Here is a 45,967-nt window from a genome sequence, read left to right as displayed (position 1 = left end):
CGTTCGAGAGGGTTGTAGGAGATTCCTCGAAGGATCACGCGGTGGCCGCCTTCATGTCCATCACGATGATGAACCCGGCAACCGCGCTACACCACTATGCGGGGCACAACTACCGACTCCGCCGCCAGCAGTGCCAAGAAAGGGCGGTGACTCAAAACGTTGCAACACCGACTGAAAGAGGTGCTGATTTATGCGCAGTTCGACGCGCCGATCGAGGCAGATCGGCCCTGCGGGCTTGACTGGGAAGGAACCCTTGTGCGTTCCGGTAATAAAAGAAGGGCACTCCTGGCCGAGCCGGGTATCCGCCAGCTCATAGGGGCTCCGCCGCCCATCGGGAATCGCAACCACCAAGCCGCAGCCGCGCAGGCACGTCAGATGGTTGGACTTGCTTTGACGCGCCATATGCAGTGGCTCAGCCAGATCCGAGGGATAGGACGAAGCCCCTGATAGTTCCAGGAGGATCCTGGCACGAGTTGGATCTGCCCCCGCGTAACCGAACTTCGCCAACACGGGTGCCTGAATGAGCGTTTCCCCACCCATAGAGTGAAGCGCCTGGTGTAGCGACGCACTGCTATACCTGTCGCGACGTTTGCGAGAGTTCCGGTGAGATGAAACTCAGTCGCGCATGCTGCTGGTCGTTATCTTCAGGTAGCGGGGCTAGGAACCCGGAACCGCCATCTACGATGATCGCGTGGATCGAGTCCTCAGCGCGGACTTGATACGTCTGGAGCATCCAAAGTTTCGGCGTCCCTCCGAGCGGTAGCTTCGGCTTCACGCTCTGCCCGGTCTGCCTGAAAAACTGCCCGCATCACAAAATAGAAGATGGTACCAACGGCTGCCGACGGCAGCAGAACAGCGACGTATTCCATGCCCTAATACTACGGAGCAGGAACTCCGGAGCAGGAACCCTGCAATGACGGCCCGGCGCTGGGTGGGGGAAGGCGCGGAATAACGATTTTTCGCTCCGAGCGCCCCAGCACGACTGGCTGGACCTGACCTAGGGACGATTGACGTCCTGCTCAAGCAGCGGTTCGCCTACCGCCCAGGTATGGCAGGACAAGCACGTAGGGTGAAGCACTCAACCCGCCTCCTTGCTCATAAGAGCACGCGAAGTGTACGACCGGACCAGTGTCGGGCGGCAGCGTTCTTGCATCAGCCGCACCACGTCGTAAAACGCCATGAGCGCACCTGCGCAGGGATCAGGGCAGCAACTAGGCCGGGAATGTGGCCACCGCGGTCGGTATGAACTAGGAGTCGGAATTCGCGTCGCGCCTTGGCAGTCGGTGGCCGGCGACTGCGGCGCGAACGTCCCCCTCCTCGTGCCCGCCCTTCTTCTTGCTCGACGGCAGCATGTTCAGCAGCGGGTGCACAATGGCCATGACGAGGAGGCCCCAGGCAGCACCCAGAACGGCCGAGCACAGGGTGTTCACCAGCCATGCCAGGGAGGCGCCCACCACAGGGATCCCGACGAAGGGGTGCTCCAGGACTTGGACCAGGTCATAGGGCGCGTGCCAGCCGAGGTCGTATGCCCCCTGCAGCATGATGTGGCCCCCGACCCAGAGCATCGCGATCGTCCCAACGAGGGTGATCGCGGCGAGCACGGAGGGCATCCCCTTGACGAGCAGCGCGCCGAAGCGCTTTGAGGTCGGTAAGTCCTTGGTGGTCAGGTGCAGCCCGATGTCGTCCATCTTCACGATGAGGGCTACGGCGCCGTAGACGAGCACCGTGATCGCGAGGGCTACGACGATCAGGATGAGCGCCCTGGCCCAGATCGACTCGCTTGCCACCTCGTTGAGCGAAATCACCATGATCTCGCAGGACAGGATGAAGTCGGTGGTGATCGCTCCCTTGGTGACCTTCGCTTCCGCTTCCGGTCCGCGATCGACAGCGGGCGACTCCTTGGCCTCGTGGTGGCCGCGGAGCTTGTGCCAGACCTTCTCCGCGCCCTCGTAGCAGAGGTAGGTGCCACCCAGCATCAGGACGAACGGGATGACACCGGGGATGAAGGCACTGATCAGCAGCAGCGCCGGCAGGATGATCACCAGCTTGTTGCGCAGCGAACCCCAGAAGATCCTCTTGATCATCGGCAGCTCCCGGGACGGGTCGGCCCCGGATACGTACTGCGGCGTCACGGCGGCGTCGTCGATTACCACTCCGGCGGCCTTGGCTCCTGCTTTGGCGGCCCCGGCAGCGACGTCGTCCACCGAGGCCGCGGCGATGCGCGCCAGGGCCGCGACGTCGTCCAAAAGCGCGACGAGACCGCCGCTCACGACTCGCCTCTCCACGTTTCGAGGGCGGACGACGGATCATGGATACGTCGGTCGTGGGGCATGATCGGCATCCTCGGAGTATACGGTGGCGGTAGTTCGGCGACGGGGAACCGCGTGCGTTCGAGAACGGCTCTGGTGCGTGGTCAAGACGGATGCCCATCAAATGTAGGTACTCCTCAATGCTGTCGGCAGGGACGTTGAAAAGGTCAATGAGAGGCTCTGGGCTTCCTGCGGGGTCCCCACCTAGTCGATGGTGCAGGGCACAGGCAGCTCTGGCCCGCGGACCGAATAACCGCTCATTGAGCACCCGTGTTTCGAATGGATCGCTACCTCCGACGTGTGATGGAGTGTCCTTCAAAACTCGCCAGGGTCCCACCGCTGCAGTGGCATCCAGGAGGCTCGTGTTTTCGCGTGCAGACCATGACTAATTTCGCGTCCGAACCATGACTAAGGAGTAAACAAACGAAGAACCACGGGTGAACAGGTAGCGTGGTGGAACTAGGCTCAGCCGGGTTTCGGAACGGGCAGGATGTCATAGATGTTCAGCGAAGACGCGGACATCGTCGAACGCGAGGTGTTGCCATGTCTGGCCCGATTCTGCACGTAACCCGACGGGTCGGCATCGTCGTAGCACGGATCCTGGCCTACGTTCTGATCTGGGCGGGGCTCGTGCTGCTCATCGCCGCCCTGGGCATCCGCTACTACTGGGGCGAGATTTCCGTCAGCCAGATGCTCATGAACCTCGTCTCCGTGGAGACCGACGGCGGCGGCGGACCCGTCGTCTGGGTCGGCATCCTGGGGATCGGCGTCGCCCCGCTGCTCATGACCGTCGGGATCGCCGTGGTGCAGCACTCCCGGCGGCGCAAGCGCCACCGCAGCGGCGGAAACTTGCGTTCCCGCCGCCCGCCGTGGATTCTCCGCACCGTCTCCACCGCCCTGGTGGCCGCGCTGGTCATCGGCGGCACCACGGCGTTCGTAAGCACGGTGGGATTACGCGACTACATCGACGCGGCGAACTCCGACTACGACCTCGGCGACTACTACGTGGAACCGACCGTGACCGGCGACGAGGACAAGCGCAACCTGGTCCTGATCTACCTCGAGTCCGGTGAGGCCACCCTCGAGGACGACCAGCTCTTTGAGAAGGACGCGTTCGCCCCGCTCAAGGAGGTCACCCGGGCAGCCGACGGCTGGCAGAGCGTGGAGGATCTCCAGCAGTACGAGGGCGGCGGGTGGAGCATGGCCGGCATCGTCGGGACGCAGTGCGGTGTCCCGCTGAAAGGAGCGGGCTCCGCCTCGAGCAGCGCACCCAGCAACGACCTCGGCGGCGGTGCCGAAACCTACCTGGGCGGGGTCACCTGCCTGGGCGACGTGCTCGAGGAGCGCGGATATAGGAGTGTCTTCCTGGGCGGTGCCAACTCTTCCTTTGCTGCGAAGGAGACCTTCCTGAGGACCCATGGCTACTCCGAGGTGAAGGGCCTTACCGACTGGCGCGCTGCCGGTGAGCCGGAGGAGAACTTCCGCAGCGACTGGGGCCTGAGCGACGAACGTCTGATGGCGAAGGCGCGGGACGAAATCGACGAGCTGCACGCCGAGTCGGAGCGAACGGGCCGACCGTTCAACCTCTCGATGCTCACGCTGGACACCCACGAGCCGGTGTACGTCTACGACTACTGCGACGTGGACACGCAGAACGAGCTCACCTCTGTGTACTCCTGCTCCATGAAGCAGGTGGCCGGATTCGTGAACTATATGAAGGAGCAGGGTTACCTCGACGACACGGCCGTGGTGATCATGGGGGACCACCTCAAGCACATGAGCGCCGGTGACGCGTTCCACGAGCAGCTGGACGACCACGGGAACCGCACCGTCTTCAATCGCGTCTGGGTCCCTAGCGGAGACAAAATGGGCAAGCTGCGCCCCCGTGTGGACCAGCTGAATCTGTACCCGACGATCCTGGAGGCCGCCGGCCTGACCCTGCAGGATCATGAGGCCGGGCTGGGCGTGTCCGCGTTCACCCCGGACGTCCCGGCCGGTACGGCCCAGGCATTGCAGCCGGAACCCTACGCCGAGTTGCTGAACTCGCTGTCCCCGCTGTTCTACGCCAGGGCCTGGGCCGGCCAGGACGCCGCCCCATAGCGCCGTCCGTCCTCGGCCCCGCGGCACAGCTCAGCCCCCGCGGCCAATACTGCAATGCCCTGATTCGATTCGGCGAAGATCCGTACACGATTGGCACCCGTCATCCTGCAGCAGACCTAGTTCCGATAGTTTTTTCGAAAGCTGGTGCCGATCCCAGGAGGAGGTTCTGCCGAGCTACCGTCAAGATCAAAAGTAGGCCAGGCAGTATGAAGGCGCATGGCTGAATTCATTCGGCCGCGTAGGTTGAATCGCTGCTGGGCGGCGGGTTTAGCTAGGTGACGAGGGTGGCGTAGACGACATAGTTGTCGTCGAACTCGCCGGTTTCCGGATCGTATCCGTCACAGGTGATCAGGCGCAGCTCGGACCCCGCGGTATTGCCGTACACGGTCTGGGTGGGGAATTCGTTCTTCGGGTATTGCTCACCGCGATCGAACGTGAAGGTCGCAGTGCTGCCGTCTTCGCGCAGCACCTCGATGGTGTCACCGGTGGTGAGATCACGGAGATCGGCGAAGATGCCGGGCCCGCCGTCGGTGGCGTTGACGTGTCCAAGAAGAACCGCTGGTCCGCGCTCCCCCGGGGTGGGTGACTGGTTGTACCAGCTCGCGGGTGCGCCGGGCCCATCCGGTGGAACTTCCAGGGATCCGTTGTCCCGCAACCCCGTACTGAGAAGCTCTGATCGGGCGCCGGTGGAGGGAATGAAGAAAGACACAGGCGCTGACGCTGGCAGGACTGCCGGCGGCTCGGGTGCTGCGACCGCTGTCGGCGGTATCGCAGGCGTGGCTGGGACCGTCGGCGATGTTGACGAAGGCGAGGAGTCGGGTGCCGATGACTGCATCGCTGTTGGTGCAGCTGAAGTACCAGCACCGGTGCCGGTGTCTGCTGGCGTGGAGCAGCCAGTGAGGAGGAACAGAGCGACCGCCGCAGATACCAGGTGGTGTCTGCGGCGGTCGCTGGGTGAGCTGATCATCAAGTTTCTTTCCGTGGTGGAATCAGTTCGAACTGCTGGGACTGCTGGGTGGTGCTGGCTAATTATGCGTGTGTGCTGCGCGGCGGCGAACGGCGAAGGTTCCGCCGGCTGCTGCTGCCAGGACGAGGCCACCACCGAGGGCGATCACGCCGGTGTTAGAGCCAGTTTCGGTAGCGACACCGGTGTCGGCGCCACCATTGGGCATGGCACCCATCTGTTGCTCGACGAGCGTGCCGCACAGTGCGGGCGAGGTCGCGCCGAGGGGCAGGGAGGGCTCCAGGTCGCTCGGTGCGTTGAAGGCCTCTTCGGTGCCGGTAGCGGTTGCGGGGTCCAGACCGTGGACGACGACGACGGCGGTGCCGGCGGCAAGGGATTCCTGGGTGGCCTTGTCGAGGGTGATCTCGCGCTGGATGGTGTAGCTGCCGCCCTGGCCGCCGAGCTCGAGGTTCAGGCCCTCAGCGGGAGTCGTCGCTCCGGAGGTGGTCAGGGTCGTCAAGATGCCACCGTAGGAAGCTGCGCCCTCGGTGGTGCTGAGAATCCCGTCGGCGTTAGCGTCATCGGCAGGTGTCGGGCACGTGCCCAGGGCTCCACCGTGGATGTGCTGGACATGGGGGTACGGGGCGTCCATGAAGGTTTCGGCGAGGCCGGCGACCTGCAGGTTCACGGTCGCCTTGTCACCCTTGACGTCGAGGCTGATGGTGCCCGTGCCGGTGGTGCCGCTGAGCTGGCCCAGGGTCGAGGAGTAGGTGCCGTCGTGGGCGGCCATTGCGGGCGAGCCGGCCATAGTGACGGCGCTGATGGCGAGGGCCGGTACTGCGAGGAGGCGCATCTTCTTGTTCATGGGATCAATATCCTTCACTGTGCGATGAGGACATGTCCGGACCCGGACACGCACTGTGTGGAATTCGGAGCATTACCCCGTGCAGATGGCTTTCCCAGCACACCGATTGCAACCAAACTTCGTGACGCGTCATCGTGTCCTTCTCATGTTTGCTCACCCATAAGTACTCGCACCCTCCACAGGAAGCGTACGAACGGGCATGATCAGGGCAGGACCTAGGGGATGACCGATTCACATCTCGCCATTGCTCCGCAGCATGTGCCTCACTCGTGGTCGATCCTGAATGTACAACTTGCGGCAGGGCGCCTTGGAACGGTTCGCCAGCAATCACAATGCCAAAACAAAGTGCGGGCACGGTCACAACAGAGCGCGGGAACGGTCGAAGATCCTTATAGCTACTGTGAGTGCCATGTCCGGGCAACTCACAGGTGTGGCCTGTAGCGTCGATGCATCTTCACATGCGAATGAGGATCGACCCGGTTCGCCGGGTTCCGGCGCCGGCAAACATCTACGGACCTCAATCCTGATGTCCGCCGGCCCCTCTTTTGCAGGGGCCGCCTCCGGAAGCATAGACGCGCCCCTTCGCAGGATCACCCCGTTTCAACGGTGGCTCAGCTCGCTCGTGCTACGCGCAGCGCTTGCACTAGCGAGCTGGCCCTTAAGTAATGGATAGGCAATCTTTTAGATGAATCCCTGGCTCGCGGCCCTGATCCCTCTAGGAATTATCGTGGTCCTGGGGTTGGTGGCTTTTTTCATCGGTTACCGCCAGTACCTTCCGGACCGGACGGATCAGGACAGCAGGGGCCACGGTCCCAAATCGTCTTCAAAACCGATGTCCACGAGTGCCATGACGGATGCGAGCTTGAAGCACGATCAGCTACGAGAGAAAATTTCGACAAGTGACCGGCTATTGTCCCGAGCAGTGGACGAGCGAGCTGTTCTGGTGCAGTTCATTGATGCCGGGGCACCCGAGGCCGCCAGCGTTCAGAAGTTTGTCGCGGAACTTCGCCAAGAGTTTGGGGATCGCATCAGCTTCGCCGCCCGTCACCTTCCTGCGACCGAACCGAGTCGCATCGTCAGTGCGGCGCTGGAAGCCGCAGACCGTCAGGGAAAGTTCGACGACTTTCTTGATGCCTTGCTTGCTCCAACCGGACGACCTGCGGCAGCTGAGGTTGGAGGGGGCCCCGGTACATCGGTCGAAAAGCTTCAAAGGATCGCGTGTGAGCTTGAGGTGGACTTGCAACAGTTCACCGCCGATATGGAATCCCCGTCGACAGCAGCCGTCCTTGCTGAGGACCGAAAGGACGCAGCCGCTATGGGAATAACCCGCGCACCATCGTTCCTGCTCCTTGACGGACGCCACCACAACATCATCACCTCACGCGAGAATTTCCATGTTGCGGTCGCCGCGGCCGCGGCCGCCTCACGATAGGACCGGTCCCTTCGGAGCTAGCTTCCGCCTGCGTGATCTTGTGAAATAACCGTGCGCCAAGGCTGCCAGGTAGACCAAGAAAAGGCTTCCGATGATCGATGCAAAATCGGATTCCAGCATGAGGTTCACGGTGAAAAAAATCCCGAAGGTGAAGATTCCGATGACCAAGAGTGTGCGCTCGGCCCAAACGTCGCCCTTGCGGTATGAGAAGCCGGCGAGGCCGGCGATGGCAGTTCCGAGTCCGATGGCGAAGCCGCCCCAGGACGTGAAAACCAGCCCCATCCACTTGAACAGTGCCGGGTGAAGGCTTCGTAGCTCCTCTGGTGTCATGCCGGTATATCGCTGGTCTTCGGGCAAGAGCACGACGACAGGTCTCAGGAATACGAAGGCGATTCCCATCAGCACGGCCAGGGCGCCCACAGCGACAAGAGTCGCCCATGCCGTTTTCGGGGGTGTTTGGTCGTACACAGCGCTCCTCCTCTGTCCAAGAACAGTGGATCACTGGAAATAGCATTCTCCTGAGGAGACTAGCGGCGATGCCTCCCCAGAGATGCGCGGCCGGCGATTCTCGCCGACAGTATCCTGTCAGCTGTCAACAGGGCGATGGAACTGGTGACCGGCTTAGACGATAGGAACGAGCCGAATGCCGCGACAGAACGGGCTGAGAAATTCTGTGCGTTTGCCCTAGGACTGCTGGGTGTTCTCTAGACAGGGTTGACTGTCGGGTCTAGCGTGTGCGGCAGGTCGACGATACTCATCAGCAGTCGCAGCGTGGAGGCATGCAATGAAGCACCCCACAAAATTCCTTCTCTCGGCCACGCTGTGCACTTTCGCACTCTCAGCATTCGGCTTGACCGCGGCAGCCGCCCACCCGGACGGCCAGCATGGCTTCGACGAGGGACACCTCGCGGGCACTGGTGCGTCGGGGGAGCTTCAGCTCCTGGATATCGTGGGGCTGACCGACACTCCGGATCTGATCGCTGACGTGACGGTGTCACCGGATGGGAACACCGCGTATCTTCTGAATTGGGGTGAGCCTGACTGTGCCGGCCCTGAAACGGGAGGGCAGACCAGCCCGGACGCCGGTGTCTACGTGGTCGACATCTCCAATATCGAGACCGATCCGACGTCTGCTGAGCAGATTGGCTTCATTCCCGCCCACCAGGACACCCGGCCGGGTGAGGGATTGCAGGTCATTGAGCTCACCACGGCAAGCTTCAGCGGTGACGTCCTTGTGGTCAACAACGAGCAATGCGGCAAGAACGGCAAGGGCGGGGTGTCCTTGTGGGACGTCTCCGATCCGCTGAAACCTAAGAAGCTGTCCGAGAGCTTCGGTGACCGGGCCCCGGGTGACAGCGATGCGAACGAAATTCACAGCGTCTTCGCCTGGGACGCAGGAGATCGGGCCTACGTTGTCGTGAGCGACAACGCGGAGTCCACGGACGTCGACATTTTCGACATCACCAAACCCAACCGGCCCCGACTTGTGGCCGAATACGACCTCAACGACTTCGGTGTGCAGCAGCCCGAGCTGGGATTGACCGAGTCATTCCTCCACGACATGGTGGTCAAGGAAATCGATGGCCGGTTTATCATGCTGCTGTCCTACTGGGACGGCGGATACGTCCTTCTGGATGTGACAGATCCGGCTAACACCGAGTTCCTGGCAGACACCGACTTCGCGGACGTCGACCCCCAGCTGCTCGAGTCACTCGGCATTGAACTCACACCCGAAGGCAACGCCCACCAGGCTGAATTCACCATCGATAATGAGTTCTTCATCGGCACTGACGAGGACTTCGACCCCTACCGGACGGACGATCTGAGGATCACTAGCGGTCCTGGCCAGGGCGACTATCCCTCGAACATCGTCTCGGGAGGGCAGGGCCCGGCAGCCTTGGAGGATCTGACCCTCAATGGGCCCGTGGTGTATGGCGGTTACGGCTGCCCCGGTTCTGCCGCTCTCCCGACTCCGGAAAGCATCCCCGGGTACCTCGACTCACTGGCGGCGGGCGAGGAAACCATCCTGGTCCTCCAGCGTGGCCCTGCCGGTGACCCCAGCGCACCGGAAGAAGCGTGTTTCCCCGGCGACAAAGCCCATGAAGCTGCGCTGGCAGGATGGGACGCGGTGCTCTTCGTGAACCACCACTCCGGTGAGGCCGCCGGCGGAGAACCGTTCTGCGGCAGCGGTGGTTTCACCGATGAGATCGTGGCGATCTGCACCACCCACACGGCATTCCACACGCTGTTCACCCTCGAACCGCAGGATCCGGCATCGTGGGCCTACCCGGAGAACCTCGCCATCGGAACCGTCGGTGAGGACATTGAAGTGGGATCCACCTTCGACGGGTGGGGCTACGTGCACCTCTTTGACCCCGAGACGATGGAAGACCTGGACACCTACGCCATCCCTGAATCCCAGGAACCGGCCTACGCATTCGGCTACGGGGACCTCAGCGTGCACGAGGTGGCAGTAGACCCGCAGGACCCATCCCTGGCCTACCTTTCGTACTACTCCGGCGGCATGCGGGCCCTCCAGATCCAGTGCGGCGGTGTCCCCTACGATCCAGCCACCGCGGACACCATTGACAAGAGCACCTGCGAGCTCGTCGAGGTCGGCAGCTACCTCGACCCGGCAGGAAACGACTTCTGGGGCGTGGAAACGTTTATCGGCGAGGACGGGAAGACCTACATCCTCGGCAGCGACCGTGACAGCGGCCTATGGATCTTCACAAACCCATGACCCCGGGTGCGGGAGGTGTTCGACATCAGTCAACGCCTCATGGGCGGCAACGAACCAGACCTCACTGAGCGCGTGTGCGCTCTGCGACCGAGCGCGCACCAGCCGAGATAACTGTCTTCCATCTGCAACTGCGACAGGTTGGTCGCCGTCTTCCAGGGCGGGGACTATCCTCGTCTCCGATAAGCTCCATCCTCAACTGAAGTGATCGCGCACGCTGCAGACACGATGGATGAACTGCCGAACCTCGACTCCCCGCTTATCAGAACCGTGACCACAGACCACAGACCATGCCCAAGGATCGTTGAGCCCTACGAGTTGGCCGCACTGGCCTCGAGCAAAGCGCATTCAGTTGGGACGATTACCTGCGGGCGGGGATGCCGAAGCCGGTGAGTCCGCGTGGTTTGTAGATCGACAGGCCAAGCGCGACACCCAGGACGATGAGGGCCGCGCCGGCGTGGAGGATGGGTGATGCGTTCGGCAGCAACTCCCCCGGCCCGGTGGGCGCGGCGGGGTTGCGGGCGGCGCCGGCTAGAAGGGTGAGTGTCTCCATATAGAGGAGCAGGATCACGGTAGCGAGGACGGTGATGAGCAGTTTGATAATCACCCAGTAGTGGCGGATGAGCCCCCAAGGGGTGCCGAGGGACTGGATGATGCCTGTGACGAGCGAGGCGATGCTCAGGGGTACGAGGGCCAGCCGCCCGATGGTTTCCATCGAGGCGTAGGCGGCGCGCGTTGTCCACTCGTCCTGTGTCGTCGCGGCGGCGATGGCGAGGATGAGGAACGCCGCAATAGCGCCAAACCACCCGACGGACGCGCCCACGTGAAGCATGAGGGCTGCCTTGCGCAGGCGCGGGGGCATCACCATCAAGACGGAAGGACCTGGCTAACACTGGTTGCTGAGTCACCAAGGGCCCCGTGCATCCCGGGGCCGTGCTGGATGCCGAGGGCACTAGAGATCAGCAAGGCTGCGGCGATGACCAGAACGATGGCGAGGAAAACCTTCACCCAGCGGGGCATCGGCGGGCGAGGCGGACGCCGGTCAGCTTGGGTTCGGGTGCCGCCCTGATCGGTAGGGGGTCGATCCGATGATTCCGCTATGCATGGTCCTCTCAGCGCAGCCGTTGATTCCTCGATACAAACTGTACAGGGGCTGAACAGGTTGTATTAGGTGGAGCGCTTTGTAGGGTGAACCCATGGGGAAGTTGTGGAAGGACACCGTGCAGGAACACCGAAGCTCTGTCCGGGAGGCGGTGCTGGATGCGGTGGCACGACTGGTGGGTCAGGGTGGGGTGCCGGCTGTGTCGATGACAAAGGTTGCTGACGTGGCCGGAATCTCCCGCGCGACCCTCTACAAATATTTCCCGGATGTGGAAGCGTTGCTCGCGGCGTGGCACGAGCGGCAGGTGAATCAGCATCTGGTTCATCTTGGTCAGATGCGCGTTCACGCGGAACGAAGTGGGAATCCGCTTCAGACGCTGAGGTCGGTACTTGAGGCGTACGCGGTGATGTTGCAGCAAGTACCCATGGCGGAGGCGCCCGCGTTCCTGCACCAAGGTGTACACGGCGCGCAGACGCAGGAGCATCTGCGCGACTTTCTGGAGGCCTTGATCAGGAGTGCCGTGAAAACGTGCGCGCAGGAGGCCGGAGGAGGTGTCCGCTCGGACATTGCGCCCCGGGAACTTGCCCTGTTCAGCCTGCACGCTGTGAATGCGGCCGCCGCCCTGCCCTCTGCCGATGCAGCCCGCAGTCTGGTCGGTGTGATCGTGGACGGCTTGGTAATACGTCCATAGGTTCGTCCATAGGTCCGCTTCCGGTGAGCGCTCACAAGGAGCGGCCAGCGGCGTGGGGTGTTTTGGGCAGAGAAAAAGCGGCAGGCACCCCCGTCCAGGGCACCTGCCGCCTTCTCAGTCTATGGAGACGGCGTTCAGGTCAGCGAGTATTAGCCGTTGACTCGCACGAAGGACGAGCCAGCCAGGTCAGACAGCGGGTGCTTGATGGTGAGGTTCGCACCGTTCATGCCGCTGCTGATGACTTCGCCGTTGCCGACGTAGATGCCGATGTGACCGGGGCGGATGACCAGGTCACCGGGGGCGGGCGTGGAGACGACCGTGCCGTACTGGTAGAACTGTGTCGGTCCGAGGTCCCCGACGTTCAGGCCGATCGAGCGCAGGGCCCGCTCGACGAGGATGGTGCAGTCCTGGATGGAGCCGAGCTGGCCGTAGGCCGAGGCGACCAGGGCCGCACCGACACCGCTTGCCGAGACATCGCCGGCGGGAGCCGCAGGGGCTGCCGGGGCGATCGGGGCAATATTGGACGAGAGCAGCTGGACACCGGCCGGTGCTGCGGCAGGGGCCGGAGCGGTGTAGGAAACCTGGGTTGCCGGTGCTGCGGCAGGGGCCGGAGCGGTGTAGGAAACCTGGGTTGCCGGTGCTGCGGCGGGCACAGCAGCAGGGCTCGCGGCGGCCGGGGCCCACGTCGAAGCAGCGGAAGCACCGGAAAGGGTGATCTGCTGGCCCGGGTAGATGACCGAGGCGTAGGACAGGCCGTTCTGCGCCAGGAGCGCGTTAAGGCTGATGCCATGCAGGGCGGCGATGCCACCCATGGTGTCACCCGCAACGACGGTGTGGACGCCGGCTGCTGCAGCGGGAGCCGCGGTAACAGGTGCTGCGGTGGCGGGAGCCTGAACGGTGGTGCCGGCTGCTTCCTGCGTGTAAGTTCCGGCCTGGGCGGGAGCTCCTACGGCGAAGACAATACCGCCGGTCGCAGCTGCGATGATGGCCGGCTTGCCCAGCGCTACAGCGCCGGTCTTCGCGGAATAGGACAGCCCTTCAAGGGCGATCGAGTGATTGACGGTGGCGCGGTGGCGCGCTGAAGTGATTCGTGACATGCGTCGGTTGCCTCTCCCATGCCTGCGGGGTGAGCTGTCGGGTTCGGATGGGAGTGCACCCGGCCGCTTCATCCCAAGGGACGGAAATAAAGCGACTTAACCCCAAGGACCACGCGTGGTGGCCCGTACATCTTGGGTCCCCCGTTCCTGCCATACGGATATGAACGGACGTATCCCCGGCAGCGGCAGGACTCGGCATTCTGCCCGGGAGTGTTCCAGCTGGTGCTGTGAACACTCGATGACAATACCCCCCGCTGGTATCAAATGTCACGTTGGGGTAACGAACGCAAGGGAAAGGCCGCATGCAACACGCCGCGCTGCATGGAAGCGGGGCCCGAGGCGAACTTCGCTTGAGCCCGCCATGTCAAGGGCGCACCCGCACTCCCGTAGCCTGAGGCACCTTTTCGGAGCCAAGCAGGGGATGATTAAGGCGTGAAGAAGATCTCACTTCACCCCTCTTGTTTATATACCCCCAAGGGGTATATATTTTTGTTGTCGAAAGGAACGACGTGACCACCGAAACCGAGGCTTCTGTTCAGCGGGGATACACCGCTGATAAGGACGCCTACCTCCGCAGGCTCAAGCGCATCGAGGGCCAGGTGCGCGGTATTGCCCGCATGGTCGATGAAGACAAATACTGCATCGACATCCTCACCCAGGTCGCGGCCATCAATAAGGCCCTCCACGCGGTGAGCATCGGCTTGCTCGAAGAGCACATTGCGCATTGCGTTGTCGGAGCAGCTCATGAATCCACCCAGTCCGGAGATTCCGCCGCCGTCGACGCGAAGGTCAAGGAAGCGACCGACGCGATCAGCCGACTGCTTCGTTGACGGTCCGCCGGCAGCCTTGCCGGCTCCGGGCAACCCTGCCGGGTGCCAGATCCCATTCCTCCCCGCTCTGCCGAGAAAGAGAACATCCCATGCAAACGACCATTAACATCACTGGTATGACCTGCGGCCACTGCGTCTCGTCGGTCATGGAGGAACTTTCCGGCGTGCCCGGGGTCGAGGGGGTCGATGTGCAGCTCAACGCCGGTGGGGTCTCCACAGCGACGATCACGGCCGACGTGGATCCCGATCCGGCAGTGCTGAGCAAAGCAGTAGAGACCGCCGGTTACACGGTCGTCGACAGCTGACCCTCACACCACCACAGCCTGCATCCCGAACGGGATCCCCACCGCGCCTGTGCAGGGCACAGTTCACTTCCGCGGAGGAGTCGGCACGAGGATTTTCGGGGCGCCATTACGGTACTGAACCCCTGGCACCGCCAGGCAAGCGGTAGGACAGGGCCAGCGAAGCAGTACTTCCCGACGTCGTCCAGCGGTGTCATCGAGCACCGCGCCTCACCAGAGGCACCTCACCCACAGCACGTCATCGAAGCCACGGCAAGGAACTAGACGCATGAGCACCGACACAGGCGTGGGCACCACTGCCGGACAGATCATCGATCTCGACATCGAGGGCATGACCTGCGCGTCCTGCGTAAGCCGGGTGGAACGTAAGCTCGGAAAAATCGAGGGTGTTCAGGCCTCGGTGAATCTCCCACTCGAGTCCGCGACCGTCACGGTACCCGAGGGCGTGAGCGTTTCGCAGATCATCGACACCGTCAACGCCATCGGCTACAAGGCGACCCTGCGCAGCGCTAGCCAACCGACTCGGCAGCCCGCTACCGAAGCCACGGCAACCCGCGTGGCCACCCCTGCAGGTCCTTCGTCTACTGGTGCCGGCGATGACACTGCCGGTGTAGTCGCGCCCGGCTACCGGGTCGGTCCGGGATCGGAGGGGAACGCGCCGTCGGGGCTAGGCGGGTTCGCCGAATCACGGGAAAACGTTGACGCCGCCAGGTCCCGGGACGACGCGAAAGCCTCAGCCGCGGAGAGAAAAGCCAGGTCCTTGAAACGGCGCCTCATCATCGCAGCCGGTTTCACCATCCCGGTGACGATCATCTCGATGCTGCCGGCAGCCCAGTTCCCGCACTGGGGGTGGGCTGCCCTTCTCCTTTCCCTGCCCGTGGTCACCTGGGCGGCCTGGCCGTTCCACCGGGCGGCCGCAATCAACGCCCGCCACCTCTCATCCACCATGGACACCCTTGTGTCCATCGGTGTCGCTGCGGCATTCCTGTACTCCACCTGGCAGCTCATCGCTGATCCGATGCTGACCGCCCACACCGGCATGGACATGAGCGCCCACAGCCTCTACTTCGAAGTGGCGGCCGTCGTCACAACCTTCCTGCTGCTGGGCCGGTTCCTGGAAGCCAACGCAAAACAGCGCGCAGGAAACGCGCTCAAAGCACTGCTGAACCTTGGAGCGAAGGAAGCAACCGTCCTGCGCGACGGGGTAGAAGTGAAAGTTCCGACAGCATCCCTGACTCCCGGAGACGTCTTCGTCGTCCGGCCGGGCGAGAAGGTGGCCACCGACGGCTTCGTCATCGAGGGCCGCAGCGCGGTCGACACCTCCCTCATCACCGGTGAATCCGTTCCCACCGAGGTCGGCCCGGATGACACGGTGATCGGCGCGACGATGAACACCAGCGGACGCCTGCTGGTCAAAGCCACCAGGGTCGGCAGTGAGACAACCCTGGCGCAGATGGGACGCCTCGTCAGCGCCGCGCAGAGCGGCAAAGCACCGATCGCCAGGCTCGCTGACCGCATCAGCGCGGTCTTCGTGCCCATCGTTTTGCTCATCGCCGTCCTGACCTTCGTGATGTGGATGGTCCTCACCGGGGATACGGGCTCAGCGTTCACCGCGGCCGTCGCAGTCCTCGTGATCGCCTGCCCGTGCGCCCTTGGCCTGGCGACACCGGTCGGCCTGCTCACCGGAACCGGCCGGGGCGCGCAGCTGGGCATCCTCATCAAGGGGCCCCAGGTCTTGGAGGACACACGCACCGTAAATACGATCGTGCTCGACAAGACCGGGACCGTCACCACCGGCAGGCTTTCCGTCACCGCCGTCAGCCCTCTGGGTTCCCTGAGCGAGGACGACGTACTGGCCGTCGCCGGGGCTGTCGAAGCAGCCAGTGAGCACCCGATCGCTGAGGCCATTGCCGCAGCAGCAGCCCGTCATGGCCGGCTCGCTGCCGTCGAGGACTTCACCAGCGCAGCAGGCGGAGGCGTGCGCGGCACCGTCAACGGCCGCTCCGTTGTGGCTGGCACCGCGACCTGGCTGACCGAGAACAACATCACGATCACCGCTGACCACCGCGCTTCCCTGATTTCCCTGCAGGAAGCAGGAGCCACAGTGATCTGGGTCGCCCTCGACGGGACACCCGAAGGGCTGATCAGCCTCTTCGACACCGTCAAGACCGGCTCAGCATCAGCCATCACCCGGTTCAAGGAACTCGGGCTCACTCCCATGCTGCTCACCGGCGACAACCGCGCAGTGGCTGAAAAAGTTGCCGCCGAGGTGGGCATCGCGCCCGAACACGTCATGGCCGAGGTGCTGCCTCACCAAAAAGTCGACGCAGTGAAGAAACTGCAGGACGCCGGAGCGACAGTGGCCATGGCGGGGGACGGCGTCAATGACGCAGCCGCCCTCGCCCAGGCGGACCTGGGCATCGCCATGGGTTCCGGCACGGACGTGGCGATCGAGGCAGCCGACCTGACGGTGATGGGAAGCAGCCTGGAACAGGTCGCCCAAGCTATCGAGCTCTCCCGCAGGACCCTGTCCACGATCAAGACCAATCTGTTCTGGGCGTTCTTCTACAATGCCGTCGGCATCCCCGTCGCCGCCCTGGGTTTACTCAACCCCATGCTGGCCGGCGCGGCCATGGCCGCCAGTTCCGTGCTCGTCGTCGCCAACTCCCTGCGCCTGCGCTCCTTCGGCACCACCCACAACACCACTCCCAGCACCCCACGCACCCCACAGAACACCGCATCAGAGGCTGGACCAAGGGCCACGCAGAGCACCGGAAGCCTCGAGCGATGAACGGGCCGACCCGTATTTCAGCGGTGGCACGGCCAAAAATCGGTGTGCTGCTCGTTAGCGCGCTGGGCATTTTCTGGCTCGCCGTCGCCTTCCAGCGCAGCTTCACTTTGCTGGGCGACCCGGACCTCGTGGCGAAGGCGGTGGGCGCCGCATACCTGCTGCTACCGCTGATCTGCATATGGGCGCTCACCCACGAGTTCCGGTTCGGCTTCAGGGCGCAGGCGATGGCGCGCATCCTCGAACGCGAGGGCGGATTGACCGTCGATGACCTGCCGCGCTCCCCTGCTGGCCGGATCGACCGTAAAGCCGCCGATGAACACTTCCAGCAGGCCAAGGCCGCCGCGGAACAGGCCCCGGATGACTGGCGCACCTGGTACCGGCTCTCCTGCGCCTACGACACCGCCGGAGACCGTAAGCGCGCGCGGCAGGCGCTGCGCACGGCAGCAACACTGCACCACGAAACAACTCAGCCTGCCTAACCGAGCCGCATATTCAGCCGCATACCCAGCTGCACAGTCAGCTGCGCTGGCGGTGCCGCGCTTCCCCGCAGCACTTCGTTACCCACCCTGCGAACCTGCGAAACCTGCAGCTATAGAAGCCGGCGCCGTAATTCAGAACTGTCCATGATCAAGCCCAGCCGGGTGGCCCACAGATCAGCCGGCTGGGCAGTGTTGATCCTGTGGAGTCGTGAGCTATCCGAGGGTTGCGGCGAGTTCCCGGCACGCTGTTTCGCAGCGCCGGCACGCTTCGGCGCAAATCCGGCAGTGCTCATGCATCCCTGCGTGCTGCTCGCACTCATCCGCGCAGGCCTTGCATGCCACTTCGCACGCCAGCAGGATCGCGCGGGTGATGTTCGCGTCGTAACCGGTATGCCGTGACAGCACCCGGCCGGTCGTCGTGCAGATATCGGCGCAGTCAGCATTCGTACGAATACATTTGGTGAGTTCGGCGACCATGTCCTCGCTCAAGCATGCATCCGCGCAGGCCGTACAGGTCTGCGCGCACTCGAAACAGGCCGCAATGCACTCGGCGAGCTTTTCCCGGTCAATACCATCAAGGTCCTTCGGATACGTTTCGAGCATAGAAGTGATGTGCGTCATGGAACTTCTCCTTCTTCGTCAGTCGAATTGATACAGACGGAGGTGAATGTGGTGATGTTCTTCGGGCTCACCCCTGCCAGTGACGCTAGCCCCTGGTCCGCCCCGCAAGCGAGCAATACGAGTCGGACGGGAAGAACCGATAAACCCCTTGACATATACCCCCTGGGGGTATAATTTTGGGGTTGTTGGACACGACACCAAGCCGCTCCCGCTGAAGCTGAACTCCCGAAGACTTCATCGCGGGGAGCCCAGTAGGTGCAGATGGCGTCCATCGGCGGTTCCTACATCCTCATGCCCCACTTTCGGAGGTTCTTCTCATGTGCAGCACACCCACTTCCACGTCCTCTCCCCTGACCCTTACCGAGAAAGAGCCTGCCGGTTGTGCTTGCTGCGCCCCACGGGACACTGCCGCGCCTGCCCATCAGCCCAACCCGGAGGAGGCAGTGGCCGACTTCGCGCTCATCGGCCTCACCTGCGGTTCCTGCGCGTCCCGCGTCAGCGGTGCCGTCACTGCCCTCGAGGGAGTCAGCAACGTGCGGATCGACCTCGTCCCGGGCGGCACCTCGACGCTCAGCGTGATCAGTGCTGAGCCCGTCAATTCATCAGCTATCGCATCGGCAGTGGAGAAAGCCGGCTACCGGCTCCTCACCAGCTGATTCAGCGGGAGGACCCAGCACCATCAGGGCACCCAGGCGGTGCCAGGAGAGGTTTGATCATGACGAACAACGCACACCACCACAATCACCACCAGGGCTCCCCCAGTCCCACCATCACACCCACCGTCGCGGAAGCTGCAGCCAACGGCAGCGATGACGCCCACACAACCCACGGCCAGGCCATGCCCCAGGCGGACGCCCACTCCGCTCTCGCCGAAACACACCCCACCGGCGACGCCAACCACAACGGCCAATCCGGTCATGCCGGTCACGCCGGTCATTCGGGACATTCCGGCGGGGCTGTGGATGAGGATCATCAGGTCCATGCGCATGGGGAGCATGCCGGGCATTCCACGGCGATGTTCAAGAACAAGTTCTGGCTCAGCCTGATCCTCACGATCCCGGTGGTCGCGTTCAGCCCTATGTTCACCATGCTCTTCGGGTACATGCCACCGGAGTTCCCGGGCTCGAGGTGGATCGCCCCGATCCTGGGCACGGTTATCTTCGTCTACGGCGGAGCCCCGTTCCTCAAGGGCGGGGTGACGGAGCTGAAGTCCCGGCAACCGGGCATGATGCTGCTGATCGCGATGGCGATCAGTGTCGCGTTCATCGCCTCTTGGGTCACCACGCTGCGGATCGGTGAGTTCGACCTGGACTTCTGGTGGGAGCTCGCCCTTCTGGTGGTCATTATGCTGCTCGGGCACTGGATGGAGATGCGGGCCCTTGGCTCCGCCGCCGGAGCCCTGGACGCCCTGGCCGCGCTGCTGCCCGACGAAGCCGACAGAATCACCGGCACTGGAACCGAGGCAAGGACTGAGACGGTTCCGGTGAGCTCCCTGGTCATTGGGGACGTGGTCCTCGTGCGCTCCGGCGCCAGGGTGCCCGCGGACGGGCAGATCGTCGACGGGGTAGCTGAGTTCGACGAGGCGATGATCACCGGGGAGTCCCGCACGGTGTCCCGCACGATCGGGGAGACTGTCGTCGCCGGAACCGTCGCCACCGACAACGCAGTGAGGGTGCAGGTCACGGCGGTCGGCTCGGACACCACCCTCGCCGGAATCCAGAGACTGGTCGCCGAAGCACAAGCCTCGTCCTCTAGGGCGCAGGCCCTCGCCGACCGGGCCGCAGCCCTGCTGTTCTACTTCGCGCTCGGCGCCGGAATCCTGACCTTCATCGCCTGGATGCTCCTCGGAAGCCCTGATGATGCCGTCATCCGCACGGTCACGGTTCTCGTGATCGCCTGCCCGCACGCCTTGGGCTTGGCGATCCCTCTGGTGATCGCGATCTCCACCGAACGCGCCGCGAAGGCCGGGGTGCTGATCAAGAACCGCATCGCCCTGGAACGCATGCGCACGATCGACGTCGTCCTGTTCGACAAGACCGGCACCCTCACCGAAGGCCGACATGCCGTCACCGCGACCACCACGGTCACCGGTGTCGCAGAGGCTGAGCTTCTGGCCTTGGCGGGAGCCGCAGAGGCCGACAGTGAGCACCCCGTCGCCCGGGCCATTGTCACCGCCGCCCGATCCAACCCGGCAGCGGCACACCTCGGTTACACGGGCACGGGTTTCTCGTCCATGACCGGGCGTGGTGTCCGAGCCACCGTGAACGGCCACGAGGTCGCTGTGGGCGGCCCGAACATGCTCACAGAACTTGGACTGGTTACCCCTGCCGACATCGTCGGGACGGTGCAGGAATGGGTGGGCCGGGGAGCGTCCGTCCTCCATGTCATTCGCGACGGTGCCGTGATCGGCGCGGTCAGGCTCGAGGACAAGGTACGGGAGGAATCCCGGGCCGCCGTGAAGGCCCTGCAGGACCGTGGGGTGAAGGTCGCGATGATCACCGGGGACGCACGGCAGGTCGCCGACGTCGTCGGTAAGGAGCTCGGCATCGATGAGGTGTTCGCTGATGTCCTGCCGCAGGACAAGGACTCCAAAGTCACCGAACTGCAGTCGAGGGGATTGAGGGTCGCGATGGTCGGCGACGGCGTGAACGACGCCCCAGCCCTCGCCCGGGCCGAGGTCGGCATCGCGATCGGGGCGGGAACGGACGTGGCCATGGAGTCCGCCGGCGTCGTCCTGGCCGGGAACGACCCGAGGGCCGTGCTGGCGATGATCGACCTGTCCCGGGCCAGCTACCGAAAGATGATCCAGAACCTCATCTGGGCCACCGGGTACAACGTCCTCGCCGTCCCCCTGGCCGCGGGCGTGCTCGCGTTCGCGGGGATCCTGCTCTCACCTGCCGCCGGCGCGGTCCTGATGAGCGTGTCCACGATCGTGGTGGCGCTGAACGCGCAACTGCTGCGCCGGATCGACCTTGACCCGGAACGGATCAGCACCACGGCCTAGCACCCGCCGGTTTCACCGCTACCGGTCCCACCGGTGTCCTCATCCGCACTCAGCATCCGCGAGAAGCGGCGGACACCGGTGGGAAGGCTGTGGCGATAGGGCTCACCCCGGGGCACCACCAGTGCCTGCGGGTCGTTGGGCAGGGAGGGGGCGGAACAATCGCACCGACGTGCACGAAGCGGCTACCGGATACCAAAGGGTATGCGAGCTGGGCCCCGGCAGGAATGTCCGCTTGGCCTCATCGGGTGTCGGGCCCCTACTGTTGTTGTGAAGGTCAAACTTCATCCCGGCCCTGAGGGAGTACCCCGCCCGGGTATTATTTTGAGTTGAAGGATGGCTGAAGGATGAGGGGAGGGACGAACACACAGTGAAAGATCTGCTGCTCACCGTTCCTCGATTCCAGCGATCCTCCGCAACCGGAACCCTCGTGTCGTTGACGTGGACCCTGCGGCTTCTGACTCTTCTGGTCGGTGTACTGGCGATGCATCTATGGATTAGCCCGACCATCGGTGAGCCAGCAGGCAGCACGGCTTCCACCCACACTGCTCCGACCCACACCGTCGCTTCCGCGCCCACCGCTTCGGAAGCCACCGGAACCCTCATGACGGCCGGAACCACCGTCCCGGAAGCAGGCCCAGCAGCAGGTTTAGCTACAGGTCTAGCAGCGGTGATGGTCGCCTCCTCCTCCGATGGCCATGGCTCTGCCGACGGCTCCCTGTGTGAGCTGACCTGCCCGAACGGGCACTCCATGATGGACGCCATGTGCATGATCGCGCTGCTGATCATTGGTCTCGCAGGTTTCCTGGGGCTTCGCTCCGCGCTCCTACGCGGCACCCTGATCCGTCGCGGCCCCCCATCACTGGCCTTCACTCTTCCTTTCAGAGCACAAACAGTTTCCTTGGTTCAGCTCTCGATCAGTCGCACATAAACACCGGGAAGCCCCTTCGCGGCTTCCTCATGTTCCCGCCTCACACGCCTGTGCACTTGCCGGCTCTGTCATGACCGGACTCCCCCACCTCGACACCACTCAGGTATCACCTCTCCATCGGTACCGCCTCCCGCTCAGAACGAACTCTGCGCGCGGACGGTATGAGTGGCGCCAGAGGATGCACAAGGCAGCCGACGTCGTGGGAACACCGACCAATCGTTTCTTTCCTGAACCCGTGTATTCACATACCGAAGGACTGTTCTCATGAAGCACCGTTTCGCATCACTTACCGCCCTGTCCGCCGCCGCTCTCATCACCCTGTCCGCCTGTGGTTCATCCTCGGGCGGCGGCATGGAGGGCATGGACATGGGCGAAGAAAGCTCCGCCGCGGCTGCCCCCAGCTCCGCCGCGGCGGAGGCCACCCCGAGCGCCTCGGCGGGGGCTACGTCCGAAGCCACCTCCAGCGCATCTGCCGAGGACATGGGTGAGCACAACGACGCGGACGTCATGTTCGCGCAGATGATGCTGCCCCACCACCGGCAGGCCGTTGAGATGAGCAACATGCTCCTCGACAAGGAGGGCATCGACCCTGCGGTGACCGACCTCGCGACCCGCATCGCTGCCGCCCAGGAACCCGAGATCGAGCAGCTCACCACCTGGCTGGAAGCCTGGGGCGAGCCCGAGGAGCCCGAGGGCGGCATGGAAGACCACGACATGGGTTCCATGGGCGAGGGGGAATCCATGGAGGGCATGGGGTCGATGCAGGGCATGATGAGCGACGAGGACATGGCGGCGCTTGGCACTGCTGAAGGCGTTGAAGCCGAAACCCTGTTCCTGGAGTCGATGATCGCCCACCACCGCGGGGCTGTGCAGATGGCCCAGCAGGAAATCGAGGACGGCATGTTCCCCGAGGCGATCGAGATGGCCGAGACCATCGTGGAAACCCAGCAGGCAGAGATCGAGGAGATGACGGCACTGCTCGAGCAGCGCTGACATCACCCCTTCATCACTGAGGCCCGGCAACTCGGCTGATTGACCAGCTGCTCGCTGATACCTCGATCGCCGGAGCCTGAACCGGGGCCCGCTGCCACCATCATGGCGGCGGGTCCCGGCAGCCCGGCCCCGATGACATTTGCGAGCTGCTTCACTCCGGCGGCCCTTTTCGGGGGCTACGCTTCCTGACCTGAAATCACTCCCCCACCTCTCGAGCGGGACACCCAGCCATCCTCACGGGCATTCCTGCCCGTCGCGTGCTGCCCGCGCCCTACGCATTCCCCTGGAACACCCCGGCCAGCCCGGTATACCCGACAAACACCGAGTACACCGAGCACCGACGGCAGCACCAGCAGGGACGCACCCTTTGATCGGATACATCACCCCATGACTTCCCCCACTGCTTCTCCCACTCCTTCCTCCGCTGCTTCCTCGCCTGCTTTCCTTGCTGCGGGACGTGTGCCCCGTGCCTGGCGCCGGCGCGCCCTGGTCGGGGTCTCCCTCGCCCTGACGTTGGGGACTGTGGCGTGCACGTCATCGACCGATTCAACAGCTGAATCGGCAGCCGGCTCAGCGGTCGGCGATGACGGTGCAGGGTTGGCCGCATCGGCCCAGCCGTATCCCTCCCACGTCCATGGGCTGGCGGTGGATCCTGACACGCAATCGGTGCTGATCGCCTCTCACGAGGGCCTTTTCGCGGTCAACGGTGAGTCCGCCGAACCCATGGGGCAGCCCATTGATCTGATGGGCTTCACCGTCGGTAGCGACGGAACCTACTTCGCTTCCGGCCACCCCGGCCCCGGCGTCGATCTGCCTAACCCAGTGGGACTGATCAGCTCCACCGATGGGCTCACCTGGTCCCAGGTTGCCCGTGGCGGCGAGTCTGACTTCCACACCCTGACCACCACCTACCAGGGAATCATCGGGTTCGACGGCACCCTGCGGGTCAGCACGGACGGCAGCTCCTGGACCGACGCGACCACCCAGATCAGCCCCTACAACCTGGCCGGGAACCCTGCCACGGAGCTCGCGGTCGCGACCACCGAAGACGGTATATACCGGTCCGAGGACGCAGGAAAGACCTGGACGAAAGAACCCGATGCCCCGGTCGTCCTGGTAGCCGCCGTCACCGACGGTTCGGACATTATCGGCATCCTTCCCGCCGGTGACGTCCTGACCAGCACAGATGCCGGCATCACCTGGGAGCAGGCCGGGAAAGTCTCTGCTCAGCCCTCAGCGGTCACCACGAAACGGACGTCCAACGGCACGGACATCTGGGTAACGACAGAGAACGGGCTGGAGAAATCAGTCGACAACGGCATGACCTTCACCACCGTCATCGACGCTGGCGGCGCCTAAAACGTGTTCCCTCAAACTCATCTCACCAACCACCCATACCACCACCAGGCCAATCACCCGGCCAACCACTCGACCAGTGATGCGGTGGGTGATCTGTGCGTGGGAGCGACCACCGGCACGAGCAGATCTGGTCCGAGCACCGGCGTGGCTAGGGACAGGACACCGGGCATCAAGACCGATGTGAACACCGATGTGCAGAGGAATATGCGGACGGGCGGCGGGCATACGTCCCTCAGCTCGGGGAGACTGCCATGACCGTTGGTGAGTTCTTCGCCGACACTGTTCAGTCCGGGGCCCTGCTCGCGGCGATTCCGCTGGCGATGACAGCCGGGATCGTGTCCTTCCTCTCCCCGTGCATCCTGCCGCTGGTCCCCGGGTACCTCGGCTACGTCTCAGGGCTCACCGAACCGGGCCGGCCGGACAACCGCAGGCGGGTGTTAACCGGGGTGGCCCTGTTCATCCTCGGATTCGCGCTCGTGTTCACCCTGTACGGGGCGGCGTTCGGGGTCATGGGATCCTGGCTGCTGCGGTGGCAGGACCCACTCATCCGGGTCCTTGGCCTGTTCGTGATCGTAATGGGACTGGCCCTCGTAGGCCGGGTCTCGTTCCTCCAGCGGACAGCGAAACTCACGTGGCGCCCGAAAACAGGGATCGCCGGCGCACCCCTGCTGGGTGTCGTTTTCGGTCTCGGCTGGACACCGTGCATGGGTCCGACCCTCAGCGCTGTCCTGGCACTGAGCACCACGACGGGCACCGCATGGCGGGGAGCTGTCCTGGGCTTCGTGTACTGCCTCGGCCTCGGGATCCCCTTCGTCCTCGTCGCCCTGGGAGTCCAATGGGTCACGACCGCCCTGGCCTTCGTCCGCCGCCACATCCGCGTCTTCAACATCATCGGCGGGTCCCTGTTGATCCTCGTCGGAGCGCTCATGGTCACCGGTGTGTGGATGCTGTGGATCTACCAATTGCAGAACCTCGCCGGCACCTTCCTCACCCCCATCTGAGGACGCGCTGGCGCGCCGAGCCGTCCACCCCCGTACCTCTACAACCGGAGGGAACCTTCGTGAAAAACCACCCGTACCCGCCCATACTGTCGGTCGTGCCACGCCCGGCACGAGCCACCGTGTGGTCCCGTCGCGCCGCGGCGATGCTGGTCGCTTCCTGCCTCGTCCTCGCCGGCTGCGCAACAGCCAACGATGATCTCGCCGAACAGGCCCGCGCCGGCGACAACAAGAACTACATTGCCGGGGACGGGTCAGTGGCCGAATACGCGCCAGAGGAGCGCAGCGAACCCCTGGACGTGCAGGGAACCCTGTTCGACGGAACTCCGGTCACCTCCGGCGACTGGGCCGGAGACGTCGTCGTTCTGAACGTCTGGTACGCGGCCTGCGCACCGTGCCGAGTGGAAGCGCCCTCCCTCCAGCAACTCAGTGAACGATTCACCCCCGATGGTGTGCGCTTCTATGGGGTGAACGTCCGCGATGAGAAGCCGACGGCGGAGGCATTCGAGCGGACCTTCGGCATCACCTACCCGAGCTTCGAGGACCGCAACGGAAAGCTCCTGCTCCAGCTCACCGACTACGTACCACCCCAGGCCGTCCCCACCACCCTCGTCCTGGACCGGCAGGGCAGAGTCGCAGCACGCATCCTCGGCGTCGCCGACGAAACGACCCTCCGCACCCTGATCAGCGACGCCCTCAACACCCCCACACCCACCGCCAGCACCACCGCCAAAACCAACGCCCTCCCCTACACACCAGGAGCATCAGTCCCCCTAGCGCCACCGGTCACAGGGCTTAGGGCAGGGATGGCGTTCGTGCGCGGGGTCGATGAGCAGCAGGGTCGGAACCATGTCAGCTGACACGAAGCCCGACGCGGGACAGGGCGGCCGTCCCATCCCTCGTCAGAAGGGCGGACCGGCAAAGGATGATGTCCGGGTGTCCGCTCTCGGGCCGGTGGAGATGCTTCGTTGGGTGTGGCGGCAGCTGACCAGCATGCGCACTGCACTGCAGCTCCTGCTCCTGCTCGCGGTTGCTGCCGTGCCGGGGTCCTTGTTCCCGCAGCGTCCCGCGAACCCGGCGGTCGTGACCCAGTACCTGCAGGACAACCCTGACACCGGTCCCTGGCTGGACAGGTTCCAGCTCTTCGACGTTTTCTCCTCCGTCTGGTTCTCTGCGATCTACCTGCTGCTGTTCACCTCGCTCATCGGCTGCGTCATTCCGCGCACCAGGGTGTATTTGAACGCGTTACGGGCAACACCGCCCCGCACACCACGGCGACTGTCCCGCCTTCCCCAGCACGGCACACTCACCCTGCCGAACCGCCCCGCCCCGGTCCCTGATCCGGGTTCTGGTCCAGGCCTGGATTCGGCCGGCCAGCCTCCCTCTGTTGTACATCGCAGCCTCACTGCCACGGTCACAGAGGCGGCCGCGGTTCTTCGCAAGCTCGGGTACCGGGTCGACGTGCGGGATGCCGAGACCGGTCGGCCCTCCGTCGGGGCCGAGCGGGGATTCCTGAAAGAAGCAGGGAACCTGTTGTTCCACACAGCTTTGATCGGGGTGCTGGTAGCCGTCGCAGTCGGCGGGATGTTCGGGTACCGGGGGCAGAAGCTCATCGTGGAGGGTGAAGGATTCACCAACGCCCTGATCGGTTACGACTCCTTCACCCCCGGAACGAACTTCAACGAGGACACCCTGGCACCCTTCGCCCTCACCCTCGAGGACTTCGACGTCACCTTCAACCGGGACGACCCAGCCACCTACGGGCAGCCACTGGACTTCACTGCCACCATGACCGTGCAGGAGAACCCCGATTCCGCCCCGGTCCGGCAGGAACTGAAAGTCAACGCGCCGATCGGCATGGACGGAACCAACGTCTACCTCGTCGGAAACGGTTACGCGCCGGTGATCACTGTGCGCGACGGCGATGGCAACATCGCGTTCTCCGGGCCCGTACCCGCCCAGCCCACGGACTCGGCCTACACCTCGACCATCGTCATCAAAGCCCCCGACGCGCAACCCGACCAGCTCGGGTTCGTCGGGTTCTTCCTGCCCACCGCCGTCGTCGACGACACGGGGCTTGCCTTCGGCTCGGATCCCGACCCGTTCAACCCTCGGCTGAACCTGAACTCCTACTACGGCAACCTCGGCCTCGATGACGGCACCCCCAGATCCGTGTACCAGCTCGACACCACGGAGCTGACGCAACTCAACGGTAGGGATACCGACGCCGGCGGCATCGTCCTGGAACCGGAGCAGACCTATGAACTGCCCGACGGCAAGGGATCCATCACCTTCGACAGCCTCAAACGCTTTGTCGCACTGGACATCACCTACGACCCAGGCAAGATCGGGGCCCTCGTGTTCTCCACCCTGGCCCTGACCGGACTCATCCTGTCCCTCATCACTCCACGCCGCCGCGCCTGGATCGCCGCGTCCACCTCCACGGACGGTCACACGGTCATGGAATACGGGCTCCTCGCCCGAGGGGAAGACCCCGGACTCGGCAAGGAAGCAACCAGGATCCGCACCCACCTGCAACACCACTTCCAGCAGCAGTCCGGGCACCAGTTTGAGCAGCAGTCCAAGCAGCAGTCCGGGCACCAGGAGTCACCCAAAACCCCGCACAGCACGACCCCACCGGGCCCTATCCCCGACACCACCGAAAACACCACCCCCAGCACTGTCACCAGAACCGTCACGAGCAGTTCCACCCGACCATCGGATCAGTCATGAACCCCGCACCGCCGGATACCTACATTCCCTCCCCCACGATCAGCGCCCTCCAGTTCGGACCCATCACCCTGAACTTCTATGCGCTGTGCATCCTCGCCGGGATCGTCACCGCGGTGTGGCTGACCGGACGCCGCCTCACTGCCCGCGGCGGCCAGCCCGGTCAGGTCCTCGACGTCGTGATGTGGGCGGTCCCGTTCGGCATCATCGGTGGCCGGCTCTACCACGTCATCACCGACTATCAGCTCTACTTCGGGCCAGGGAAGGACCCTGTCGACGCGCTGAAGATCTGGGAAGGCGGACTGGGCATCTGGGGAGCCATCGCCCTCGGTGCCCTCGGCGCGTACATCGGCTGCCGCCGCAACAACGTCGGGTTCCTCGCGTTCGCCGATGCCGCCGCCCCGGCAGTCCTCATCGCCCAGGCCCTGGGCCGGTGGGGCAACTGGTTCAACAACGAACTCTACGGGGATCCCTCCACCGCACCCTGGGCCCTGCAGATCCACGCCATGGACGCCGGCACCGGACGGGCACAGCTCAACCCCGACGGAACACCGGTCGTCCTTGGATACTTCGACCCGACCTTCTTGTACGAGTCGATCTGGTGCCTGATCGCAGCAGCCCTGATCCTGATCCTGGATCGAAGAACAACCCTTGGTGCCGGGTCCGTCCTCGCCCTGTACGTCGCCCTCTACACCGCTGGCAGGTTCTTCTTCGAACTCATGCGCTCCGACTACGCCAACACCATCCTCGGGCTGCGCATCAACACCTGGGTCTCAGCGATCCTCTTCCTCGCCGCGACCACCCTCTTCCTCATGCGCAGAAACCGCCCCCGATCAGCCACGCACTCCACGGAACTCCAGGACCCACCGCAACACCCCGAAATACCTCCCACCCAGCAGGCCGACACCACCGGCCCCAGCACCCGCTAACAACCGCTCACCCGACGGGACCCACCTCATGCAACAACCCCACGAACCAGGGGCCATCATTCCCCCATCCGACCCGCCAGCTGCCCCACCGCCCGCACACCCATCCCCTGGTGGTCGTACCCCTCCCCCGGTCTCTACCCCGGAAAGCACTTCCACCGCCGATGGGCTGCTGGCAGCAGATGAACCGGTCCTATGGAAGGAACGCCTGTACCCGAACTTCTGGGTGTGGCTGATCATTGTCGGCCTGGCCTTCGTCCCGGCGGTTGTTTTCGCGCCCATCGACATGACCATCGGGGTCGTGGCATCCGTCATCACCCTGATCTTCCTCGTGATCATGATGGTGACCTCCATTCCCACCATCGTGGTGACCCGCTCCGTGCTGCAGGTCGGCCGCGCCCGGATTGACCGGATGTATGTCGGCACAGCGGAGGCCTTCATCAAGGAAGAAGCCACCGCACAACGGGGAACGGGCCTGCACGGGTTGACCTACCTCTGTATCAGGGGATGGATCGACGCCGTCGTGAAAATCGAGATCACCGACAAGGAAGACCCGGCGCCGTACTGGCTGGTGTCCTCCAGGCACCCCGATGAACTTGCCGAACTCCTCACCGCCCGGACACCGCAGCCGTGACGTGCAGGAAAGAACGCCTCGACCGAGTGGAAGGTAACTACGACATGGGATCAAATAAGCGCAAATCAACGCAGCTACGAGCAGCGAAGCAGCGCTACGTTGCAGCACAACACGCCGAAACCGAACGACAATACCGACGAAAGCAACAGCGCAAAGCCCTCATCCTCGGCGTGATCCTTCTATCCATTGCCGCCGTCACCGCCCTGACGACTTTCATCCTCGTTACCTGACAGTCAACGAAATGAGCAGCACCCTTCACCCGGCATTGGCATTGGCATTGGCATTGGCATTGGTTAAGGGACGGGGCAGGGCCTTTCCTGGTGTCGCGTCCAACCTGGGGCGACACCTGCATGACTCATCTACTCACCTGAGTAATTGAGTCAGGCCGAGTACAAGCCCTCCGGTGCTCGGACCACGGGTAGTGGCTTGTTCGCGGGCTTGTGCTCCATTGCCGTGCAGCCCTGGAAGGGGCCGGTGCCCGAGAAGAGGGCGGCCATGGTGGGGTCGGCGTAGTTGTTCCACCAGTTCGCCAACCCGGTTGTCGGGTCGAGGCGCAGCGCCTCCCATGCCCGCCATAGTGCGTTGAGACGGTTCACTGCTTCCTTGTGTCGCCACCAGCTGGCGCACCAGGTGAACTCCGCACGTCCATGAGACTCCACGGGCCGCTGATACTGGTGCACAAGGAACTCGGTCACAAACTCCTCGAGGTTGTTAAAGACCATTTCGGGAGCAGGCTGCCTGGTCCCCTGAGCTCGGGGGACGCTATCAGTCTCGAGCTCCTCGCCGGGAAACATGTCCTCGGCAGAGTCGTCGGCCCCAAAGGGTGCGTGTAGATCCATCGGGCTACTCCTTCACCATGGCCGACCAGCGGTTACCGCCGGCAGCGACAGCAGGGCTGGCAGGAACTTCGGCAGTCCTCTCCGCCACCGGAGGTGTCGCTGCAGCGGATGCGGAGGTGACTCGTGTGCCGTTGTGAGCGGCTTCCGACGCCGCGACCTTATCGGCGTAGGAACGGTCGCTGACAGGGACTGTGCGCAGCAAGACGGCGCGGGATCCGGAGCCGAGCATGATGGCCCGGCCCTTGGGCATCGCGGCGAGGTCCGCGACGGAGAGGATGTCGTCGGTGGAGTCCTGGCGGCTCGTGGAGCGGCTGTCCTTCTGCCTCGAGGTCGATACCGAGGTGTACCGGTACTGGCCGACGAGGTCGGAGAGCATCTTCAGGAAACCTTCTTCCTTGACGTTGCCGCCGTAGGTGACGACGTTGGCCGTGGAGAACAGTTTTCTCATCCCGGATTCGCCCCACACGTCGACGCCTTGAGACCAGGATTGTAGGAAGGTAGAAACCACGATTCCTCGGGAACCGTAGTGGCTGTAGAGGTCGGGCAGGTTCTCCCACCGGCACACGTTTGCAGCCTCATCGAGGACGCAGACCATCGGGACCGCCAGGCGACCACCGGGCTGGGTAGCCGCGTACTCTTCGGCTGCGGTGGCCGTGGCCACGGTCAGGGACGTCACCAGGGGCCCGGCGGTGCCGGCGCCTTCCTTGGAGAGCGCGTAGAGGGTGTTCTTGCCCTTGATGAAGTCCTCGGGCGTGAACTGCGGGCGCGGATCGTCCGGTCCGCTGGGGTTGACCCATGCGGCGATTTTCTCGTTCTTCAAACACGTGGCCATCTGCCGTGCGGTGCCGTAGACACCTTCGCGCTGCTTGTCGGGCAGTGACATGGTGCTGCCCATCGAGTCGGCTTCCTTCCGCCATCCGGCGTCGAACAACAGACCGGCGGCTTCCTGGTTCTCGGAGTGGGAGAGCCAGCTATGAACTTGACTGATCGGACGGTCACTGACCGCGGCAGCAAGCAGGTACCCGGCGAGTAAGTCCTTACCGGCGTTGTCGAAGTAGGCATCTCCCCCCTTAGCCCCGACGGGCCGGGAGCCGAGGGCGAAGTTGTTCGCCATCTCCGCGGCTCGTTCGGCGTCGATCACGTAGCTGAGCGGGTTCCACCACCAGGTGGGTGTTTCGTTGGCGACGCCCTGCGGGTCGAAGATCCACACGTCGCCGTTCTCGGCGCGGATGTCGCGGGTCAGATCGGACAGGTCGCGCTTGTTCGACGTTGCGATCACCGGACCGGGCGCCTCGATGATCGAGGGCGCGGCCTGCGTCGTCGTCTTCCCGGTACGGGTGCCCCAGATGTGCAGGAGCGTGTCCTCCCACGACGCGTACAGGGTATTCCCGCCGCGCACCATGCGCCCGATCATGACGCCGGGCGATTGTTGGGCGCTCAGGCCGAAGCGGGTGGCTTTGGCTTTGACCTGCTTCTCCGTGAACGGCGCGACGTCCTTCAGGGACGCCATCTTCACTGCAGCGCGGTCGTGCTTGACGAGTTTTCGGCCCTTGCGGATGCTGAGGACGATGTACAGCACGAACAACGCCAGCAGGATCACGCCGGCGATGATCGCCAGCGTGATCTCGGTGGACCGCCACGGCATGATGCCGGTGAAATTCCCCAGCGATCGCGGCCAGAAACCGGCCGGGATGCCCCCGGGTCGGGGGTCGAGTTGGTGTCCGAGGGTGTTCAGCCCGTACAGGGCGCCCGGGACGCCGACAAGGACGATGATGAGGACGACCAACAGCGCGGCCTCGCCGCCGAGGCCGGCTGTGTGCTTGCGGTCCAGTGAGCTCACAGCTCGCCTCGTTCCTCTGCAGCTTGGGCTTTGGCCTTGTGCCATTTCTTCTCGGTGTCGTGGACACGCGACCGGCGCTCGGTGGGGGTGAACTCCATCGAGAACGGGATGCCGGCCCGGGAGCCGACCTTGATGAAGAACTTGCCCTGGCCTGGTGGGGGCTGGGTGGTCCGGTCGTCGTTGTACCAGGCGGCGTTGTCGTCGTCCTCGAGCCACGCAGCCAGCTCATCGTCCGTGAACGACTGGTCGGTGCGCCGGAACACGTCGTCGTTGGTGTAGCGCATCGCGTCGTCGCCGGCCCGGTTCCAGGCGGGCGGGTCCTGCCATGCGGCGAGCTGTTCCTGCTCCCGGTTGCTTAACGGAACGGACTGGGTGAGCAGCGGCATTTCGGAGCGGGCGAGGCCGCCGAGGATCTTGATGCCGCAGCGGTCCATGATGCCCTGGGCTTTATGTCGGTCCGCTTCGTCCTTGACCGCTTTAAGGTCAGAGGGAGTGTGGGAGGCCATGATCTGACCGACGCCCCACTCACGGTTCAGACGGGTGAGTGCGTTGACCTGATCCACGATGCCGGGACCGGCCGCCAGCGTATTCCACAGCTCATCGAGGATCACCAGGAACCTTTGGCGCTCGATTACGCCGTCGTCAGCGAGCATGTTCGAGGTGGTGACGGTCCCGAACCCGGCCGACCAGCACGCCATGAGTGTTGCCGCCCGCAGATCGTTCTCGGCCTGCGAGATCCGGGAGAGGTCGAACGCCATCGGCGTCGTCGCGTCGATCTTGTGAGTGGACGCCTTCGAGAACATGTCCCCGAACGCGCCAGCCCCGCAGAGGGAGTTCAGTGAGGACTCCAGGCCTTCGGTGATCGTGTCGTACCGCTCGTTACTGCCACGATCCAAAGCGACCTCCCGCACCTGCGCCGGACGGGCCTTGAGGACGGCTCGCAGGTCGTCCATGAGGGGAACGGTGCCGGCAGGGTTGTGTGTCGCTTCGAGGACCATCAGGCACCGGTCGAGGATCGACTCCTCCCGCTCATCGAGCGGCTTTTTGCGCAGGATCGCGATGAGCGCGGCGATGAGTCCGCGACGTCGTGCGTGGAGTTCGGTGAGCAGTTCCTCCCGCTTCACCGGGGAGAGGCGGGTCGCAGCTTCCAGCGCGCCGGCGTCGTCGAGGGGGTTGATGTGCCCGATACCTCGACCCAGCGGCAGGCCCTTGCCGCCGAGCTTTTCGATCATGTCGATGTGCTCGCCCTTGATGTCCCCGAGGATCATCGGGTTCACACCGAACGCGCACAAACCGATCGCCATGCGGCGCAGCAGCGATGACTTCCCCAACCCGGGGTTCGCCATGACGAACGCGGACGGGTTCGAAATGAGGCGCACGTTCTGGAACCACGAAATCGGGTCACAGCACACCGGCTCGTTCGAGAGCAGATTCCGGCCCAAAGGTACACCTTCCAGGGGTGCGCCGCCGCCCATCGGGAACGGGTACAACCCGCACACCTGATAGTTCGTGCCGCGCATCTCCTTCACCGGGTGCAGCAACTGCGCCTCACCCATCCCACGACCCTTGAACCCACGAGGCCCCGGACGCAGCGCAGGCTTCACCGCCGTGCTGCCCGTCCGAGCTTTCCTCGCATTCGTCGCAGCCTTCGTGCCGCTCTTGGCTCGGCCCTTCGCTTTCGCAGGAGCGTTCACTGATCCGGTCGTGCCGAACTTCGCGAGAACGCGAGCCCATGCTCCGTCAGGAACCTGCTCTGGGCTGCCGGGGTTGAAGGAGCCTGCAGCGGGGTTGAGTGCGTTCATTAGAGTGCGTCCCTTACACTCTTGGGCAGGGCCAGGTGGTCGGGTATGACGATGCCCAGCGGCAGGCCGGCGGCGAAGGTCGAGTCCTGCGCCCCGTACGCCTCCTCGAGGCGGATACGAGCCGACGCCCCAAGGTTCTCGATCGCGGCCTCCGCTTCGGGCAGGTCCTCCTTGTGGCGGACCGTCGCGGTGACGATCATCGCGAAGTTCAGCAGACCTGCACCATCGGCTTCCTCCTCCGCCGTGGCTTTCGCGGCCCGCGTCTCACGGCTGTCCCGTGATGTTGCACGGTTCCGGGAGGAAGCGTTGAACGTCGCGGTGTTGACGTCGTTTTCGACCAGCTGAGCGGCGCGCGCCGGGTCGATGGGACGGTAGAGCATCGTCACGCGCTTGCGGACGACCTCAGGGGTCGGCGCGACGAGGGACTGCAGCACGTTCGCCTGGATGGTGGAGCGGGGCGGGACAGACATCGCCCACGTCTTCGACCACGCGTTGTTGTGGTGGTAGGTGTCCCAGAACGCGTCAGCGGCCTGCGGGCCAACCTCGTTCCAGTCCAGCTCAGGCGCCTTGCCTTCGGCGTGGGCGCGGTCGAACAGGATCGCCTCTGCCGGGTCATACGCCACGCGGATGACTTCGCACAGCTCCTGCGCGGACAAGGGCGTCGAGACGCCGGCCCCGGTGTCCCCCAGGCTCAGGGTCAGGTTCGGCAGACGCGCCGCAAGATCATTGGCGACCTCATCGGCTTTACGGATCTTCCCGCCCGGGCGCAGCGTCGCCTTGAACGTCACCGCGATGTACGCACGCGTGACCGTCGCACCAGTGGGAAGGGCACGCACGGTTTCATTCATGATGTCGCGGGCGAACGCCGGTGCGTTCGGGTCCATCCGGTTCTCGACCTTACGGGCGAGCCGGAACCCGGAATCCGGTGCGGTCTCGATCGTCGCGGACGCGGCAATCAGACCGGGCTCATCCGTGAGCATCCCCAGCCAGTGCGACCACCGGTCGACCCACCGGTTGATCTGCTCCTGGTCGACCATGCCGCCACCGTCCGGCTCGGAACCGAGCACCACGGTGTAGTGGTTCTTCACCGGAATGTGAAGCAGGGCGAACGGGCGGCCGTACCCGTCGGTGTGCTCGCTGATGGTCGAGCGCGCCGAGATACCAGGCAGCTGCGTCGTCCCGGAGGGAACACGGCTGATCGGTCCCGCCCGGTACACGTTCGCCCCGGCGTAGCGGGCGTTCATCCACCCGAAGCGGCGCATGATCCGCTCGATCATTGTTCGGCCGTGCTTGTTCTTCTGCATCGACAACAGGATCAGTAGCCCGATCAGTAGCTCGAAGAGCAGGGCTCCCATCCACTGGCCGAGCATCATCAGGATCACGCCGACGACGACGCCGAGGATCAGGATCATGGTGCCGGCCGTTGACAGCCCGGCCAGACCCTTGCTCGTCGGCAACCGGTAGTTGCCGTAAATGCGTGGTCGGGTCTCGGGGGTCTTAGCTTCGGTGTACGCCATCAGTGCGGTCCTCGTTCCCAATGTTGCCGGTGTTGTTCGAGACTTCCTTCTTCAACTGCTGCGCCTGCTTCTGGATCTGCGCAGCTCCCTGACTCAGCGCAGCGCCTGCCGGGCCAGCGGCACCGGATGCGCCCTTGGGTCCAGCTGATCTTGTACCCGCCGGCCCTCCGGCTGTCTGGGGCGGAATAGCGCCCTGAGCGGAGGGCTTGGCCCCCGATTCACCGGCGGGCATCGGAGGAGCCTTCGGGAGGCTGCTCGAGCCGCCCTGTCCACTGCCCGAACCGGGTTGAGCACCTTCCTGGACAGCACCCTGGACGGCCTCGCTGCCCTTCTTGATCGCCTGTCCAGCAACCATCGCCGCAGCAACGGGAGGCGCCGCAGCAGCCGCTCCAGCTGCAGCACCGCCACCAGCGGCCGCACCAGCGCCTGCACCAGCGGTACTGCCAGCCCCAGCCGTGGTGCTCGTTGCTGATCCGGTCGGCACTGCTTTCGAGCCGCCGCCAGTTGCGTCTGCGCCCTTCGGTGCAGCACCGTCGCCGCTACCGTCTCCGCCGCCCTTGGGGGCGGACGCTGACTTCTCCGACTTTGCCGGAGGTCCCTGCGGTGGTGCCTGGCTACCGAATCCCTGTCCTCCACGCGGCGTGCGGGACGCACCCTGCGGGATTGCTGCGCCCAGTGCTGCGAAGCTCATGGCGGCCCCACCTCCGCCACCGGAGGACGCCATGGCGCCCAGCGCCGGACTGAGGAAGCCGATGAGGACCGGCAGCGCGACAACAGACGCGAGGATCAGCATGAGGCCCGCGGAGAACTGCAGGAGAGCCTGCCCGGAGAACAGCCCGGAGGTCGTCATCTGGATGCCCGTCGCGTAGATCAGTGCGGCGGCTGGCTTGTAGAAGGCGAAGGCGAGGGTCCACGCGATGATCTTGCTGAACCAGGTCTTGCCCGTCTCGGTGTTCATGAACGCCGCCGACAGCGGCAGGACACCCGCGATGAGGAACAGCATCGCCGTCCGCAGCACCATGAGCATGATCTGCACAATGTTGACGATCACAGCGAGCAGGCCGCCGACAATGATGAGCATCTGGTTGCCCATCAGGAACGTTGTGCTGGAGGCTCCTGTGTCCTCCATGCCCAGAAGCATCTGCACATCGGCCTGGAAGTCATCTCCCACGCCGGCACTGATGATCTGCTCAGCCAGAGCATCGGTAGCCCCGAGGAGCACATTGAGGAGCGCAACACCCGAGGCGGTCACGATGGCCAGCGTCAGGAGTCCCTTAAGAAGGTCCTGCGCCGGTTCGGCGCGCTGCGACCACACCATGCGAACCCCAGCGACGATCATGCTCAGCGCCGCCAACGCGAGGGTCAGATAGAAGGTTTGGTCCTGGACGAAGCCCACGGCGGGGGCCGAGGACGCCGCACGTTGAGGAACGATGTACCCGACGAGGGAAGTGGCCCCACCAACCAGAGCCGCCCCGCCGAACACAATCGTGGCCGTGTTGACCAGGCCCGCACCATCACCACGACGAGCATTCGTCACGAGGGTGATGGCCAACAGGATGATCGCGATCGTGCTGACACCCAGCCCGATCCAGGTCGCATAGCCGAGGATCGTTGCAACCTGATCGTTGAATGCACCTCCAGCAGGAGCATCCGCGGAACCCGTTTGGCCCGTTGTCAGATCGCCGGCGTCGATCGTCGTCCACAGCGTGCCAAGCTGAGCGATCGTCGCGACGAGGGCGGCTTGCACAGCATCGGCAATAGCCTCGATCGCATCACCTGCTGCACCGGAGATGGCATTGCCAACAGCGTTACCTGCTTTACAACCGAACTCGAGAGGTCCGCACTCCTGCTCAGCGACCTCAGCCACCAGAAGGCCCCCACAGCACATAGCCAGAGAGGTCCGATACTTGGCCATCAACTGGGCCGCTAGAACCATCGTTCTTGTACTTCGTGTACCAATCGCCGTTCGTCCACTGCATGACAGCAGAGCTGGTGAAGTACACGAGCTCCGCCCCACTATCCGCGGAAGCAACAATTTCAACCGTCGCTTCGTCTCCTGTGTAGGAAAGGAGTCGGAAACCGGCAATTTTGATGGGAGGGTTCGTGCCGCCCTCGCTAATCGAACGCTGTGCACGTTCGAGGGTGATGTCTTTCCCCGGGCCATCCACAGAAAGCGCGCTGACGGTCTCGAGATACAGCTCGGGGTCCCCACTGCTCGCGGCTTGCCCTGCGGCGGCGAGAAGCGCGCCCTCAGGGGTGTGGGAGTAGCAGGAGCGGATGCCTGTTTGCTCGTCTACGACGCCTGGGCCGTGTTCGGCTGACATGGGGGCGGCAATGGCTCCAATGAACTCCCACTTAACGTCCTTAGGTGCGGCTGTGAGTGTGGTCCCTCCTGTGGCGTCCAGTCCGCAGACTGACTCGTTCGATGTAGTTGCCGACGCGGACGGGGTGGGTGATGCCGCTTGTGTCTGGGCTGGTGGTGCGGCCTCGGATTCGTCGTCGTTGCCGATCCAGATGAAGAGGATGATCCCGACGATGATGAGCAACAGGACGGCAACGGCCGACATGAGGAAGCGGGGTGCAGCCCACCAGACGTTCTCGGATTCTTCGGTTTCGGCCATGACTACTCCTGTAGGTAGGGCTGGTCCTGCAGGGTGGCTAGGCTGCGCCGCCGCCGGAGATGAAGGTCAGCAGTGAGGCTCCGCCGGAGATGAGGGCGACGGCGAGGACGATCTTGATGATGCCCGAGATCTCCTGCGTGGTCTCTCCACGGCTGGAGTCGAACGCCATCTTCCCGCCGACGACGAGCAGGCCGAGGACACACATGCCCAGGGCGATCCACTTACCAACGCCGACCATCCGGTTCCAGGCATCCCCGATACCGGGAGGGGCCAGCGGCCCGCTATCGGGCAGGGTGTTCGCGTTGATCAGGACATCCTGCGCGAGGAGGAGCAGCTGCATGGGTTCTAATTCCTTCCAGAATTAAGGTGATCGATGACCTCACTGAGACTGGTGAGGACTTTCCTTGACTCACGGGCCAGCGACTCGGGGTCGACTGTGCCGTGGAGCCGAAGCTCTTCTATCCACGGCAGGACCCACGTTTGTGGGACACCGCCGGCGGTGATGCGGGTCAGGTTGTGCAGGGCCTTCGGCGTCTTGCCAGGTGCGTCCGCGATGACGACGAGGCCGCGCAGGGTGATGGTCGGATGTGAACCCGCTGCCCAGTCGCGGGCCGCGAGCTGAGCGGCTTTCAATCCCCGGTGGTTCTGCCGGGCGACCAGGAAGACCTCGGCCGGCGGCACGGACAGGTCAGTGGTCGAGTCAGTGGATGGGTCGGCGTCCGAGCGGGAGGGCCAGCGGTGGTGGCAGGGGACCCCGCCCAGGAGGTCGGCCATGGTGTTCTCGCCGGCTCCGCCGTGCACACCAAGCCAGAAAACTTCGGGGTTGTCCGTGACGAACCGGGCCATACCCTCGCCCGCGGCCAGTCCTAGCAGTCCTTGCTGTGGACCGGTGACACCGCGCAGGACCTCGACGGCGTCCCGAATCTCGGTCTCCGTCACGACGGGCGCCTCAACGGGCTCCTGGGTGACGAAACCACCCCAACGGTTGTCCACTGTGCGCTTCCCCCAACTGACTTCCCATAGACTCAACTACTGATCATGGTAAGGCAACTTAGAGGAACAAAAAACCAAGATGAGGATCGACATGCTCAAATGTGGCGAAAGTAGGGCTTTCATGTATTGTTCCCACCATAGGAACTGGGGCGGCCAAAGTGTCTAAAGCTCTTGATCGTCTCTTCGCTGACCTGCCCTCGCGCCTCAGTGTCGATCAGCTCACCGACATTCTTGGTCTCTCCGACAAGTCGGTGACCTATCGCTGGCTGCGCGAAGGTCGGGTGCCGGCGATCAGGCTGGGCGGCACCTGGATCATCTTCCGGGACGACGTCCGGGAGCACCTCGAGGCGAGCTACAACACGCGTCCCGGTTTCAAGGCGGCAGCGGAGAACGATCCACCAGAAGACTGAGGGGACATGATGACGGCGGAAGCACTGACCAGGCCGGTATGCACGGCGACCATCGGGGACGACGACACAGTGAGCGTCACCATCGATGGAGTCGACCAGACATTCGGGTCGATGCCGGAAGCGATCGGCTTCCTCGCCGGCACGGCAGGCGACCTCGGCCGCCCCGTGAAGGTCACCGCCTACGATCCGTCATCGACGACGCAGCCGCAGACTCACCTCATCGTCAATGAGGACGGTTCCGTCGAAGCAGACGCCAGCGTGCCCGTGAAGAAGCGGCCGCCACGCCGAACCACTCCCCGCCCAACCCAGGCAACTCCTGCAAACCAGCCCGAACGCCCAACCGAACGTCCTGTCACAGCAGACATGGACCCCACTCCCGCAGCCACCACTCCTTTGATAGAGGATGCTCAGCCCGAAGCAGCAGAACCGCAGGCATCACGCCAGGCACCTCAGCCGGCGGTCAAGCAGATCCCTGACGTTCCCTCAACGGCTTCCCCCAAACCGGCCCCAGTGTCACCGAGATCAGGGGTATTACAGGTGCCACAGGGCGCGCCCACCACTGTTCAGGTGGAGCCAGGGGATGGGCGGATCAAACTGCGCCCCGAGACCAAGGCCGAGAAGATTGCAGCGCCGGCACGTGAAGGGTTCCGGGGCTGGCTGAACGCCACGTTCAAAGCCAAGCTCGCCGCGTCCCCTGCAGAGCAGACAACACGAGCGCGTCGGGCACGGATTCAGCGCCCGCTGGAAAGCCACTGCACCATGGCCGTCGTCCAGCTCAAGGGCGGGGCAACGAAGACCACCGTCGCCTACCACCTGGCGGCGACCTACGGGCGGATCCGCGGAGGGAACATCCTCGCCGGTGAGTTCAACGAGAACCAGGGCACCCTCGGTGAGCGGGCCCTGGCAGGCTCCCACGACCGCACCACCCTGGATTTGATCCGAAACCTCGGCACCGTCACCCGGCGCACCAGCGACCTCGTGCGCTACATCCGACCGCAGGGCGACGACAGGATCCACGTCCTCGCGTCACCGCCCGAAGGCGCTGACCGGCGCCGCGTCGACGGGACCTCCGTGAAGGCCGCGCACGACGTGCTGCTCTCGCTCTACAACCTGATCCTGCTCGACACCGGCAACTCCGCCCAAGCCTCCACCTGGCAGGCAGCCGTCGACGTCGCCGACTCGCTCGTGTTCGTCGCCCAGAACAAGGCCGACGACTTCCGTCTCCTCGAGGCGACCATCGAGGGCGTCAAAGCCCAAGGCCATGCCGCCAAGTTCGCACGCTCAATCCTGGTCATCACCAATACCGCGCAGCCCAACGCAGAACGCCTCGCCCAGCTCAAGGAATACGGGGAAAGCATCGGCCTCGCGGCCGTCATCGTCGTACCGTTCGACCGGTCCCTGCAGGAAGGCCAGGACTTCGACTACGAAGCCCTGAACCCCGCCACACGGCAGGCCTACGAGGAAGCCACCGCAGCCCTCACCGACCAGCTCTAACAAGTGGTCATCTGAGTCTCACGTTGACTCTCATGTCCGGTCTCAGGTCCGGTCTCAGGTTCGGTCTTACATTCGGTTCCAGCGCAGGGGTTAGGAAGGCATGGCAGGGGGCAAAGCCATCGGGTGCGGCATCGCCGCGCTCACCGTCGTGCCCGTCGGTGCGGTCGTGGCCATGACGATGCTCGTCGCCAGCATCGACGAGGACGAGGAAGCCAACCAGCTCCAACGAGCGTCCTGTGTCGTCTCCGAGGGCGTTTCCGAAGATGCGGGTGTGAAACCCGGTGCCCTGCAGGCCGTCCCGAACGGGTGGGGGCCCCTCGTTGAGGCGGCGGCGCAAGAAGCGGGCCTGCCAGCCAGTGTCGTTGCCGCTCAGCTGAACCAGGAATCCGGGTGGAACGAGAACGCCACCAGCCCCGTCGGCGCCCAGGGCGTCGCCCAGTTCATGCCCGCGACGTGGGCCGCCTACGGCAACGGAGGCGACCCGTTCTCCGCGAAGGACGCCATCCCCGCCTACGGCCGCTACATGGCCGCCCTGAAGCAAGAGGTGCAGGTGATGGCGGGTAATGATGCGAACCTGCTGGTGCAACTCACTCTCGCCGCGTACAACGCCGGCCCGGGTGCCGTGCAGCAGCACAAGGGCATCCCGCCGTACCAGGAGACGCAGAAGTACGTCAGCGCCATCCTCGACTCCGCCCAGAGCGGCTTCTCCATGGACTGCAAGGCACCCACCGGCGGCAAGCCCTGGGACGGGGACCTCGGGGATGGCGAGTGGACCACTCCCCTGCCCGGTGGCGTGTTCACATCGGGGTATGGGAAGCGCAACGTTCCCGGGCTGCCCGCCTGGGCTCAGGATCACGTCGGCGTGGACCTCTCGAGCCCCGGCGCCGGCTACGGCGACGGCGGGCCCGTCGTCGCGCCCACAGACTTGCGCGTCACCGGGTTCAACGACAAAGACGGGTGCGTGATCGCCAAGGAGGACGGAGACGACCCCGACTTCGGGTTCGCGTTCTGCCACCTCAACACCTACTCAGTGGAGAAGGGCGACAAGCTCAAGCGCGGCGACATCATCGGCACCGAAGGCAACAGGGCCGACCTCGGCAGCGTTCCAACACACCTCCATTTCGAGATCTACACACCCGAAGCACCCGACGTCACCTACCCCTACGAGGGTTTCAACATCGACCCCGAACCGATCCTCAAAGAGAAAGGCGCGTGGCCATCATCATGACCCCGACCCCCACGCACCACCAATCCACAAACCGGTACAGGCACCAACCTCGTAGGATCGCGGCTGTGCTGTGCCTGGCACTGCCCCTCACGCTCTCAACGGCCGCCTGCAGCAACAACGAGGGCCCAGCCGGGTCGACACCGAACCCGACGTCAACGACGGTGGACGAGGGCTCTGACGCATCCGCGGCCGCCGAAGACGTGATCGGCAACGGCACCTTCACCACGCCGGCCGACGCGGACCGGACCGACGTTGAGTCGACGGCCGAGGTCGCCGCCCTCATGCTGCACTCGTGGGACACCATGACTGACATGACGCAGACTGCCGCCGCGGTTCGGGCGATACCGCTGATGAGCAACGAATGGGCGATCAACCAGGTCGAGCCCGAACGCAACGGCGCACAGGGCGAATGGCTCGAGCCAGCCGAGCACCAGGCCTACAGTGCACCCTCGATCGTCCCCGCCCCCGGCGACGTCTCCCAGGACGTCGCCGAGGACAAGGCCATCCGTGCTTACGACGTCACCTGGCGATGGATCAGCCGCGACGGAACCGAGCTCACAGCCACCGGACGGCAGATCGTCACGATCTACCTCGAGAAGCACGACGGCCGGTGGGACGTCGTAGGCCACCAGTACCAGGACATGGGGGTGTGATGAGGAAAGTAGTGGGCTGCGACACGCCGCGTCGAGGTGCGGGTTTAAATAAAAATCCTTGGCAGAGTGGGGCTATGACTGCGCAGCGAAAGATTGGACGTCCTAGCAAGGGCTACGGCCCACGCCATACCGTCGCGGTTCAGCTCAGCCCAGAAGAGTTCGAAGTTCTTCAGCAGATCACTGCTGAGATGGGCATGAAGCCCGGACCGTTCCTCACCGAGAGGTCGCAGGCGCTAATAGCGGCGTTGCGCGCAGAACACGTCGGCAATCAGGAGGCGCTGCCCTTCGAAAAGGCTAGTTAAACGAGGAAGGCCCGCCTAGCCGGCGGGCCTTCGTATCAAGTTATTCAAGCTTCACACCGTGTCGTCCGCCAAGATTCCCGGTGAGTAGCTCAACCGAGTGCGTCCTTTTCAGGTCGTACCCTCTGCCGAAAGTGTACACCGAGTGCTTGAAGCACCTCCAGCTCTTTATGCCGCGCCGCGCCGTGACGATTCCCACTGTGATGCGGTATGGGTCCTTGCACCGCTGATTGCGGGGCAGCCGTTCTACCGTCTTGGGCGGTGGAAGGATGGCCGGTTCCAATACCCGCAGCCCGCCACTCCCCTGCCGATCACCAGAACACTCCCCGCGAAGCCGGCGGCGGTCATGCTGCACGACGTCGACGGAGCGGTCCGCACACTGTGCCTTGACCTCGACACCTCCAAGGCCCGCAAAGCCGTCGTTGACGACGACGCCCGACGCCTCGCAGGCATCCTCAGTACCGCCGGCCTCGCCTTTGTTGAGGACACCTCTCCCAGCGGCGGTCGCCACCTGTACGTCCCACTGCAGGAACCCCTCACCGCGACCGAGACACGGCAGCTCGTGGAGGCCCTCGGGCGTCACGCAGCGAGCCTTGACCCGAGCCCCCACCAGAACGTCGTCCACGGTTGCATTCGTGTCCCTGGATCTGCGCATAAGTCGGGTGGCCACCAACGCTTGGTCACGCCGCTGACGGATGCCTACGGCATCCTCACCCGCCGTAACCCCGCCAGTGCGGTAGCCGCGCTGCGTAAGGCCTTGGCGCCGGAGTTGTACCGCCTCGAGCAGAAGCGCCGAGCAGACATACGCGCAGCGACCGCGACTGCAGCTGTGCAAGCCGTCGCCATGACTGGCGCCGCACCTACGGCCGGGAGTGAGCGCCCGCTGCGCTCAGTGGCCCGCACAGGGCTCTACGACACCAGCCGCTACGCCAGCGATTCAGAGGTCCGCATGGCGGTCCTGAACCACTTCGCCTCCTGCCGCTGGACCCTCGACCAGGTACGCGCCGGCATGGCCGACCAGTTCACCGGCCTCGCCGCTCTCTACGGCACCAAGACCGACCGGCTCCTGCCCGTCGAATGGGCCAAAGCCCAAGCCTTCACCGCCACCACGGCGCCCGCGAAAGACCCCTCCCAGCGCACAGGGAAAAAGACTGCGCACAAATACGACACAAGCCGTACTTACCTCACGGGGGGCAGCCCCAAACCCACCAGGCATCAGGGGTCGCAGCTCAGCCAGCTCTCGATCCATGAGCTCGTGAACGACCTCGAGAACGTCCTCTACGCGTTGCTCGACTACCGGTTCATGGAACGAGGCAGGGAAGGCATTAGTCTCCGATTCCTCATCCGTGCCGTGCTGGCGTACATGCGGACCATGGAAACCAACATCCTCGACGTCGGATGCCGCACCTTCGCCCTCGCCCTGGGCAAGAACCACGACACCATCGCCCGCCTCCTCCCCGTCCTGGAGTACGCATCAGCAGGCATCCTCACCCGCATCGATCGCGGACGCGGCCGCAACGCCGACACCTACGCCGTACAACTCCCCCAACACTTCGAGCAGCTCGCCCGGGATTTCACCTGGCGCAAAGGCAAGATCCACGCCATCCGGCCCGTGTTCCGGGTCCTCGGAGACGTCTCAGCCCTCGCCTACGAAACCATCGAACGCGGCCGCCACTCCCCCACCACCGCAGACCTCATTCGCACCACCGGAATCTCACGCCGGGCCCTCACCGACCATCTCGCTCGCATGGAGTCTCTGCAGATGATCCGCCGGCACCACGGACGCTGGGAACTCGTGCCCACCACCAACCTCGCCCAGCTCGCGGACCGTCTCGGAGCCACCGAGGACCGCGAAGCCCAGCTCACCCGCTACCGCAAACAACGCGCCGCCTGGCACGCATGGCTCGACCGGCACCTGGTCCCCCAGCTCGACGAGCACGATCTGTACGACGCCGAGGTGGACGAGTACTGGCAGCCGCCCATCGAGGACGAATACGAGCATCAACGCACTTTCTGGACCGCCGCGTGAACGGCCACAGGATTTTGACCCTCGCCACAGGTTTATTGGCGTGGTGAACTTGGGGTCCGCTGTGCCGATCCATATGGATCGCCTCCTCACGGGTCGGCACAGTGCTGTCATCGCCGTGAGGGTTCGGCCGTGGAGATTGCAGTCCGTTGTGGGGATCACGCTCGCTCTGTGCGCTGGGGTGATCCTAGGTCCTCATACCAAGGTCGGTAAGGATAACAAGAGCAAGAGCCACTGATCTGGGGTTTGTTCCTTGCCGGGCCTCCTGCCCACGGTAATAGTGGAAACTGATTGCGGGTTCGGTGTGGCTCTCTGTCCACATGACGTGGCTCTCTGAGTTGCTGTCCTTCCCTTGACCTGTCCACTGACCC

General features: G+C 64.3%; 41 protein-coding genes, 1 pseudogene and 1 riboswitch. Of the genes and pseudogenes, 25 read left to right on the top strand and 17 right to left on the bottom strand.

Features of this window, described 5'->3' with window-relative positions:
* Window positions 1-267: 267 nt before the first annotated feature.
* Together ACX80F_RS15810 and ACX80F_RS15805 are read right to left on the bottom strand one after the other, a co-directional pair.
* Window positions 268-540: pseudogene (locus ACX80F_RS15810) on the bottom strand (ArsR/SmtB family transcription factor); the annotation flags it as partial.
* Between the two features lie 707 nt (window positions 541-1,247).
* Window positions 1,248-2,270: a DUF808 domain-containing protein gene (locus ACX80F_RS15805; protein WP_459337349.1), complete on the bottom strand. Its 1,023-nt coding sequence runs from the start codon at window positions 2,268-2,270 to the stop codon at window positions 1,248-1,250.
* A gap of 582 nt (window positions 2,271-2,852) precedes the next feature.
* Here ACX80F_RS15805 and ACX80F_RS15800 point away from each other — a divergent pair.
* Complete coding sequence (locus ACX80F_RS15800; protein ID WP_459337348.1) at window positions 2,853-4,409, top strand: LTA synthase family protein; 1,557 nt, start codon at window positions 2,853-2,855, stop codon at window positions 4,407-4,409.
* A gap of 271 nt (window positions 4,410-4,680) precedes the next feature.
* Here the strand turns inward: ACX80F_RS15800 and ACX80F_RS15795 are convergent, their stop codons facing one another.
* Window positions 4,681-5,118: a sortase domain-containing protein gene (locus tag ACX80F_RS15795; protein ID WP_459337347.1), complete on the bottom strand. Its 438-nt coding sequence runs from the start codon at window positions 5,116-5,118 to the stop codon at window positions 4,681-4,683.
* 316 nt (window positions 5,119-5,434) lie between these two features.
* Entirely contained in the window at window positions 5,435-6,217 is a 783-nt protein-coding gene (locus ACX80F_RS15790; protein WP_459337346.1) for a CHRD domain-containing protein, read from the bottom strand.
* 685 nt (window positions 6,218-6,902) lie between these two features.
* On the opposite strand from ACX80F_RS15790, the gene ACX80F_RS15785 reads away from it, so the two are divergent.
* A complete protein-coding gene (locus tag ACX80F_RS15785; protein ID WP_459337345.1) occupies window positions 6,903-7,649 on the top strand; it encodes a DsbA family protein in 747 nt (248 codons plus the stop codon).
* On the opposite strand, the gene ACX80F_RS15780 is transcribed toward ACX80F_RS15785, so the two are convergent.
* Window positions 7,641-8,117, bottom strand: a complete 477-nt coding sequence (locus ACX80F_RS15780) for a hypothetical protein (RefSeq protein ID WP_459337344.1) — start codon at window positions 8,115-8,117, stop codon at window positions 7,641-7,643. The genes ACX80F_RS15785 and ACX80F_RS15780 overlap by 9 nt on opposite strands.
* A 481-nt stretch (window positions 8,118-8,598) precedes the next feature.
* Between ACX80F_RS15780 and ACX80F_RS15775 the strand changes: the two genes are divergently transcribed.
* Window positions 8,599-10,392, top strand: a complete 1,794-nt coding sequence (locus ACX80F_RS15775; protein ID WP_459337343.1) for an LVIVD repeat-containing protein — start codon at window positions 8,599-8,601, stop codon at window positions 10,390-10,392.
* Between the two features lie 358 nt (window positions 10,393-10,750).
* Here ACX80F_RS15775 and ACX80F_RS15770 read toward each other — a convergent pair whose 3' ends face one another.
* A complete protein-coding gene (locus tag ACX80F_RS15770; protein WP_459337342.1) occupies window positions 10,751-11,221 on the bottom strand; it encodes a DUF2269 domain-containing protein in 471 nt (156 codons plus the stop codon).
* A 364-nt stretch (window positions 11,222-11,585) separates the two neighbouring features.
* Here ACX80F_RS15770 and ACX80F_RS15765 point away from each other — a divergent pair, with 364 nt between their 5' ends.
* The gene (locus tag ACX80F_RS15765; RefSeq protein WP_459337341.1) at window positions 11,586-12,182 is read left to right on the top strand and encodes a TetR/AcrR family transcriptional regulator; all 597 of its coding nucleotides are present in this window, start codon (window positions 11,586-11,588) and stop codon (window positions 12,180-12,182) included.
* Window positions 12,183-12,331: 149 nt separating this feature from the next.
* On the opposite strand, the gene ACX80F_RS15760 is transcribed toward ACX80F_RS15765, so the two are convergent.
* The gene (locus tag ACX80F_RS15760) at window positions 12,332-13,279 is read right to left on the bottom strand and encodes a C40 family peptidase (protein ID WP_459337340.1); all 948 of its coding nucleotides are present in this window, start codon (window positions 13,277-13,279) and stop codon (window positions 12,332-12,334) included.
* Window positions 13,280-13,285: 6 nt separating this feature from the next.
* A riboswitch (cyclic di-AMP (ydaO/yuaA leader) is annotated at window positions 13,286-13,453 on the bottom strand.
* A gap of 335 nt (window positions 13,454-13,788) precedes the next feature.
* On the opposite strand from ACX80F_RS15760, the gene ACX80F_RS15755 reads away from it, so the two are divergent.
* The 4 genes from ACX80F_RS15755 to ACX80F_RS15740 all read left to right on the top strand — a co-directional run bounded on the left by ACX80F_RS15755 (window position 13,789) and on the right by ACX80F_RS15740 (window position 17,681).
* Complete coding sequence (locus ACX80F_RS15755) at window positions 13,789-14,109, top strand: metal-sensitive transcriptional regulator (protein ID WP_459279229.1); 321 nt, start codon at window positions 13,789-13,791, stop codon at window positions 14,107-14,109.
* Window positions 14,110-14,198: 89 nt separating this feature from the next.
* The gene (locus ACX80F_RS15750) at window positions 14,199-14,414 is read left to right on the top strand and encodes a heavy-metal-associated domain-containing protein (RefSeq protein WP_459279228.1); all 216 of its coding nucleotides are present in this window, start codon (window positions 14,199-14,201) and stop codon (window positions 14,412-14,414) included.
* 265 nt (window positions 14,415-14,679) lie between these two features.
* The gene (locus ACX80F_RS15745; RefSeq protein ID WP_459337339.1) at window positions 14,680-17,202 is read left to right on the top strand and encodes a heavy metal translocating P-type ATPase; all 2,523 of its coding nucleotides are present in this window, start codon (window positions 14,680-14,682) and stop codon (window positions 17,200-17,202) included.
* Window positions 17,199-17,681 (top strand): hypothetical protein, encoded by a 483-nt coding sequence (locus ACX80F_RS15740; RefSeq protein WP_459337338.1) that lies wholly within the window; start codon window positions 17,199-17,201, stop codon window positions 17,679-17,681. Before ACX80F_RS15745 ends, ACX80F_RS15740 begins: the two co-directional genes overlap by 4 nt.
* Before the next feature lie 213 nt (window positions 17,682-17,894).
* Here the strand turns inward: ACX80F_RS15740 and ACX80F_RS15735 are convergent, their stop codons facing one another.
* On the bottom strand, window positions 17,895-18,302 hold the full coding sequence (locus tag ACX80F_RS15735) for a four-helix bundle copper-binding protein (RefSeq protein ID WP_459337337.1): 408 nt from the start codon (window positions 18,300-18,302) through the stop codon (window positions 17,895-17,897).
* A gap of 443 nt (window positions 18,303-18,745) precedes the next feature.
* Between ACX80F_RS15735 and ACX80F_RS15730 the strand changes: the two genes are divergently transcribed.
* The 11 genes from ACX80F_RS15730 (at window position 18,746) to ACX80F_RS15680 (ending at window position 30,104) form a co-directional block, all read left to right on the top strand.
* Complete coding sequence (locus tag ACX80F_RS15730; protein WP_459337336.1) at window positions 18,746-18,958, top strand: heavy-metal-associated domain-containing protein; 213 nt, start codon at window positions 18,746-18,748, stop codon at window positions 18,956-18,958.
* A gap of 59 nt (window positions 18,959-19,017) precedes the next feature.
* On the top strand, window positions 19,018-21,306 hold the full coding sequence (locus ACX80F_RS15725; protein WP_459337335.1) for a copper-translocating P-type ATPase: 2,289 nt from the start codon (window positions 19,018-19,020) through the stop codon (window positions 21,304-21,306).
* A gap of 367 nt (window positions 21,307-21,673) precedes the next feature.
* Complete coding sequence (locus ACX80F_RS15720; protein ID WP_459337334.1) at window positions 21,674-22,234, top strand: hypothetical protein; 561 nt, start codon at window positions 21,674-21,676, stop codon at window positions 22,232-22,234.
* Window positions 22,235-22,498: 264 nt separating this feature from the next.
* Window positions 22,499-23,227: a DUF305 domain-containing protein gene (locus ACX80F_RS15715; protein ID WP_459337333.1), complete on the top strand. Its 729-nt coding sequence runs from the start codon at window positions 22,499-22,501 to the stop codon at window positions 23,225-23,227.
* 597 nt (window positions 23,228-23,824) lie between these two features.
* Window positions 23,825-24,586 carry a F510_1955 family glycosylhydrolase gene (locus ACX80F_RS15710; protein WP_459337332.1) on the top strand — a complete coding sequence of 254 codons (762 nt, stop codon included), beginning with the start codon at window positions 23,825-23,827 and terminating at the stop codon, window positions 24,584-24,586.
* Window positions 24,587-24,837: 251 nt separating this feature from the next.
* Entirely contained in the window at window positions 24,838-25,587 is a 750-nt protein-coding gene (locus ACX80F_RS15705; RefSeq protein WP_459337331.1) for a cytochrome c biogenesis CcdA family protein, read from the top strand.
* A 95-nt stretch (window positions 25,588-25,682) separates the two neighbouring features.
* A complete protein-coding gene (locus ACX80F_RS15700; RefSeq protein WP_459337330.1) occupies window positions 25,683-26,444 on the top strand; it encodes a TlpA family protein disulfide reductase in 762 nt (253 codons plus the stop codon).
* On the top strand, window positions 26,434-28,317 hold the full coding sequence (resB, locus tag ACX80F_RS15695; RefSeq protein WP_459337329.1) for a cytochrome c biogenesis protein ResB: 1,884 nt from the start codon (window positions 26,434-26,436) through the stop codon (window positions 28,315-28,317). The genes ACX80F_RS15700 and resB overlap by 11 nt, the downstream gene beginning before the upstream one ends.
* Window positions 28,314-29,243, top strand: a complete 930-nt coding sequence (gene lgt, locus ACX80F_RS15690) for a prolipoprotein diacylglyceryl transferase (protein WP_459337328.1) — start codon at window positions 28,314-28,316, stop codon at window positions 29,241-29,243. The genes resB and lgt overlap by 4 nt, the downstream gene beginning before the upstream one ends.
* 28 nt (window positions 29,244-29,271) lie before the next feature.
* Entirely contained in the window at window positions 29,272-29,874 is a 603-nt protein-coding gene (locus tag ACX80F_RS15685) for a DUF3093 domain-containing protein (protein ID WP_459337327.1), read from the top strand.
* Window positions 29,875-29,900: 26 nt separating this feature from the next.
* Complete coding sequence (locus ACX80F_RS15680; protein WP_459337326.1) at window positions 29,901-30,104, top strand: hypothetical protein; 204 nt, start codon at window positions 29,901-29,903, stop codon at window positions 30,102-30,104.
* Between the two features lie 150 nt (window positions 30,105-30,254).
* Here ACX80F_RS15680 and ACX80F_RS15675 read toward each other — a convergent pair whose 3' ends face one another.
* From ACX80F_RS15675 to ACX80F_RS15640, 8 genes are all read right to left on the bottom strand, one after another.
* A complete protein-coding gene (locus ACX80F_RS15675) occupies window positions 30,255-30,596 on the bottom strand; it encodes a DUF4913 domain-containing protein (RefSeq protein WP_459337325.1) in 342 nt (113 codons plus the stop codon).
* A gap of 121 nt (window positions 30,597-30,717) precedes the next feature.
* Window positions 30,718-32,553, bottom strand: coding sequence for a type IV secretory system conjugative DNA transfer family protein (locus ACX80F_RS15670; RefSeq protein ID WP_459337324.1), 1,836 nt, complete (start codon window positions 32,551-32,553; stop codon window positions 30,718-30,720).
* Window positions 32,550-34,109: an ATP/GTP-binding protein gene (locus tag ACX80F_RS15665; protein ID WP_459337323.1), complete on the bottom strand. Its 1,560-nt coding sequence runs from the start codon at window positions 34,107-34,109 to the stop codon at window positions 32,550-32,552. Before ACX80F_RS15665 ends, ACX80F_RS15670 begins: the two co-directional genes overlap by 4 nt.
* A 245-nt stretch (window positions 34,110-34,354) precedes the next feature.
* Window positions 34,355-35,872 carry an SCO6880 family protein gene (locus tag ACX80F_RS15660; RefSeq protein ID WP_459337322.1) on the bottom strand — a complete coding sequence of 506 codons (1,518 nt, stop codon included), beginning with the start codon at window positions 35,870-35,872 and terminating at the stop codon, window positions 34,355-34,357.
* Window positions 35,853-37,739 (bottom strand): hypothetical protein, encoded by a 1,887-nt coding sequence (locus tag ACX80F_RS15655; protein WP_459337321.1) that lies wholly within the window; start codon window positions 37,737-37,739, stop codon window positions 35,853-35,855. The genes ACX80F_RS15660 and ACX80F_RS15655 overlap by 20 nt, the downstream gene beginning before the upstream one ends.
* The gene (locus ACX80F_RS15650; RefSeq protein ID WP_459337320.1) at window positions 37,732-38,493 is read right to left on the bottom strand and encodes a hypothetical protein; all 762 of its coding nucleotides are present in this window, start codon (window positions 38,491-38,493) and stop codon (window positions 37,732-37,734) included. Before ACX80F_RS15650 ends, ACX80F_RS15655 begins: the two co-directional genes overlap by 8 nt.
* Before the next feature lie 37 nt (window positions 38,494-38,530).
* Window positions 38,531-38,833, bottom strand: a complete 303-nt coding sequence (locus ACX80F_RS15645; RefSeq protein WP_459279091.1) for a hypothetical protein — start codon at window positions 38,831-38,833, stop codon at window positions 38,531-38,533.
* 5 nt (window positions 38,834-38,838) lie between these two features.
* Entirely contained in the window at window positions 38,839-39,522 is a 684-nt protein-coding gene (locus ACX80F_RS15640) for a DUF6668 family protein (protein WP_459337319.1), read from the bottom strand.
* A gap of 122 nt (window positions 39,523-39,644) precedes the next feature.
* Between ACX80F_RS15640 and ACX80F_RS15635 the strand changes: the two genes are divergently transcribed.
* The 5 genes from ACX80F_RS15635 to ACX80F_RS15615 all read left to right on the top strand — a co-directional run bounded on the left by ACX80F_RS15635 (window position 39,645) and on the right by ACX80F_RS15615 (window position 43,573).
* The gene (locus ACX80F_RS15635) at window positions 39,645-39,896 is read left to right on the top strand and encodes a helix-turn-helix domain-containing protein (protein ID WP_459279093.1); all 252 of its coding nucleotides are present in this window, start codon (window positions 39,645-39,647) and stop codon (window positions 39,894-39,896) included.
* Between the two features lie 567 nt (window positions 39,897-40,463).
* On the top strand, window positions 40,464-41,390 hold the full coding sequence (locus ACX80F_RS15630; protein ID WP_459337318.1) for a MinD/ParA family ATP-binding protein: 927 nt from the start codon (window positions 40,464-40,466) through the stop codon (window positions 41,388-41,390).
* A gap of 100 nt (window positions 41,391-41,490) precedes the next feature.
* Window positions 41,491-42,618, top strand: a complete 1,128-nt coding sequence (locus ACX80F_RS15625; RefSeq protein WP_459337317.1) for a transglycosylase SLT domain-containing protein — start codon at window positions 41,491-41,493, stop codon at window positions 42,616-42,618.
* A gap of 65 nt (window positions 42,619-42,683) precedes the next feature.
* Window positions 42,684-43,271 (top strand): hypothetical protein, encoded by a 588-nt coding sequence (locus tag ACX80F_RS15620; protein ID WP_459337316.1) that lies wholly within the window; start codon window positions 42,684-42,686, stop codon window positions 43,269-43,271.
* Between the two features lie 74 nt (window positions 43,272-43,345).
* A complete protein-coding gene (locus ACX80F_RS15615) occupies window positions 43,346-43,573 on the top strand; it encodes a hypothetical protein (RefSeq protein ID WP_459337315.1) in 228 nt (75 codons plus the stop codon).
* A gap of 40 nt (window positions 43,574-43,613) precedes the next feature.
* On the opposite strand, the gene ACX80F_RS15610 is transcribed toward ACX80F_RS15615, so the two are convergent.
* Window positions 43,614-44,195 (bottom strand): hypothetical protein, encoded by a 582-nt coding sequence (locus ACX80F_RS15610; RefSeq protein ID WP_459337314.1) that lies wholly within the window; start codon window positions 44,193-44,195, stop codon window positions 43,614-43,616.
* A gap of 267 nt (window positions 44,196-44,462) precedes the next feature.
* On the opposite strand from ACX80F_RS15610, the gene ACX80F_RS15605 reads away from it, so the two are divergent.
* Window positions 44,463-45,599 carry a hypothetical protein gene (locus tag ACX80F_RS15605; protein ID WP_459337313.1) on the top strand — a complete coding sequence of 379 codons (1,137 nt, stop codon included), beginning with the start codon at window positions 44,463-44,465 and terminating at the stop codon, window positions 45,597-45,599.
* Window positions 45,600-45,967 lie beyond the last annotated feature (368 nt).

The sequence above is a fragment of the Arthrobacter sp. TMS2-4 genome (genome assembly GCF_054511075.1).
The sequence above is the reverse complement of the archived record's forward strand: the minus strand, read 5'-3'. Positions and strand labels throughout refer to the sequence as shown.

Coding starts and splice junctions, on each gene's coding strand:
- ACX80F_RS15800 (WP_459337348.1), top strand. CDS start 2,853: ATGTCTGGCCCGATTCTGCACGTAACCCGACGGGTCGGCATCGTCGTA.
- ACX80F_RS15790 (WP_459337346.1), bottom strand. CDS start 6,217: ATGAACAAGAAGATGCGCCTCCTCGCAGTACCGGCCCTCGCCATCAGC.
- ACX80F_RS15785 (WP_459337345.1), top strand. CDS start 6,903: ATGAATCCCTGGCTCGCGGCCCTGATCCCTCTAGGAATTATCGTGGTC.
- ACX80F_RS15770 (WP_459337342.1), bottom strand. CDS start 11,221: ATGCTTCACGTGGGCGCGTCCGTCGGGTGGTTTGGCGCTATTGCGGCG.
- ACX80F_RS15765 (WP_459337341.1), top strand. CDS start 11,586: ATGGGGAAGTTGTGGAAGGACACCGTGCAGGAACACCGAAGCTCTGTC.
- ACX80F_RS15760 (WP_459337340.1), bottom strand. CDS start 13,279: ATGTCACGAATCACTTCAGCGCGCCACCGCGCCACCGTCAATCACTCG.
- ACX80F_RS15750 (WP_459279228.1), top strand. CDS start 14,199: ATGCAAACGACCATTAACATCACTGGTATGACCTGCGGCCACTGCGTC.
- ACX80F_RS15745 (WP_459337339.1), top strand. CDS start 14,680: ATGAGCACCGACACAGGCGTGGGCACCACTGCCGGACAGATCATCGAT.
- ACX80F_RS15740 (WP_459337338.1), top strand. CDS start 17,199: ATGAACGGGCCGACCCGTATTTCAGCGGTGGCACGGCCAAAAATCGGT.
- ACX80F_RS15735 (WP_459337337.1), bottom strand. CDS start 18,302: ATGACGCACATCACTTCTATGCTCGAAACGTATCCGAAGGACCTTGAT.
- ACX80F_RS15725 (WP_459337335.1), top strand. CDS start 19,018: ATGACGAACAACGCACACCACCACAATCACCACCAGGGCTCCCCCAGT.
- ACX80F_RS15715 (WP_459337333.1), top strand. CDS start 22,499: ATGAAGCACCGTTTCGCATCACTTACCGCCCTGTCCGCCGCCGCTCTC.
- ACX80F_RS15705 (WP_459337331.1), top strand. CDS start 24,838: ATGACCGTTGGTGAGTTCTTCGCCGACACTGTTCAGTCCGGGGCCCTG.
- resB (WP_459337329.1), top strand. CDS start 26,434: ATGTCAGCTGACACGAAGCCCGACGCGGGACAGGGCGGCCGTCCCATC.
- lgt (WP_459337328.1), top strand. CDS start 28,314: ATGAACCCCGCACCGCCGGATACCTACATTCCCTCCCCCACGATCAGC.
- ACX80F_RS15685 (WP_459337327.1), top strand. CDS start 29,272: ATGCAACAACCCCACGAACCAGGGGCCATCATTCCCCCATCCGACCCG.
- ACX80F_RS15675 (WP_459337325.1), bottom strand. CDS start 30,596: ATGGTCTTTAACAACCTCGAGGAGTTTGTGACCGAGTTCCTTGTGCAC.
- ACX80F_RS15665 (WP_459337323.1), bottom strand. CDS start 34,109: ATGGGTGAGGCGCAGTTGCTGCACCCGGTGAAGGAGATGCGCGGCACG.
- ACX80F_RS15660 (WP_459337322.1), bottom strand. CDS start 35,872: ATGGCGTACACCGAAGCTAAGACCCCCGAGACCCGACCACGCATTTAC.
- ACX80F_RS15650 (WP_459337320.1), bottom strand. CDS start 38,493: ATGGCCGAAACCGAAGAATCCGAGAACGTCTGGTGGGCTGCACCCCGC.
- ACX80F_RS15645 (WP_459279091.1), bottom strand. CDS start 38,833: ATGCAGCTGCTCCTCCTCGCGCAGGATGTCCTGATCAACGCGAACACC.
- ACX80F_RS15625 (WP_459337317.1), top strand. CDS start 41,491: ATGGCAGGGGGCAAAGCCATCGGGTGCGGCATCGCCGCGCTCACCGTC.
- ACX80F_RS15615 (WP_459337315.1), top strand. CDS start 43,346: ATGACTGCGCAGCGAAAGATTGGACGTCCTAGCAAGGGCTACGGCCCA.